We start from the raw sequence: 40,814 nt of genomic DNA, 5'->3' as shown, positions 1-40,814 counted from the left end.
TCTTGCATGGCGGTGCCGCGCAGGCGCAGCAGGCGGGCGGCATCGGGAACGCTCAGCGCGCCGGCCGCGGCCAATGCCGAATATTCGCCCAGCGAATGCCCGGCCACGAAAGACGCCGCCATCACATCGACCCCTTCGGATTTCAGCGCGGCCATCACGGCAAGCGATGTGGCCATCAACGCAGGCTGCGCATTCCGCGTCAGGGTCAAATCGGCAATTTCGCCACCCCAGATCATGCCGGATAAATCTTCGCCCAATGCGTCATCAACCGCACCAAACACCGCCCTGGCCGCCGGATAAGCCTCGGCCAGTGCCTTGCCCATTCCGATGGTCTGCGCCCCCTGTCCGGGAAAAACAAAAGCCCGCATGGGCACCCTCCTGTCCGTCATTATTATTGGCACAGGCTTACCCTGCCCGCCGCAAACGCACAAGCAACCACATGCGGATGAGCAGCCACGCACAGCGTCTGCGCAGACGGTGACCTGTGCCAGACCCCGCCGCAGTGCTAGGTGACTGCCAAACAGACCGGAGATTTCCCATGCCTGCCGCAAACACCACAACCCTTTACGGGACCGTCACGAAAACCTTTCACTGGCTGACCGCCCTGTTGATCATCGCCGTCATCCCGCTTGGGGTGGTAGCCAATCAGCTGCCCTATGACACCAACGCGCAACTGGCCTTCAAGGCACAGTTGTTTTCGGTTCACAAAACCCTGGGTGTTATCATCTTTGTCGTGGTACTGGCGCGCATCCTGTGGGCGCTGACACAGCCCAAACCCGGCCCCCTGCACCCCGACCGCAGGCGCGAAACGGTGCTGGCCGAAACGGTGCATTGGCTGCTTTACGCCTCGCTGGTTGCCGTGCCGCTGACCGGCTGGATCCACCACGCCGCTACCAGCGGTTTTGCCCCGATCCTTCTGCCCATCGGCCAATCCCTGCCGCTGGTGCCCAAGAACGAGACCCTGTCCGAAACCTTTGCAGCCCTGCACTGGATCTGGAGCAAGATCATGGTCGCCGCGATCCTGATGCACGTCGCAGGCGCGCTCAAGCACCAGTTCGTGGACAAGGACGCGACACTGCGGCGTATGTGGTTCGGCCATGCAGACGCCCCCGCAACAGCGCCCCACCGTGGCAATCTGATCGCCCCGCTCGCCGCGCTGGTGGTGTTTGGCCTTGCAACAGGCGCTGGTGCGCTTGCCGGGTTCTTTTCCCACGACAGCACAACCACAACTGCCGCCCTGGCCGATGTCTCGTCAGAATGGGCCGTGACCGATGGCGCGATTGAAATCACCGTCACCCAGTTTGGCAGCCCTGTGTCGGGCCGCTTTGCCGATTGGACATCCGCCATCCGTTTTGACCCCGACGCCACAGGAAACGCAGGCGAAGTCACGACAACCGTTTCCATCGGGTCGCTGACGCTGGGGTCGGTCACTGATCAGGCCATGGGGCCGGATTTCTTTGACGCGGGCAATTTTCCCACCGCCCTGTTTGACGCCACCATCATCGAAGATGCAGGCGCCTACCGCGCCGAAGGCACATTGACGATCAAGGATAACAGCATGCCCGTCACCCTGCCCTTTGACCTGACGGTCGATGGCGACACGGCCACAATGCAAGGCCGCGTTGCGCTGGACCGCCGCGATTTCAATATCGGGCAAAGCATGAATGACGAAACAAATCTGGCCTTTGGCGTCAGCGTCGATGTGTCGGTGACAGCAACCAGAGGTCAGGATTGAGCGGACAGGCGCTCAGTCGACCCGCCCGATCCGGTGGCTATCCAAGGAACGACAGCGCGCGTATGATCCGGCGCGCCCTGCCCTGCGGAACGACCGGTGATCGCGATGAACCCGGTGTCACGGGGCGCGCATGAAACCGGCCCCGGTATCGCCGCTTCAATAGCGGATTGTGCATACCGGCCTTCGGATCAATATGCGTCGCCAAAAAAATGGCCGCGCTCTTGAACAGAGCGCGGCCATCGGTCGTCAACGATCGCGGCGACTTAGTTTTCCATTGCCTCGATCGAGATCATGACCTCGACTTCGTCGCTGACAAAGGGGGCGAATGCGCCCACGTTATAGTCGGACCGCAGCAGCGTGGTCGTAGCATTGAAACCTGCCCACTGCTTGCCTTCCATGGGATGTTCGCCCGCCTGATTGAGTGTGGCATCCAGCACAACGGATTTCGTCGTGCCGTTCAGCGACAGATCACCGGTGATCAGGGCGGTATTTTCGCCCGTCACTTCGATACCTGTGGATGTGAAGGTCACCAATTCATCCGCCGTGGCGCCAAAAAAATCGTCGGACATGAAATGCTCGAAACGGCCTTCCCAGCCTGTCAGCATGGAGCGCACAGGGAACGATACATTCACCGAGGATGCCGCCGGATTTTGCTGGTCAAAGTTGATTGTGCCCTCAAACCCAGAAAACATGCCATAGGTGGTGGAATAGCCCAGATGGTCATAGCTGAACACGATCTGGCTGTGGCTGGGATCAAGCGTGTAGTTTTTGGTTGATGCGAAAACAGGTGCAGCGGCAAGGCTGGCCACCAGTGCGGCGGTCGTCAGGATATTCTTCATTTGTATACTCCAAAAGCTGTGTGACTGTCTGCGCTTAAGATAGTCAGCACGCCTCTGGCGCAATTGCGCAAAATCGAACAAGCCCTGTTCGTAAGCTGGCACCGAATTCCCGCGCCTATGCCGCGTTGGCGCGTCCGGTTTTCGGTTCAATCATCAGATCCTGCCCCAGCCTGTCACGCAACGGGACAAGCTGCCCCCCGGCACCTTCGGCCACGCAAAGCGTCTGTGCCGTATCACGATAGCGCAGGATCAGCATTGCGCTGTCGTCGGTCGGATGTTTGTCCATGAAGACCCCGCCAATGGCATCAAAGCCGTAGCACCCGACGGTCGTGGGCCACCCGACGCGGTTCTGGATCACCTCGCGGATTTCACCAACACTGGTGTCCACCTGCAATTCAGGCTGCGTGCCGCGGCTTGCAAACCACAGAAGATAGATCGCAACAGACCCAAACAGCACGGCCGCACCAATGCGCATCGGCCCGACGTCGCCGGTAAAGACAGCCGATGCAAAAACCACCGTGCCGATTGACGCCGTCAACAGACCTGCCCCGGCAAGGAATGACAGGGCCTGCGCCAGGACGATCCCCAGGGATGGCTGACGCTCTGGCCGCACGATGTACCCCCAATATGTCTCCTCGACGGAAAACGGGGGTGGCGTCGCACTGTCGTCGTTGTGTCCGTTCAATCCCTGATCCGGGCGCATCCGCAACTCTCCATTAATGCAGCATGAACATCGGGCCATGCAAAGGCGGCAACAAAGCGGCAATGACGTGGCAAGGTCAAGATATCACCACAGAACGCCACGCAATCACGCCGCGGCGCAGACAAGCCTTGCATGATCCCAAACCAGCGGTATAAGGCGCCATCCTTCCGTGATGACTTGAAACTGCGCAGTCTCTCGTGGGTGGGGAACGGAAGGTGATCATGCCCCACACTTTGAAATGCGCCGATATATGAACTGGAGTACGCATGCCGCTATACGAGCATGTCATGATTGCGCGTCAGGATCTGTCCAACACGCAAGCTGAAAGCCTTATCGAACATTTCGGAACCGTTCTTGCCGACAACGGCGGCAAGCTTCTGGAAAACGAATATTGGGGCGTCAAGACGATGGCCTACAAGATCAACAAGAACCGCAAGGGGCATTACGCCTACCTGCGGACGGATGCGCCTGCGACCGCCATTCAGGAAATGGAACGTCTGATGCGCCTGCATGACGACGTGATGCGCGTGCTGACCATCAAGGTCGACGCCCACGAAGAAGGCCCATCAGTGCAGATGCAAAAACGCGAAGAACGTGGCGAACGCCGCGAACGCCGTTGATCTTGAAAGGACATTAAATCATGGGAACCAAACCATTTTTCCGCCGTCGCAAGTCCGATCCGTTCGAGGGCGATAACGCCCCCAAGATCGACTACAAAGATACACGCCTTTTGCAGCGCTACATCTCTGAGCGCGGCAAGATCGTGCCCGCCCGTATCACCGCCGTCGGTGCCAAGAACCAGCGTGCGCTGTCCCGTGCGATCAAGCGCGCCCGGTTCCTTGCCCTGCTGCCCTACGCTGTAAAGTAAGGAGCCACACACATGGATATCATTCTACTTGAGCGCGTCGCAAAGCTGGGCCAGATGGGCGAAGTCGTTTCCGTCAAGGAAGGCTATGCACGCAACTATCTGCTGCCACAAGGCAAGGCCCTGCGCGTGAACGCCGCCAACATGGCCCGTTTCGAAGCTGAAAAAGCCCAGATGGAAGCCCGCAACCTTGAAAGCAGGAAAGAGGCTGAAAGCCTTGGTGAAAAGCTGGATGGCCAGACCTTTGTCGTGATTCGTTCCGCGTCTGACGCGGGTTCGCTTTACGGGTCCGTCACCACCCGTGACGCCGCCGAAGCCGCAACAGCCGAAGGGTTTAGCGTGGACAAGAAACAGGTCGTCCTGAAAGGCGCGATCAAAGAACTTGGCCTGCACGACGTCGATGTCGTTCTGCACCCCGAAGTGACCGTGACGATCACCTTGAACGTCGCACGCTCCAAGGAAGAGGCCGAACTGCAAGAGGCCGGCAAATCCATCGCCGAACTGGCTGCCGAAGAAGAGGCCGCCGCTGAATTCGAAATTCAGGAACTGTTCGACGACATCGGTGGCGCCGCATCCGAAGATTTCGGTGACGACGACACCCCTGCCCGCGAAGAGAACGCAGCAGACGACGAAAACTAGGTCGCACGATCACACAACACAACAAAAGGGCCGCTGCATCCGCACGCGGCCCTTTTTGTTTGCACGACACAGGGTTTCGCATTGGCCTCGAACCACCCCATGCAAGGCAATCCTGTCGCATGCAGAACGGCATCCAACCCGCTGCCGCAAAGCAAACAGAAATGGGTGCCGGTTTATGGTCTTGGTCCGCTTGGAGCCCACTTTGACCGATGCTGCAATTTGCAGCAAATGCTGCTCTGTTTATATTTCGGGCAACAACTCGCCTGTGATAAAGGTGTATGACCCACGCACCAATTGAAGCACCACATCCAATTCCGCTTCGGTGATCGGGGTGTAGATCATCACGAACCCTTCCCAACCTGCGCGTTGATCGGCCCAAGGATGCGCCACGGCCCAACCGGCGTCTATTGCGGCGCGAGCTGTGTCCGGGTGGAGCGACGCATGAAGGCTGCCATCAGGATGAAGATGCGCAAACTCGCGGCCCCCTACGATGGCCTGCGGTTGGGCTATTGGGACATCACTCCCAAGTTGAAATCCGACGGCACCGGGGAGAGACACGCGGGTCGCCCCGAGAACAACACCTGGAAACTCTGCGACCTGACGCAGCAGCTCTTCTGAAAGCTCAGGGATTGCCTGCACGTCGATCTGCACATGTGGCACCCCATTCGTAGTCTCAGGCCGAGGGGCCTCACGCATTGGGAAGGATTTGTCTTGGGCGATTGCAGGCGCAGACATAACCAGCATGGTAGCTGCGGCCGAGATCAAACACTGTTTTGGAAATGTCGTCATATTAACATCCTTATGGTCTGGGCCGCAGCGTTGATTATGCGTGATTCAGACCGCGTGAAAGGCTTGGCTCACGGCATAGGTGTCCTCGAACCAGTTCCAGAGCACGACCTGTCCGTCGCGCACCTTGGCCCGCAAAGCAAAGGTGAACTCCTCCGTTTCTGCACCTGATGCTGTCAGCAGCAATTTCATCCGGCCAAACACGGCGACTGTGTCACCGGAGGCAAAAGCGTTCTGATTTTCCCAATGGGTCACCTGAACATTCTGCGAGAACGTGCCCAGGAAGCCAAAGATCGTCTCTTTGCCTTCCCAAGTGCCGATCCATGGCAGATCAGGGTCGCCTTCGTTTTGCCAGACCATGTCATCCGCCATCAGCGCGGCCATGCCGTCCATGTCGCCGCCACCCATGGCCCCCATAAAGGCCATGACAGTGTCGAACGATGCCTGTGTCTGATCGTCAGTGGTCTGCGCGCTTGCCGGCGCGCTCAGGGCGAGTCCCGTTGCGGCGGCTGCGGATGCGGTAAGAAGTTGTCGTCTATCCATCGGGATACTCCAATCTTGGGTAATGGTTACTGGCCGGAAAGCTGCTGAAGCGCGCTGGCCCAGTCTTCGACGTGATAGGTGCGGACAATCACACCGTCGTCCAGTTCGTGGATATCGATGGTGAGGATGTCAAAGCTACGCCCTTGGCCATCCACACCAAAGAACGGTCCTGTGGGCGTGCCTGTTGCACGACTGCGAACGATCACAAAGTCACCGTCCTGATGCATCGCCTGCACGGACCAGTCGAGGTCTGGAATGAGTTGGCTGAAGAAGCCCATCTGGCCAACAAAACCTTCGCGGCCGTCGTTCTCGCCCGAATAATCGCCAACGCTTTCCCAGTTTTCGGACGTCGCGCTAAGAAATGCAGTCACTTGCGCCTCGGAGCCGGGATTGCTGAGCAGGTCATAGAACGTCTGCACAGTTGCCTTGTCGTCGGCTGCGGCACCTGTTGCGATGGATGCGAGGCCAAGTGAGGCCGCTGCAAGAGTTGTTCGAAACGCGTTCATGGATGTGTCTCCTGGTCGATAAATGACGTTGCCTCACGGGGTTGCGAGCGCTGTGCATCCAAGATGGACAAATCCCGATACAATCATAAGATAAGATAAATAAATTTAACTGTTCGGATTTCTGACATTATGATCGACCGGCTACGCCAGATGGCGATCTTCGCCAAAACGATAGATCACGGGTCTTTTCGCGGGGCAGCGCGGGAACTTCGGCTGTCACCGTCGGTGGTCAGTCACCATGTCTCGCAGCTTGAAGAAAGCCTTGGCGTCGCATTGATCTATCGTTCGACCCGCAAGCTGACGTTGACATCTGAGGGTCACAGGCTTCTGGCTGCAACGCACAAGATGCTGGAGGCCGTCGAAGGCGAATTGGTTGATCTGTCGGTTTCCGCAAGTGCGCCAAGCGGTGAACTTCGCATCACCATTCCTTCTGTCCTGTCGCAATCGCATTTCACCGCGCAAATCGCAGCCTTTTCCAACACATACCCGCGGATCAAATTGTTTCTGGATTTCTCGGACACACGGCGTGCGCTCATTGATGACGGCTTCGATATTGCGATCCGAATGGGGCCGAAGGCAAAAAACACTGCCGCTTCCCGCAAACTCTTTTCAGTCGCGCGTACGTTGGTCGGCTCTGCTGACTACCTCTCATCGCGACCGGTTCCCGATCATCCAAAGGACCTGATGAGTTGGGATTGGCTGGCGCTGACACCTGCGCAAAACGTACCCCTAGAGTTCAGCAAAACTGGAGGTATTCAAGCAACGATCAAACCAGAAGCGCACATCTTTGCAAACGACGCCCAGGCGCTCTATCGTTTGGCCCGTGCAGGCGCGGGGCTTGCAATCGTTCCGGATTTTCTGGCCCGAGACGACGTGGAAGATGGATCAATGACATACGTTCTGCCCGACTGGAAGTTGCGCGCTATTGATGTCTTCGCAGTTTGGCCTTCCAACGCTCCAAAGCATGGCCTTATTCATCTGGCATTGGACGCGCTGAGCCAAAGATGATCGTTAAATCAGCCCTTGGCGCAGCCGGAGCGAAAGCTCACTCAGTCCGCAAAACTGCCGTTTGTGTTCAGCAAACGACCAAGATTAACGCCCTGTCTACAATGGAACCATCACTTCAGAAGAACTCGCAAGATACTGAAATTGAATAAATAAAAGGCATTTAGCATGAGTGCACAACAACCTCACTTGACAGTGGCCAATTTGAGACTCCGCGTTTTGCCATCTTTGGTGGTATGCTCTGGCGTGAGTTGTTGAAGCGCATTCAACTAATTTTCCAATTTGGCCGAGGAGGGCCCGATCGTCGATAGACCCCCAAAAGGGCATTCACTAAAACTGGGAGGAAAGACATGAACCTGAGACCCGATCCAACGTTCCACGCATCGCCCAAATTGGCGATGGAAGCCCCTGTCGAAAACTACGCTTTTACAGTCATGCTGAGCCCAGACGGGTCTCAGTCGGATGGTATCGCAGTCATCGATTTGAAGCTGGGGTCAGACACCTATGGCCAGATTGTTCATCAAGTTATTGTTCCGAATAAAGGCGATGAGTTTCATCATTTCGGATGGAATGCCTGTTCGTCATCCCTTTCGCCTCTGTCTGGACACGCATTCCTTGAACGCCGCTATTTGATCGTGCCGGGTATTCGCTCTTCGCGTATCTATGTGATTGACGTCAAAGACCCTCTTAAGGCCCATATTCATAAAACGATTGAACCCGAGGAGGTGTTCCGCAAAACGGGCTATTCGCGTCCTCATACGATCCACTGCGGACCCGAAGGCATTTACGTGTCCTGCCTTGGTGGCGGCGGCGAGGATGGCACAGACGGCCCTCCGGGAATCTTTATCATGGATTGCGAGACGTTCGAGATCATTGGGCAGTACGAGATGGATCGTGGCAAGCAGGATAAGCACTACGATTTTTGGTGGAACTTGCCGCAAGACTACATGGTCAGCTCTGAGTGGGGCTTGCCGCCGCAGTTTGAAAATGGAGTCGTACCTGAGGACCTTTTGTCCAACAAGTATGGCCATTCCATCCACTTTTGGGACCTGCGCGCGCGCAAGAACATCCAGACCATGGACTTCGGTGAAAACTATCAAATGGCACTGGAAATTCGTCCCGCCCACGATCCTACAAAATCCTACGGCTTCTGTGGTGTCGTCGTTGATACTACAAACCTACAAGGTGCCATCTTTACGTGGTGGCGCGACGACGATGGTGTCTGGCAGTCCAAGAAAACCATCACTATTGATCCTCGGCCCGAAGACCCTGAAAACCTCCCCCCCTTGCTCCAAGGATTCGGCGCGGTGCCGCCATTAGTCACCGACATTGATCTGAGTCTTGATGACAAATATCTCTATGTCGCATGCTGGGGCTTGGGTGAGATGCATCAGTATGATGTCAGTGACCCGATGAACCCCGTCCTCGCAGGCAAGGTGGAGATCGGCGGTATCGCCAAAGGCAAGAACCACCCAAGTGGCAAACCTTTTGCATATGGGCCACAAATGGTGGAAATCAGCCGTGATGGTAAACGCGTTTATTGGACCAATTCGCTCTATTCAACTTGGGACGACCAGTTCTATCCAAATGACGAGGGCGGACAGATGGTCATGGCGGACGTTGGCGAAGACGGGGGGCTGAAATTGAACGAGGATTTCTACGTCGAGTTCCCTAAAGGTCTGAGGTCACACCAAATCCGCCTTGAGGGCGGAGATTGCTCAACTGACAGTTTTTGCTATCCGTCTGTATAGATGATTTCTGAACTGACATCGGAGACGGCCCTTTGGGGGGCCGTCATTTTTTCTGGTCTCTACCACGGTATCAACCCCGGCATGGGGTGGCCGCTCGCTGTGTCCGCAGCACTGATGGAGCGCAAGCACACAGCCCTTCCCAAGGCATTGGCCATGCTGGCCATCGGGCATTTCGCGGCGATGATCGGAATCCTCCTGCCTTTCTCGATGATGGTCGTTCTTGTAACATGGGAAGTTGAAATCCGTATCGCAGCTGGCGCGCTTGTCATTGCGATGGGTATCTACCTGCTGATCAACAGGCGACATCCTAAAATTCTGGCACGCGTCCATCCGGCGCGGCTTGCCCTTTGGTCGTTCCTGGCAGCGACCGCACATGGAGCCGGATTAATGTTGGTCCCCATATATCTGGGCCTTTGCGCCATTGGCGCAGATCAAAGCGGTCATCTCGCGGCGCAGAGCTTGATGGGAAACAATGTCGTGACGGCTTTCACAGTAGCTGCAGTGCACACGATGTCCATGACACTTGCCGGAGGCGCTGTTGCTGTGGTCATCTACTTTTGGCTGGGCCTGAAGTTTCTGTCACGAACGTGGTTCAACCTAGATGTAGTGTGGGCGGTGAGCTTGGTCTTGGTTGGTGCATTCGGAATATATTCTGCCTATTCGGGTCATTGATGAAACCTGCCCCAAAACAGAACATTTCATTCAGCTGACATAGCTATTTGCAGCCGAATGAGGGTAGACCAACATGTTTGCCGACAGACAAATTGCAGGTTCGCTTTGGGTCATCTCCGCGCCTTTGTGCTGTAACAAAGAAAGTCTGCGTTGTCCGCACAGCTGACAAACAAAACACGCCCCAACAAAAAAGGGCACCCGCAGGCACCCTTTCCCGTCGCTGCATTTTACAGCACTTATTCTTCTTCAAGCTTCTCGACAGCTTTTTCCAGATCGTCTTTGCTGACTTCTTTTTCGGTCACGTCAGCCTGTTCAAAGATGTGGTCAACCACCTTGTCCTCGAACATCGGCGCCTGCATCTGCTGGCGGAACTGGGCGTTTTGCTGAACGAATTCAAAGAATTCACGCTCTTGGCCCGGATACTGTCGCGCCTGGTTCATGATTGCCTGGGTCATTTCCTGATCACTGACCTTCACCTCGGCCTTCTGGCCGATATCGGCCAACAACAGGCCCAGTTTCACCCGGCGCTCGGCCAGCTTCTTGTGTTCTTCCGTGGTCTCGATCTCTGGGTGGTCGTGGCCCTGTACTTCGGGGTTTTCTTCGTGCCACAGCTGATGCGCGATCTGTCCCGCTTCCGCGGTCACCAGACCCTCGGGCAGATCAAAGCTCACCGCGTTGTCCAGCGCATCCAGCAGACTGCGCTTGGCAACGGCGCGGGCCGCACCGGAATATTCCGCCTCCAGCCTTTCCCGGATCTGCGCCTTCAGCGCTTCCAGATCTTCGGCGCCGAACTTCTTGGCCAGCTCGTCATCCATTTCCGGCGTCTTGGGCGCGCGGACTTCCTTGATGGTGCAGGTAAAAACAGCTTTCTTTCCTGCCAGATGTTCCGCCTGATAATCCTCGGGGAACGTCACCTCGACATCCTTTTCCTCGCCCGCCTTGACCTTCAGCAACCCGTCTTCAAAGCCGGGGATAAAGGAATCGGACCCCAGCACCAGCGGGTAGTCTTCGGCAGAACCACCTTCGAAGGGTTCGCCATCGACCTTGCCCACGAAATCAAACACGACCTGGTCGTCTTTCTTGGCCTGCGTCTTTTTGGGTTCATAGCTGACGGCCTGCGGTGACGCGGCCAGATTATCCAGCGCCTCCTGCACCGCGGCGTCATCCGCCTTGACCACCATCTTTTCCAGTTTGATCTTGCTGAAATCGGTGTCCGGCACATCGGGCAGCTTTTCATAGCTGACCTCGACGTTGACGTCGTCGCCTTCTTTCCAGTCTTCGTTGGTCATCTTCATTTCAGGCTGGGCTGCGGGGCGGTCGCCGGATGCTTCCAGATGCGAGGTCACCGCGCCATCAATGGCTTCCTGCATCGCCTCGCCCATCAGGCGCTGGCCGAACTGCTTGCGCAGCAACGCCATCGGAACCTTGCCTTTGCGAAAACCCTTCATTTCAACAGTGGGCTGCGCTTCTTTCAGCTTTTCATCAACCTTGGCGTTCAATTCAGCCGCCGTGACGGTGATGGCGTAGCCGCGCTTGAGGCCTTCGTTCAGGGTCTCGGTGACCTGCATTGTTTTTCCTTCTTCATTCGTTGGTGCGGGTGAAGGGACTTGAACCCCCACGCCTTGCGGCGCCAGAACCTAAATCTGGTGCGTCTACCAATTCCGCCACACCCGCATGATCAAAAGGGGCAGGCGGTCACCTACCCCAAGTTTGCGCGCTGTCTAGCAAAGCGCGCGGCAGGATGCGAGAGGAAAAGTGCCGATCAAAGCCCCAATGCGCGAAACACCTGCGGCAGCACCTCCGGCAAGTCCTCGGCGATCAGTCCGGGGCCGAATTGCAACGCGCATTCGGTATGCAGCCAGGCCCCGGTTTCCGCCGCACGCATCGGTGGAAACCCGCGTGCCAGCAACCCGGCGATGAATCCCGCCAGCACATCCCCCGATCCCGCTGTCGCCAACCATGGCGCGCTGCGGTCGTAGACAGAGGCATTGATACCGCACCGCCCCGACGGATCGGCGATCACCGTATCGGGCCCCTTGAACAGCACAACGCACCCTGCCCGTGCCGCCGCGTCCCGCGTCGCATCCACCTTGGAATACGCAGGGCCCTTGGCTGCAGGCGCATCCAGCTTGGCAGCGATGTCCGGAAACAGCCGCGCGAATTCACCCGCATGGGGCGTCAGCACACAGCGATCATGCAGCGCACCAAAAAGCGCGTTATCCTCCGCCAGCAATGTCAGCGCATCGGCATCAAGGACCGTAGGGCGGGGGCCCTCCCCGCCAAGCACCGCCATCACCAACCCCGCCTCACGCGGGCCAACCCCCAATCCCGGACCGAGGCAAAGCGCATTGATCCGTCGGTCCGCCAACACTTCTGCCAGGTCGTCCGCATCCCGAACCCTGCGCAACATCACCGCATTCAACTGCGCCGCATTCTCGATCAAGGCGGCAGGCGGGCAGCCAAGGGTCACGGCCCCTGCCCCGATGCGCAGCGCGCCACGCGCGGCAAGGCGGGCCGCACCGCCATGACCCACGCCACCCGACAGGATGAAAGCGTGGCCGTGGGAATATTTGTGCCCATGCCGCTTGTTCATGCCACCACGCGGCTGCACCAGGCGCACCGCCTCCTTGCGTTGCTCGGCGCTGGTCTTCAGGTCGATATCGATCACGATAACTTTTCCAGCATGACGCGGTCCCGCAGAAACCAGTTGTCCAATTTTCCGACTGTGAAATGTCACGGTCAAATCGGCTGCGGCACACCAAGCGCGGGCACCGCTGTGTTGTCGGGCATCTGGATCGCCAAGTACGCGCCCACTGTCCGAGCAGACCCCCGACGGCATATCAATGGCAACAACCGGCGGCCAGTACGGCTGACGATCCTGAACGGACTGACCGCCGCCGGCATCGACACAGTCGCAAACGGCGCGCAACACGAAATTCAGATCGTCCACAGGACGCGCGAGGCCTGTGCCGAACAGCGCGTCAATGACGATGCTTTTTCCCCGAAAGTCTGGTGGGCTATCGTCTTCAAGGGGCAAGACATCCCCGACCTCCCTCCACCGGTCATAATTCACCAGCGCATCGGGCGGCAGTTTTTCACGATGCCCGTATAAAAACACCTCCACATCCCACCCGGCCTCTTTCAACAACCGCGCCACGACAAAGCCGTCGCCGCCGTTATTTCCCGGCCCGCACAAGATAACTGCCCGGTCTCTGCCCCTCTCATCATCTTGCAACAAATACTCCGGGGGTTTGGGGGCTGGCCCCCAAGACGGCGCAAGCGCGGGCCACGCGTGAAATATCGCGGTCACCACGCCGCGCCCGGCCCGCTCCATCAGGTCCAGCCCGGTCACCTTGCCGGATGCAATCGCGGCCTGTTCGATGGCGCGCATTTGGGCAGCGGTCAGCAGTTCGGTCATGGTTTCAGCACCTGTCTGTTTTTATTTCGCCCGTCACGCGGGCGTCTTGCACAAAATTTAGGCAAACCCTATGGTTTCCCCTGACCAGCTTGCGCATAGGTTCCGACACGAATTGTGCCCATGCAAGAGAAATGGTCTGACCACCATGAAAGACCGCAAGGGGGAGTCGCATCTCATGAAGAAAATCGAAGCGATCATCAAACCGTTCAAGCTTGATGAAGTGAAAGAGGCGCTCCAGGATGTGGGCGTTCAGGGGCTTTCCGTGATCGAGGTCAAGGGCTTCGGCCGTCAGAAAGGCCACACAGAGCTGTATCGCGGCGCCGAATATGTCGTTGATTTCCTCCCCAAGGTGAAGATCGAGGTGGTGCTGTCTGACGATCAGGTCGATGCTGCCATAGAGGCGATCATCGGTGCCGCCAAAACCGACAAGATCGGCGATGGCAAGATATTCGTGTCACCCATCGAGCAAGCCATCCGTATCCGGACCGGTGAAACCGGCGACGACGCGCTGTAATCCGTAAAATTTACTACAAAAGGGGCATCCCATATGGACAACCAAGCTGTTCTGAAACTGATCAAAGACGAGGACGTCGATTATGTCGATATCCGCTTTACCGACCCGCGCGGCAAGCTGCAGCACGTCACCGTCGTCGCCGACCTTGTGGACGAAGACTTCCTGGAAGAAGGGTTCATGTTTGATGGCTCTTCCATCGCCGGATGGAAATCCATCGACCAGTCGGACATGAAACTGATGCCGCAGGCATCCAGCGCATATATCGACCCCTTCTATGCCGAAAAGACGATTTGCATTCACTGCAACGTGGTCGAACCCGACACGATGGAACCCTATGACCGCGACCCGCGCGGCACCGCCGTGAAGGCCGAGGAATATCTTAAGGCGTCCGGCATCGGCGACACGGCCTATTTCGGTCCCGAAGCAGAATTTTTCGTGTTCGACGACGTGCGCTTCAGCGTGTCGATGAACAAGGTGTCCTATCAGGTCGACGCAATCGACGGCGCATGGAACACCGACACCGAATACGAAATGGGCAACACAGGTCACCGTCCCGGCATCAAGGGTGGCTATTTCCCCGTGAACCCGATCGACGACGCGCAGGAAATGCGGTCCGAAATGCTGTCCACCATGAAACGCATGGGCATGAAGGTCGACAAGCATCACCACGAGGTTGCATCCTGCCAGCACGAACTGGGTCTGATTTTCGGCACGCTGACCCATCAGGCGGACGAAATTCAGAAATACAAATACGTCATCCACAACGTCGCCCAGGCGTATGGTAAATCCGCGACATTCATGCCCAAGCCCATCGCAGGCGACAACGGCACCGGGATGCACGTGAACATGTCGATCTTCAAGGACGGCAAGCCGCTGTTTTCAGGCGACAAATACGCTGATCTGTCACAAGAAGCGCTGTATTTCATCGGCGGCATCCTCAAGCACGCCAAGGCGTTGAACGCGATCACGAACCCCGCGACCAACAGCTACAAGCGTCTGATCCCCGGTTTCGAAGCCCCCGTTCTGCGCGCATACTCTGCACGTAACCGGTCTGGCTGTGTCCGGATCCCATGGGCCGAAAACCCAAAGGCCAAGCGCGTCGAGGCCCGTTTCCCCGATCCGGCTGCAAACCCCTATCTGTGCTTTGCGGCCCTGCTGATGGCCGGCCTTGACGGCATCAAGAACAAGATCGACCCCGGCCCGTCTTCGGACAAGGACCTGTACGATTTGCCACCAGAAGAGCTGGCCGCAATTCCGACAGTCTGCGGTTCGCTGCGCGAAGCACTCGAAGCGCTGGAAGCAGACCATGAATTCCTGCTGGCCGGTGACGTGTTCACCAAATCCCAGCTTGAAGGCTACATCGACCTGAAGTGGGAAGAAGTTTACGCCTACGAACACACACCCCACCCGATGGAATACAAATTGTATTACAGCTGCTAAGTTAAGCCGACACATCACCGAAAACCCCGCCAGAGACATCCGGCGGGGTTTTTTTATGTGGACGTGTTTTGGTAACATTGCTCATTTTGTTGCGATTTTAGCGGCGCTGGGGTTGCGGCCCCGGGGCCGGACAGGCCATCCCTTTCCCATCAATAAAGGAGCTGACGATGCCCACCGAAAAGCTGACATTCACCGGTCATGCGGGCCACAGTCTTGCCGCGCGGCTTGATCTGCCCACCGGCCCGCATCTTGCGACGGCGCTTTTTGCCCATTGCTTTACATGTTCCAAGGATATCACCGCCGCCCGCCGCATCGCTGCCCGATTGGCGGCCATGGGGATCGCGGTCCTGCGGTTTGATTTCACGGGCCTTGGCCATTCCGAAGGCGAATTCGAAAACACCAGTTTCACCTCGAATGTCGACGACCTGATCGCCGCTGCCGCAGCTTTGGACGCACGCGGGACGCCACCGTCGCTGCTGATCGGCCATTCACTGGGCGGGGCCGCCGTCTTGAAAGCCGCCCCCATGATTCCGTCGGTCAAGGCTGTCGTGACCATCGGCGCGCCTTTCGACCCGTCCCATGTCACCCACAATTTTGCCGATACCCTGCCCGAAATCATGGAAAAAGGCAGTGCAGAAGTCAGCCTTGGCGGTCGTCCGTTCCGTATCGGGCGGGACTTTGTCGAAGACATCACGCAATCGGCCCTGCAAACGGCGATCGGAAAGCTGCGCACGGCACTTCTGGTTCTGCATGCCCCGCGTGACCAGACCGTCGGGATCGAAAATGCCTCGGATATCTTCATGGCGGCCCGGCATCCCAAAAGTTTTGTCACCCTCGACGATGCCGACCACCTGATCACCCGCGCCGAGGATGCCGAATATGCCGCCGACGTGATTGCGGCATGGTCCAAACGCTATCTGGCGCTGCGCGAAACCAAAAAACCCGCAAATGTCCCCGAAGGCGTCTTGCGTGTAACCGAGGCGGATGCAGACGGATTCTTGCAGGACATCCAGTCAGGCCCGCACCACCTGCTTGCGGATGAGCCTGAAAAATTCGGCGGCACGGACAAGGGGCTGTCGCCCTATGGTCTGGTTGCCGCCGGGCTTGGCGCCTGCACATCCATGACGATCCGTATGTATGCACGGCGCAAGGACTGGCCGCTGGATGGTGTCAGTGTCGATGTCACCCATGCCAAGTCCCACGCAGAAGATGCGGCAGCATCCGATGCCAAGGTCGATCACTTTGACCGGCTGATCCGGCTGGATGGCGACCTGTCCGCAGATCAGCGCGCGCGCCTGCTGGCGATCGCCGACAAATGCCCGGTTCATCGGACATTGGAACGGACGTCCACCATCAGCACCGAACTGGCATGAAAAAAGGCGCTGCGGGGTGCAGCGCCTTTTCAATCATTCCCCTTGGACGCCTTACTTGCGGGCGTCGCCGATCAGCTTCCACAGGGCAGGCACCAAAAGCGCCGCCAGACCCAGTTTCAGCGCGTCACCAATCAGGAACGGTGTCAGACCCCATGCCAGGATCGGCTGGTCCCACCCGTAAAGCTGCCCCAGCCATGCCAGACCGGGCAGATAGATCAGCGCATTGCCGATCAACATCGCCAGCGCCATCATCAGCACAGACCGGTCCCAACCGGCCCGCGCGGCATATCCCAGCGCCAGCGTGGCCAGAACATAGCCCACCAGATAGCCGCCGGTGCTGCCCATCATATAGGTGATCCCGTTCAGATCAGCGGTCGAGCTTTGGAAAATGTCAAAGCCCAGCATCCCGACAATCATATAGCCCAGGATCGTGGTCAGCCCCAGCCGTGGCCCATAGGCGGCCCCGATCGACAGAACGGCAAATGTGCCCATGTTGATGGCGACAGGGCTACCAGGGACCGGCACCTTGATCTTGGCGAAAACCGCCAGTGCGGCGATTCCCAGAACCACCATTGCCACTTGCTTGACGCGCAGTGCGGTCCCTTGCGACGGGCCAAAGGCCTCTGTCAGAACCATGTCGTTACGTGCGAGGGCCATGTGCCGCTCTCCCCTTTGTTTGTATATCGCCCGCTTTTATTGCCCCAAGGACAGCCAAATCGCAAGCCATCCCTGCGTCAGGCGGGGCAAAACCTGCACTACGGGCCATAATCGGAAACCGATGTATAATCCTTGCGCGGGCCGTGGACGACCCATGTCGCCCGCCATATGGGCCAGCGGGTGAAATCATATTCAACACGATACAGATCGTCGCCGCAGGGATGATCCGTGCCGGCCGCATGCCCCGTGGGTATAAAGCGGTGGAACGCCGCACCATCGCCAAACTGCACTGCAACGCCACCGGCATCAAATACCCACAGATAGCGGCGCATCGCCACCATCACGGGCCCGTCACCAATGCGCAAATCGCCGGTTTCCTGATAGGCCAACACACCCTGTCCGGCTTGCGTGAATACCGCCTGCCCCACAAGCCGCCCCGTCTGCCCGCCCAACCGGTCGGTAATTGTGCGCTGCAACCGCCATTGACCGACAAAGGCGGCAGGGCCAAGCATGGTCATGTCATCTCTCCCTTGAGGGTTGGGGCGGGGCTCTTTATGACGCAGGGGAAATCCGCTGCCCACCCCTGAAAAAGGCCATTGCCCATGATTCCCCGTTACTCCCGCCCCGAAATGGTTGCCATCTGGTCGCCCGAAACCAAGTTCCGCATCTGGTACGAGATCGAGGCCCACGCGTGCGACGCACAGGCCGCCATCGGCGTGATCCCCACGGCAAGCGCCGAAGCCGTCTGGAAGGCCAGGGATGCGGAATTCGACGTCGCCCGCATCGACGAAATCGAAGCGGTGACAAAACATGACGTTATCGCCTTTCTGACCCATCTGGCCGAACACATCGGATCGCACGAGGCACGGTTTGTCCATCAGGGCATGACATCGTCCGACGTGCTGGACACCACGCTGAACGTGCAACTGGTGCGCGCCGCCGACCTGTTGCTGACCGATATGGACCGGGTACTGGCCGCATTGAAAACCCGCGCCTTTGAACACAAGGACACCGTGCGCATCGGGCGCAGCCACGGGATTCACGCCGAACCCACAACCATGGGCCTGACGTTTGCACGGTTTTACGCGGAAATGGACCGGGGCCGCGCCCGTTTGCTGGCCGCACGCGCCGAAATCGCGACGGGTGCTATCTCTGGTGCTGTTGGCACCTTCGCCAACATCGACCCATCCGTTGAAGAACACGTCTGCGCCCAACTGGGTCTGACGCCGGAACCGATCAGCACGCAGGTGATTCCCCGCGACCGCCACGCGATGTTCTTTGCCACGCTGGGGGTCATCGCCTCCAGCATCGAAAACGTCGCGATCGAGATCCGCCACATGCAGCGCACCGAAGTTCTGGAAGCCGAAGAATTCTTCAGCCCAGGCCAAAAGGGCAGCTCTGCCATGCCGCACAAACGCAACCCGGTCCTGACCGAAAACCTGACCGGCCTCGCCCGTCTGGTGCGTATGTCCGTGGTGCCTGCGATGGAAAACGTGGCCCTGTGGCATGAACGCGACATCAGCCATTCATCCGTGGAACGCGCGATCGGGCCGGATACGACCATCACGCTGGATTTCGCGATGAACCGGCTGGCCGGTGTCATTGAAAAACTGGTGATCTATCCTGAAAACATGTTGCCCAACATGAACAAATTCCGCGGGTTGGTGATGTCACAACGCGTGCTTCTGGCCCTGACGCAGGCCGGTGTCAGCCGCGAGGACGCCTATAAACTGGTCCAGCGCAACGCAATGAAGGTCTGGGAACAGGGCGCAGATTTCAAGACCGAACTGCTTGCTGATTCGAACGTGACCAAAGCCCTGACACCAGAAGAAATCGAAGAGAAATTCGATCTGGGCTATCACACGAAACACGTCGACACCATTTTTGCGCGGGTGTTTGGTGAAAGCTGACAGGTGATTGTGACCGGTCGGGAACATCCCGACACCCGACCGGTCATTTTTCGCGCATTACACCACTGAAGGTGCATGAACGGGTTGCGGTTCCATATGATGCGTGGAAACCCGCGAATTGCTTGCGTTGGCCGGAACCATCTGATCGGACTTTGCCTCTTTCCGGGCTGATTCGATTGGTTGATCAGCCTTACGTGACCGAATCCCTGCGATCTTACCCTTCATGGCGACGTATTTGCGATTGTCATGGGCGTTCACATATGGCTCTCCGATTGGGTAAACCGGGTATCCAAGCTGCCGCATCGTCCGCGCAAAAACAGGCGGACAAAGCGCCATGATCTCAGTGCCACCATGTTCGCGGGCCTGCTTTACAACACCGTCAAGCAACATACCCAGACATTCGGACCGTTCACTGTGGGTCTTGATGTCTTCTGAAATCACGATACGAGTTGCTTCCCAGACTGTGGGGGTGACTTCGGCTGCGGGCAGGATGTTGGTTGGAATGCCAATAAGTTTTCCGTCCACCGCGTCACGCAGCATATAAGTATGCGTACCCCATTGCGCCGTCGTGGCCATTGTGCGCATGCCACCAACAACCTTTCCATCCTTGACGACCAGCGAGTAGTACGCCTTTGGGTTGTCATACTGATCCATCTCCACGTCATCATCGTGTGGAATGTCCCAGCCTAACTGATCGACAAAGAACTTCTTGCGCAGTGCAAGGAATTCAAAGAATGCAGTGCCGTGCTTGTGAAGCTCGGTCAGATTAAAAGTAATATTCTTCATGTTCTTACCTCTGGTTGTAGAGTTTTTGACGACGGCCCCCGCCTCCGCCAAGTGAGACGTTACCACTTTGTGGATAATTTAACTCTAATTGTATTGAGGTCAGAAAAAAAGACTGAACAACTGGTCAGATTAGACCATATTGATTAGCCAATGCGGCGGCTTGTGTTCCGGTTTTGGCACCAAGCTTCAGTTTCGCGTTCTTCAGGCGTTGTTTGATTGCGCCCTCACTGACATTCAACTCAAACGCGATTTCTTTCAGGCGGCGTCCGTCTTTGACCATGCTCAAAGCCTCGAGTTCGGCCTTGGTCAGATTGGTCGGTGGCGCTGTCTCATTGTGACGCCGCATCAGATAGGCTTGCAACAGCTTCATCTCGAGATCTGTGTATTCGCGGTCTGCTCGCGTGAAGGATGCAAAGGAACGCTGCGCGTCCGCACTGCTGTCGAATACCGAGACAGTAACGCCATAGCGCATGCCGAATGTCCGCGCCTGCGCAATCACGCGTTTGGGATCGTCAAGGGGAAACGCACTCCACCGGACAGCGCCGACATTACTGTAGGCCCACCTAAGCACTGGGTCAAAAAGCGCGAATCGCTGCTTGGTGTAGTGGCTCACCCAATCAGGGGGAAGCGCATTCATCTCTTCCATCGGAAAAGCAAAGCCGATACGCAAGGCGATATAATGGCCCGAAGGAGCAAGTTGCTCAATTTCATCCAGACCAAGAACTTTCGACATTCATATTCCTCAGCTAGCCCGCTACACGAAAATCTCTTGTGAGCATGACCGACTTCGCTCTAATGTGCTAGAAGGCATTACATCGCGCACAATATGTGTATTTAACCTGCCTTAGCAACCTGAAAGCGAGTTAATCTTATGAGTTCTTCAGAATTAGAAATCAGCAGAACACTCGGTGAACTGAATGAACTTGCAATTGCAGGCTATGCTTTGGGTTTCCACATCGAATACACGACACCCAAGTTTGTCTTTCAGACTTATCCAAAGGCTTGGCTTGATTACTATTCCAGCAATGGCCTGATCATGAGGGATCCCATGGTTGCCTGGGGATTTGAGAACACCGGCACCCAACGCTGGTCCCTGCTGGAAGACCCCGCAGGCGTCATGGTCATGGCCGCTGATCATGGCATGAACTATGGTGTTGTTATTGCAGTTGCCTCTGGTGACAGCCGCAGCATCGGTGGCTTTGCGCACACGGACCGCGAATTCACTGATGGAGAAATTGAACAGATGCACAGGGATGTTGCACTGATTCACGAATACACCGCCGATACGTCGGCGCTTGACCCCGAGACGGTCGAACATCTCAAGAAAATGTCGATCATGGTCACACATCCGGGAAGCTGACGGGCGTTCATAACCATTCCTTTACGTCCCGCGCGATATTTCGGGATATGGGATTCGAAACACAGATATCCGGCGCACCGGCGCTCAACCGTCGTCGCAAGGCGGCGGTGATCGTGCAGATGCTGATCAGCGACGGCGGGTCGCTGTCCCTCTCGGAATTGCCCGAAGCCTTGCAGGAACTTCTGACCGGCGAACTGGGCGCGCTGCGGCTGGTTGACCGGGACACGGTCAGCGCCGTGGCCGCGGAATTTACATCAGAACTTGAAAAAATCGGTCTTTCTGCACCGGGCACCCGCGACGGGGCGATTGCGGCGATTGCCGATCATCTTAGCCCCGATCTGGCCCGGAAACTGCGGGCCCAGACACAAAGCGTCCGCCGGGGGGATCACTGGCCGCTGATCATCGATCTGCCCGCGGACCGAATTGTTGATATCATGACGTCGGAAAGCACTGAAATCTGCGCGGTCGTCCTGTCCAAGCTGCCCATCGTCAAGGCCGCGGATGTGCTGGTCAAGACACCCGGCGAAAGGGCACGGCGGATCACCTTTGCCATGTCGCAGACCGGGCAGATCGCGCCGGATGCCGTGCGGCGGATTGGGGCCGCGCTCGCGCAGGACTATGGGGCGGTGCGGCCGCGCGCCTTTGACAAGGCCCCGGTGCAGCGTCTGGGGGCCATTCTGAACTCTACCGCCACCGACACCCGCGAAGATGTTCTGGAAGGGCTTGGGGCCGCCGACCCTGAATTTGCCAGCGACGTGCGCCGCGCGATTTTCACGTTCAAGGATATCGCCCCGCGGGTCAAGTCCACGGACATTCCGAACTGTCTGCGTTCTGTCGACAACGCGGTGATGTCCACCGCGATCGCTGCCGCATTGTCAGGAGACGCGGCACTGGTCGACTCGGCAGAGTTCATCCTGTCCAGCCTGTCGCAGCGTATGGCCGGCCAACTGCGCGATGATGCCGCCGAAATGGGCCCTATCAAGAAATCCGAGGCAGAGACCGCAATGGCCGCAGTCACGACTGCCATTCGTGAATTGGTCGAAAACGGGATGATCACACTGCGTGACCCGGATGAGGACCGAACCCCGGAAGAATAGCACATGGACAGTCCCGGCTGTTCTGAATTAACTTCGGGCCATGACCGACACAACAGAAACCTATTCGGGTCGCCGATGGCATGACATGGGCGGCAATGCCGCTGGCCCCATTCCAACCGACGACCACGACTACGCCCTGTGGGAAAAGCGTGTCGATGCGCTCATGATGATCGCGACGGCAAAGGGACATTTCACCGTGGACGGGTTGCGCCGCGTGCTGGAAGACATGCCTGCATCCTCTTTCGAGCAGATGACCTATTACGAACGCTGGATTGCATCCGTAAACCAGAACCTGATCGAGGCGGGCATCTATACAACTGCCGAACTGGCCCGTCGCATGACAGATGTTGCCGCCCGTGGCCCCACCTATGGAGAGGCGAGCAGTGGCTGACCGGCACTATATGCGTGTTCGTGCGGACATGCCCCCCGGCCACGTGCGCACCCCGGCCTACCTGCGGGGCAAATCCGGCTGGGTCGAAAGGACACTTGGCCCCTTCCCCAACCCCGAGGATCTGGCCTATCGCCACAAAGGGGCCTGTCTGCCATTGTTGCGGCTTCGCTTTACCATGTCCGAGGTGTGGGGCGACGCGGCTGAAAATCCCGACGACACGCTGGATGCCGAAATCTATAGTCACTGGCTTGAACCCCATGCCCCATGATCATCACGACCACCTGTCGCCTTCGGGCCACCCATACCGGCCCGATGACGACCATCCGCTGACTTATTGGCAGCAGATGGAAATTGCGATTCGCGAACTCTTGATCGAAAAAGGGGTGACAACCGCAGCCGAAATCGCCGCCCAGATCGACGCGATGGATGCCCGCAACCCGGCCAACGGCGCCGCCGTTGTCGCCCGCGCCTGGACCGATCCGCATTTCCGCGACGCCCTGCTGCGCGACGCCAGCGCGGCGACGCGCGATATGGGTTTTGACATTGGCCCTCTCAAGTTGATCGCCGTCGAAAACACCGCCGACGTTCACAATATGATCGTCTGCACGTTATGTTCGTGCTACCCGCGCAACTTGCTCGGCCTGCCGCCCGATTGGTATAAATCCCGCGCCTACAGGTCACGCACCGTGCGCGAACCCCGCAAGGTGCTATCCGAATTCGGGGTCACCCTGCCGGCCGGCACCACGGTGCGCGTCCACGACAGCACCGCCGACATGCGCTATATCGTGATCCCCGCCCGCCCGGCAGGCACGCAGGGCTGGACAGCCAAGCGGCTAGCGACACTGGTCACCCGCGACAGCATGATCGGAACCGGGCGCGCCCGTGCGCCGGGCCCTGTATGACCGCATCACCGCTACACGGATCAGGCACCGATTGGCTGGCGGACAAGGCGCTGCGCGGCCTGATCAGAACCGCGCTGGCGCTGCCCTATGACAAACGGGTTCCCATGATGGGCGCCGCGCTGGCGCGGGGCATCGGCCCGCTCGTTGGCTATCGTCAGCGGGCCGAGGCAAACCTGTCGTTTATCTATCCCGACATGCCCGCAACAGAGCGCCGGACATTGGCGGGGGCCTGCTGTGACAATTTCGGGCGCACCTTGATCGAAAATTATGCGTGGGCAGAATTCGGCCAAAGGCTTGCCCAGACCCAGCCCACCGGCGCAGGGCTTGCCCCATTGGCAAAGGCCGCAGCAGCCAGGCGCCCCGTGATTTTCGTGACCGCCCATTTCGGCAATCACGAAGCCCCGCGTCAGGTGCTGACCCGTATGGGCCACACCATCGGCGGGTTATACCGGCCGATGCAGAACCCGTACTTTAACGCCCATTACGCCAAGACCATGACGTCATGGGGGGGGCCGGTGTTCGAACAGGGGCGGCGCGGCACGATGGGCTTTGCCCGACACCTCAAATCAGGGGGGATGGGCACGCTCTTGTTTGATGTGTCTGCTACGGGTGTGCGGCTGCCGTTCCTTGGCCACCCCGCGTATACCGCCACATCCGCTGCCGATATCGCGTTGAAACTGGATGCAGTGGTCATTCCCTATTTCGGCATCAGACAGCCCGATGGCATGTCCTTTTCAGTCGAAGTCGAATCCCCGATCATCCACGCAACACCCCGTGCGATGATGGCAGAGATGACCGCACGGCTTGAAGCACAGATCGCGCGCCATCCGGCGCAATGGTTCTGGGTCCACCGCCGCTGGAAAACGCGCAACGACGGCTAGCGCAGCTCGGCCGCCGCCACGATCCGGCCATGCCCCGCCTTTTGAATGATGACGACCACGGGGTCAGGCCCGACCGCAGGCGCATCAAGAGCAAGCGCCGCCTGCCCGTCCCAGCGGTGGATCACCGACCATGACGTGACGATATTGGTATAAACAAATTCGTTCCCGGCATTTTCGCCCCGTCCGATCGCGACCGCCTGCTGCGGCGTGTAGCGCACCAGTTGCACGACATAATCACCAGGTGCGCCGGGTGGCGCCGTGATCAGCACGCGGCTTTCCTGCCGCGTCATGCTCAGCTTGACGGGCAGCCCCTTTTCCAATTGCGTCTGTAGCCGGTCCATCACTTGCATCGTACGCGATCCAACAACGTGATCCTGCCCGTTGAACACCATTTGCGGCGTATATACAGTGGCCACATGCGCGGCCTCGGCATAGGCGTGTTGGCGTTCGGAAAAGGCAGGATTGGCGAACACGTCCTTCCAGCCGATGTAATCCCAGTAGTCCACATGCAGCGCCAAGGCGATCACATCATCCCGTTTGGCCAGCTCCCGCAGCATCGCATCCGCCGGGGGACAGGCTGAACAGCCTTGCGATGTATAAAGCTCGACCACCACAGGACCGTTTTGCGCCTGCACCGGGGCCGTCGCAAACAGACCAATGAATGAAAGAGCAATCAGAAAGGGCCGCATGTGGTATCCTGCTAGTTTATTACCCGGTTCGGTTTAGGCAGATTAGGGTGAAATGGCCAATCAACCAATTGCGATTGCCGCGTCACTTATGTTTCAGCCGAAAAAGTGGCGTTTGGGTCGCCATTGTGTGCAATGGTATACAAATATTTCCCGCGCCCTCTTGAACGCACGCCCGCCTTGGGGCAAAAGCGCAGGCAAGAGCCTTGCACAGCATCAGCCTTGAAAGGGATAGCCATGACGATTCAAGTCGGCACAGACACAGCCAAGACCCGCAAAACCCTCACCGTGGGCGACCAGTCCGTCGCCTACTATTCCATCGCCGCCGCCGAAGCCGCCGGTCTGGGTGATTTTTCGAAACTACCTGCGGCGCTGAAGGTGGTGTTGGAAAACCTGCTTCGGTTCGAGGATGACGGGTTTTCCGTGTCGGTTGATGATATCAAGGCGTTTTCGGAATGGGCCACCAAAGGCGGCAAGAACCCCCGCGAAATCGCCTATCGGCCCGCCCGCGTGCTGATGCAGGATTTCACCGGCGTTCCCGCAGTCGTTGACCTTGCTGCAATGCGCGACGGGATCGTGGCGCTGGGTGGCGACGCCCAGCAGATCAACCCGCTGAACCCTGTTGACCTTGTGATCGACCATTCGGTGATGATCGACGAATTCGGCAACCCGCGTGCGTTCCAGATGAACGTGGACCGCGAATACGAACGCAACATGGAACGCTACCAGTTCCTGAAGTGGGGTCAGGGTGCATTCAACAACTTCCGCGTCGTGCCACCGGGCACGGGCATCTGCCATCAGGTGAACCTTGAATATCTGGCCCAGACGGTCTGGACCGACACCGACCAGAACGGTGACGAAGTTGCCTATCCCGACACGCTGGTCGGCACCGACAGCCACACAACCATGGTCAACGGACTGGCCGTTCTGGGCTGGGGCGTCGGCGGGATCGAGGCCGAGGCCGCCATGCTGGGCCAACCGATTTCCATGCTGATCCCCGAAGTTGTCGGGTTCGAACTGACCGGTGCCATGACCGAAGGCACCACGGGCACCGACCTGGTGCTGAAGGTCGTGGAAATGCTGCGCGAACTGGGCGTCGTCGGGAAATTTGTGGAATTCTATGGCGCGGGTCTTGACCATCTGCCACTGGCCGACCGCGCGACAATCGCCAACATGGCGCCCGAATATGGCGCGACCTGCGGCTTTTTCCCGATCGACAGCGAAACCCTGCGCTACCTGCGCAACACCGGCCGCGACGAAGACCGGATCGCGCTGGTCGAAGCCTACGCCAAGGAGAACGGCTTCTGGCGCGATGCGTCCTATGCGCCGGTCTATACCGATACGCTCACGCTCGACATGGGCACGGTCGTTCCTGCCATCTCCGGCCCGAAACGTCCGCAGGATCACATCAACCTTGACGTGGCCGGGACCGCTTTTGGTCAATACGTCAAAGGGATCCGCGACGGCAAAGACGCCAGCGCCAAAGCCGAAACCCGCTGGGAAGGCGAAGGCGGCCAGCCCGAACCGCAGCACATCCCCGGCGACGAAGGCCATCACATGCGCGGTTACGTGATGACCGAAGACGGGCATTACCAGTTGCACGACGGGTCCATCGTGATCGCGTCCATCACGTCGTGCACCAACACGTCGAACCCCTATGTGATGATCGGGGCCGGTCTGGTCGCCCGCAAGGCGCGCGAACTGGGCCTGAACCGCAAGCCATGGGTCAAGACATCGCTTGCCCCCGGATCACAGGTCGTGTCCGAATACCTGGAGGCCGCAGGGCTTCAGGATGATCTGGATGCCATCGGCTTCAACCTTGTTGGTTACGGCTGCACCACCTGTATCGGCAACTCTGGCCCGTTGGAGCCTGCAATCAGCAAGGCGATCAACGACTATGATCTTGTCGCCACCTCTGTGTTGTCAGGCAACCGCAACTTCGAAGGGCGGATTTCACCTGACGTGCGCGCCAACTACCTCGCCTCTCCGCCGCTTGTCGTGGCCTACGCGCTGGTGGGCGACATGAACGTCAACATCGCGACCGACCCGATCGGGCAAGACAAGAACGGCAATGATGTCTACCTGCGCGACATCTGGCCCACCTCTGCCGAGATCAACGCGCTGGTAGAAAAGACCGTCACGCGCGAGGCGTTCCAGTCGAAATATGCTGACGTCTTCAAAGGCGACGAAAAGTGGCAGGCGGTCGAAACCACCGACAGCGAAACCTACGACTGGCCTGCATCGTCGACTTACGTCCAGAACCCACCCTACTTCAAAGGCATGTCCAAGGACGCGGGCACCATCCAGAACGTGGAAAACGCCAAGGTGCTTGCGGTGCTGGGCGACATGGTCACAACCGACCATATTTCCCCCGCCGGGTCGTTCAAGGAAACCACCCCCGCCGGTCAATACCTGATCGACCGGCAGGTGCCCGTGCGCGAATTCAACAGCTATGGGTCGCGGCGCGGCAACCACGAGGTGATGATGCGCGGCACCTTCGCCAACATCCGCATCAAGAACGAAATGCTGGACGGCGTCGAAGGCGGCTATACCAAAGGCCCCGATGGCGAACAGACCTCGATCTTCGATGCGGCGATGGCCTATCAGGAAAACGGCACGCCGCTGGTGATCTTTGCCGGCGAACAATACGGTGCCGGTTCATCGCGCGACTGGGCGGCCAAGGGCACGGCCCTGCTGGGCGTCAAGGCCGTGATCGCGGAAAGCTTTGAGCGTATCCACCGGTCCAACCTTGTCGGCATGGGCGTTGTTCCGTTCGAATTCACCGGCGGTGACACCCGCAAGACGCTGGGCCTGACCGGCGAAGAAACGGTGACCATCGCAGGTCTGGACGCGGTGAAGCCGCTACAGGACATGACAGCCCAGATCACCTATGCCGATGGCACGACCAAGGACATCACCGTCAAATGCCGGATCGATACCGCGGTCGAGATCGAATACATCGAGAACGGCGGCGTGCTGCACTATGTGCTGCGGAACCTGGCAAAAGCGTCGTGATAACAATAAGGCCCCGGTGATTACACCGGGGCCTTTTAATCAGAGCCAAAGCAAGGGCGGGGATTTCCCCGCCTTTTTGCTATTTGCCCATCGCTTTGGCCAGTTCCGGCAAGAACCGCTGTTCATAATCCGACCCGACCAGCGGGCCAACAAAACGGAACAGCACAGTTCCGTCCCCATCCACGATGAAGGTTTCCGGCGGTGCGGTCACACCCCAGTCAATCGCCACACGACCGCGCAGATCAAAGCCGGTCGCGAAAAACGGGTCTTTGGAATTGATCAGATATTCCGACGCCTGCGCCTGCTGGTCGCGGAAATTGATGCCTGCAATGCGGTAACCCTGCGCCTGCAAATCCAGCAGGTTAGGATGTTCGGCACGGCACGGCGGGCACCAGCTGGCCCAGAAATTCACGATGGTCACGTCACCGCCCCGCAAATCGGCATCGGTCAGTTGCACAGTGCCCTGCACCGCCTCGACCGGGACCGGCGGGGCCTGCTGGCCCACGAATGTCGATGGCAGCTCATCCGCGTTGTCGCGAAACATGCCTGCCGCGAACAGCCCGGCAAGGGCTGCGAAAACCACCGGCGGAATGATCATGAGCGGTGACAGCTTAGCCATTCTTTTCCACCTTTTCCAAGGCGTCGCGCACACGGCGGGACCGCCGCACGCTCAGCCCCACGACGATCGCAAGCAGGCCAAGGCTGACCCCGTAAGACAGCATCACCTCGAACGCGTATTTTCCCAGATCAGGCACGGCGCATCCTTGCTTGCAGTGCGCGCATACGGCGGGCACGAATTTCAGTCCGGGTGCGCAGAAGCACAAGTGCCACAAACAGCAACACAAAGCCCGCGATGCACACCAACAGCGGCAACCAGAAAACATCCGCCACGTTTTCCTCGGCGTCCATCGACAGCGATGCGCCCTGGTGCAAACCCTGGCTCCAGAACAGGACGGCGTAGCGCGACAGGATCGCAAAAACCGATCCGACCATGCACAGCACAGCGGTCAGGTCGGCGGCAGTATCGGGGTCTTCGATCGCTTCCCACAGGGCAATATAGCCCAGATAGAACAGAAACAGGATCAGGAATGATGTCAGCCGCGGGTCCCACGCCCAATAGGTGCCCCACATCGGCTGCCCCCAGATCGCCCCGGTGAACAGCGCGATCAGCGTCATGGTCAGGCCCACAGGGGCCGCCGCGCGCGCGGCCAGCGCCGATACGTGATGCCGCCGCACCACCCAGATCAGGGATGCCACCAACATCATGATCCAGGCGTTGATTGCCATCAGCGCGGCGGGCACATGCAGATAGATGATTTTCACCGTCGATCCCTGCCGGAAATCATCGGGTGTGAAAAAGAACCCCCAGACCAGCCCCACCGCCAGAGACACCCCACCCAGGATGAACGTCCATGTCAGCACAGGCGCTGTCCAGCCCATGAACCTTTTCGGATTTGCATATTCCCATATCGACATAGTCGTTATCTATCCTGCCCCATAAGCACCCTCAATCCCCGATCACCGCAGATTGATGCGCAAAACCGCCGCAGTGGCAAAAGGCAACAGGGCAAAGCCCCCCACCGTGATCCCTGCCAGCAGCATCAATGCACCTGTCGGGTCAAGCCCGTCGGCACCGCGCCGCACCGCCTCGGCCCCGAAAATCAATGTGGGGACATAAAGCGGCAAGACCAAGAGCGACAAAAGCAAACCACCCCGCCGCAACCCCACCGTCAGCGCCGCCCCGAATGTGCCGATCATCGACAACGCGGGCGTGCCCAAAAGCAGCGACAAAAGCAGATAAACATAGGCCTCTGGCGCAAGGCTCAGCAGAAACCCGAGCGCGGGGGCCGCGACCGTCAGCGGCAACCCCGTGGTGATCCAATGCGCCAGCGCCTTCATCAGTGCCGCGCCCTCGAACGGCAGTGGTGACGTGGCCAGCAGCGTCAGCGACCCGTCCTCGAAATCCAGCGCAAAAATCCGGTCCAGCGACAAAAGTGCCGCCAACAGGGACGCGACCCACAATATGCCCGGCGCAATAGCCGTCAGCAGCGTGGTGTCAGGCCCCACGCCAAATGGCACCAGCACCACAACAATCAGGAAAAACGCAAGTCCCAGTCCGAAACCGCCGCCCGCGCGCACCGCAAGGCGCAGGTCGCGCAAAAGCAACGCGATCATAAGAACGCCTCGTCCGTGCCACCATGCGAACCCGGCGCGCATTTGAACGGGGTCAGGTCCAGTTCCGGTGCCTCAAGCCCAAGATCGATATGGGTGGCAATCACCGCGATCCCACCCGCCGCCAGATGCCCGCGCAGCCAGTCGGCAAAGAGTTTCACCGAAAACCGGTCAAGCGACACCGTGGGTTCATCCAGAAACAACACCTTGCGCCCGATCACGCCCAGCCGGGCCAGCCCCAGACGCCGCTTTTGCCCTGCGGACAGCGTGCCACCGGGACGGTCGCGCAGATCGGCAAGGTCAAAGGTTTCAAGAATATCGTCCGGCATGGTGGCGCCATGCACATCCGCCCAGAATTGCAGGTTTTCAGTCACGCTCAGCGCGGCCTTGATGCCATCTGCATGGCTGGCATAGGCGCCGTCCTCTTCGGGGAAATCCACGGTGCCATCCAGCGCAGGTTGCACCCCCGCCAAGGTGCGCAACAACGTGGTCTTGCCCACCCCGTTGGGACCGCGCAAGATCAGGGCCTGCCCCGCCGCGACATCAAAGCTGACACCACTCAGGACGGGCGCGCCACCACGGGCACAGGACAGGTTGCGCACCTTCAGCATTCAGATCGGGATCAGGGCAACCGCCACGCGCCGCCCCTCGGACAACAGGATGTTATACGTGCGGCAGGCCGCCGGTGACGCCATGGTTTCCACCCCAATGCCCGCATCCTCCAGTGTTTTGCGAAATCCGACGGGGGGATGGGCAATTTCGGCCCCTGTGCCGACAAACAGCACATCAAGGTTTTCCGCCTGTTCAAGGATGACAGCCGTGTCATCAAACCCGCCCCAAGCGGTCACACCAGAAGGAAAAACGGCCACAGACCCCTGAACGATTTCGCCCCCGATCCGAAAAAAACCGGGGCCATATCCGTCAATTGGCACCGCGTCGTTATAGCTGATCTCGTTCAGGCGCATTACAGCCTCCCGTTACGTATCAAGATGACCATATCGCGTGCCGGCGGCGGGGTCCTTTTTGGACCAGTCGCGTTTCACACCCAGCACCAACAGCAGCGCGGATGCCACAAAGATGGATGAATAGGTGCCGATGATCACGCCCCAGATCATCGCGAACACGAACCCGCGGATCACATCCCCCCCCAGCACGAACAGCGCCACCAGCGCAAGCAAGGTCGTCCCCGAGGTCATCAACGTCCGCGACAGGGTTTCGTTGATGGACAGGTTCAGCACCTCCTTGAGGTCCTTTTTCTTGTATTTGCGCAGGTTCTCGCGGACCCGGTCAAACACGATCACCGTATCGTTGATGGAATAACCCACAATCGTCAGCAAGGCCGCGATAATCGCCAGATCGAATTTGATCTGCAATTCCGAAAATATCCCGATGGTCAGCAAGACGTCATGCAGCAACGCCAGCACGGCACCCACGGCAAATTGCCACTCGAACCGCAGCCAGATATAGGCAAGGATCGCCCCCACAGCCAGCGCGACCGCCAGAATGGCAGTATTGATCAGCTCGCCCGAAACCTTGGGCCCGACCGATGAAATCGACGGAAATTCCATTCCCGGATCAACCGTGCGCAGCGCGGTCTGGATCTGTTCGATGGTCTCGGATGCGATCCGCTCATCGCCTTCCTGTGCCTGAATGCGCACCATCGCAACATGTTCGTTTTCGGCGAATGTCGGGTCGAACACCTCGGCGATGGACAGATCCCCCAACTCCAGCGGGGCCAATGCATCGCGGTAGGCGGCCACATCGACCGGCACCTCTGATTGGGTGCGGATGCTCGTCCCGCCCTGAAAATCGATCCCGTAATTCAGGCCCTGAATGGCAAAGGATACAAATGCCACCGCCATCATCACCAGCGATATGCCCAGCCACAGCCGGGCGCGTTTGAAGAAATCGATGGTTGTGTCGTCGCGGACCAGTTTCAGACGCATGTCAAACCTCGATTGTCTTGGGGCGGGCGCGCGCAAACCACAGCGCAATGATCGCACGGGTCACGAAAAGCGCGGTGAAAACGGATGTGACGATGCCAAACCCCAGCGTCACCGCAAAACCGCTGACCGGGCCGGACCCGATGGTAAACAGGATCACTGCGGTCATGAACGTGGTGATATTGGCGTCAATGATTGACGAAAGCGCCTTTTCATAGCCCAGCTCAATCGCGCGCGCCGGGCCTTTGGCGGTTTTCAATTCCTCGCGGATCCGCTCGAACACGATCACATTGGCGTCCACCGCCATCCCGATGGTCAGCACGATCCCCGCGATCCCCGGCAGGGTCAGCGTGGCACCAACGATCGACAACAGGCCAAAGATCAGCCCCACGTTAATGATCAGCGCGACATTTGCAAAGACACCGAACAACCCGTAGCTGAGCACCATGTAAACCAGAATGGCCAGCCCCGCGACGATACAGGCGACCTTGCCCGCATCGATGCTGTCTTGGCCCAGTTCCGGCCCGATGGTGCGTTCCTCAAGGAACGTCAGTTCTGCAGGCAAGGCACCCGACCGCAGCAGCACGGCAAGATTTGTCGCCTCTTCGGGGGTGAAATTACCGGTGATGATACCCGATCCACCGGGAATATGGCTCTGGATCGTGGGGGCGGAAATCACCGCATCATCCAGCACGATGGCAAAAGGTGATCCGATGTTGTCCAGCGTGTAATCGCCGAATTTGCGCGCGGCGGTGGTGTTGAACCGGAAAGCCACGGCAGGCCGGCCATTCTGGTCGAAATCAAGCTGGGCGTTTTCCAGGTCTTCGCCCGTGACAACCGGACGGCGTTCCAGAATGTAGAACAGTCCCTCCTGTTCGGCATCAGGGGCGAGAATGTTGCCGCTACCCGGGGATTCGTTCGCATCACTGGTGCGCCCCAGCACGGGGTTGAACGTCAGCTGCGCAGTCGTGCCCAGCAGGTCGATGATGTCATTGGCCGACCCGACACCGGGCACCTGCACCAGAATGCGCTGCGCACCCTGCCGCTGGATTGTCGGTTCGCGGGTGCCGACCTCGTCGATCCGGCGGCGGATGATTTCCAGCGATTGCGACATGGTGCGTTCGTCCATCGCCAGCTTTTCGGCATCGCTTAGCGTGATGGTCATCAGGGTGCCGTCGATCCGCACGTCGATATTGCTGGCCCCTGCCCCTGTCAGCGTCGTGACGGGCCGGCCCAGACCGCGGACCAGTTCCAGCGCGCGGGCCGCACCGGCTGGTTCGGAAATGCGCACGCGCAACTCCGTATCGGGGCTGTCGTCACGGGTGACGAACCCCACCGTGTCGCGTTCGGCGGCCAGCACATCGCGCACCTCGGGCCAGAACCCTTCAAGGAAGGTCGCATAAACATCCGTGACCTGCACCTCGACCAACAGATGCGCGCCGCCGCGCAGGTCAAGACCAAGGTTTACCAGATTGGACGGCAGAAAATCCGGCCACCGCGCCGCATCTTCGGCCAGGGCCGCGTCGCTTTGCCCGGTCTGAATGACCTTCATCGCATCATTATGCGCCTCGACCCGGCCATAAAACCCGTTCGGCATCGCAAACGTCAGGCCGACAAGGACCGTCAGCCAGATCATGACCTGCTTGGCGAAAGAAATATTCAACATGAAAAGCGGCCCCTTGGCGGGTTCAGGCTTTCGCCGGTTCGGTCTTGTTCACAACTGTTGCGATGGTCGATTTTACGATGCGCACCTGCACACCCGATGCGATCTCCACTTCAACTTCGTTGCTGTCATCCTTGACCTTGGTCACTTTGCCCATGATGCCACCCTGGGTGATCACCTGATCGCCCCGGCGCAACGCCTCCAGCATCGCCTGATGTTCCTTGAGCTTTTTCTGCTGCGGACGGATCAGCAGGAAATACATGATCCCGAAGATCAGGATAATTGGAATAAACTGTGCTGCGCCTTGCATGATGTCCCCTTGCCTGTTGTTCTGACCGCGAGCGCCACAGGCACCCGATAAAAGTTGCGGCAACCTAATTGCTGGCCCGCCGATTGGCAACGCCGTCGCCACCCTTTTCGCCATATGGCGCAAGCGGGGGCCGGGTGCAATCCAAACGCTTTCAAATCCCCGTTTTTCCCGTCAGGATGCACGGGATAGGTGTAGCGAGGGGGTGACGTCTGAACCAAACACCAAAGAAGTGGTTTCGCCTGCATGAAAGAAAGTGATGATCACCCCCGCGGAATCAACGCCGCAGGCCGCCACGGAGCCACCAGCGCGCGGCATTGCACCGGATCATGGCGCGCGCGCTTTTCATCGCCCGCGAACTGCGGCATATGTCCCCCGACACCACCAACCAAGGACCAGACCCATGCACGATATCCGCACCATCCGTGACAACCCCGCAGCGTTTGACGCGGCCCTGTCACGCCGTGGGATCGCCCCTGTGTCCGCTGACCTTTTGGCCATCGACGCGGCCCGCCGCGCGGCGATCCTTGCTGCGGAAACCGCGCAGGCCGATGCCAACAAGGCCGCCAAGGATGTGGGTGCCGCCAAGGCGCGGGGCGATGATGCGGAATTCGACCGCCTGCGCGCGCTGGTGGCCGAAAAGAAACAACAGATCGCCACGCTGACCGAGCAGGCCAAGGCCGAAGACGCCCGCCTGCACGATCTGCTGATCGCCCTGCCCAACCTGCCCGACCCATCCATTCCCGATGGCAAGGATGAAAACGACAACGTCGAAATCCGCCGCCACGGCACCCCGCGCGACCTGGATTTCGCCCCGATGGAGCATTACGACATTCCCGCCATCCGTCCGGGAATGGATTTTGAAACCGCCGCCAAACTGTCGGGCAGCCGCTTTGTGCTGCTGTCGGGGGCCGTCGCCCGCCTGCACCGGGCCTTGGCGCAGTTCATGCTGGATACCCATGTCGAGGATCACGGGCTTCTCGAAACCATCACCCCCGTGATGGTGCGCGAGGAAATGATGTATGGCACAGGCCAGTTGCCCAAATTCGGCGAAGACAGCTATCAGACGACAAACGGTTGGTGGCTGATCCCCACCGCCGAGGTGACGCTGACCAATATCGTCAACGGGCTGACGCTGGACGAAACCACCCTGCCCCGCCGCTATGTCGCGCACACACAGTGTTTCCGGTCCGAGGCGGGCAGCGCGGGGCGCGACACATCGGGCATGCTGCGCCAGCACCAGTTCGAAAAGGTCGAGATGGTCAGCATCACCGCCCCCGAAAACAGCGCCGCCGAACATGACGCCATGACACGCCGGGCCGAGGTGATCCTGGAAAAACTCGGCCTGCCTTACCGCACTGTCGTGCTGTGTGCGGGCGACATGGGCGCAGGTGCCACCAAGACCCACGATATCGAGGTGTGGCTACCCGGCCAGAACACCTATCGCGAAATCAGCTCGGTTTCTGTCTGCGGCGATTATCAGGCACGGCGGATGAACGCGCGGTTCAAACCGGCCGAAGGCGGCAAACCGCAGTTCGTGCATACGCTGAACGGATCGGGGCTTGCCGTGGGGCGCACGCTGATCGCTGTCGTGGAAAACGGCCAGCAGGCGGATGGGTCCGTGACGCTGCCCGCCGTGCTGCACCCCTATCTGCGCGGCAGAACGATGATCACCGCGACCGGTGATCTGGCATGAACCGTGCGCTGGCCGCGCTGACCCTGCTGGTCACGGCGACATTTGTGCTGTCACCCGCGCTGACGGCCCCGTTCAGCGGGTTCCGCGCCGACCAGTTGCCGTTTCCGCAGATCGACCCGCCTGTGCAGCCTGCGGGCTATGCCTTTGCGATTTGGGGGCTGATTTACGCTTGGCTGGTCGTGTCAGCCTTATACGGCCTGATCAAACGTCCGGGGAACGCTGCCTGGAACCGCGTGCGCCTGCCGCTGATTGTCAGCCTTGGCGTCGGCACACCGTGGCTGGCTGTTGCCAACAACAGCGCAGTCTGGGCGACGGTGATGATTTTCATCATGGCCATCGGGGCGATCATTGCGGTCTATCACGCACCTGCCCGCGACCGCTGGTGGCTGCGTGCGCCGGTGGGCATTTACGCGGGCTGGCTGACGGCGGCGTCTTTCGTTGCGCTGGCCAGCACCGCCGCCGGTTACGGGCTGTTGATGGGGGCAATTGGCTGGGCCTATGCGGGGATCATCGGCGCACTGCTGGTTGCCGCCATCGTCCAGCGCCAGACCGGCGCGCCCGGTTACGGGCTGACGGTGATCTGGGCGCTGGTGGGCATCATCGTCGCCAATGGCACTAGTGAAATGGGCGTCAGCGCATTGGCCGCCCTCGGCATCGGCGCGATGCTGGTGCTGACATTGCGCCCTAGCCCGAGCGGTCGCCACCAGACACAAGATACCCTTTGACTGCTTGGAGCCCAAATTTCCGTTTTTCTGTCTTGCAGCGAACGTGCGAAATCGAAAAAATAACAAAACAGCGGCCAAGTTTTTCGAACAATTCTGGACATGCGGTTTGCTCGCGAACGGTCAAATCTACATTTTCGAAAGAGACTGAATCGCTTAGCAATACGGCATTAGGCCAACCAAGCACATCAATTGTTGACATTCATAGCTTGGCGCTTTGACAGGTAGCGTCCAGAAAGGTTGCGATCGAACCCGTGTCGCGCGGTGCACCATCGTAGCTATTACCATGCATTCGATAGGCCCGCTTTACCCCAGCCGGACATCGCTCGACCTATTCGGCGGCGGTGCGTCCGCCACCGATTGGAGTTTAACCGGTCAGATCAGCTGGATGCGCGACGGCGGCGGCTGAGCGCGCCAAGACCCGCCAAACCACCCAGCAACAACAGCACAGATGCGGGCAGCGGGACAGGTGCGATCGCCTCGACGCTTAGTCGCACAGACTGGCGACCATCTGCCATGTCAAAAATCGACGTGGTGTACCGTGCGGCGGGGTTGAAATCTGCTCTACTTCCAAATGCATAAATATCCGCATTTGATCCGTAATCAAAAATAAGTCCATCCAGATCCGTAAATTCAAAACTGTCGGCAATGAGAAGGTCCCAGTCAAAACGACCAGGTATTCTGGGGTCCCAATTTGATACAAAAACATCAATGTCAAACACGGTTCCTGCCGCCAGCGCGACAGGACCGGCAACGTCAATCCCGTTATTGAAGTTTGATATTGGGTCCACTGCCCAGCCCACAGCCGCAGCGAATTGCAGGATCGAGGATTCCTGTACCGTGAGGCGGTCACTGAAGTTCAAAGTACGTGAGGCACCGTCACCCCCAATGATACGGGCCCCTGTCACCTCAACATCACCACCGATCGTGCCAATTCCTTGGACGGTGCCACCCGTGATCTGCACGGTGTCAAAATCCATCTCACCATTTACGCGCAACTGACCGTCAGTCTGAGTGAAATTCGCGCCAGAAAGCAAAGTGTCTCCAGCGTTGTTGTCGCTCACCTCGACGAGGCCTGTATTGGTGATGCTGCCGGTTGATGTCGTCGCTGTGCGCCCAAGAACTGACAGCACTCCGTTGTTCTCAATATCGCCGTTGTTGATCATTGCATTGGCTGTAGTACGCCCATTGTTGATGATGGTTCCATCTTCGGTGTTGTCCAACACACCTTGGACCGCCTCAAAATCCGTTCCTTCGTCGATGGTGATCGACCCTTTGTTGGTCAGCGTCGCACCGTTAGTCAGGGTCGCATCGGGTACAATAAAATATCGACGCCCTTGCATTTCAATGGAGCCCTCGTTCAACAGATCGCCCGTCTGACGGGTATTCCGCGCGTCGTTGCTGATCAGCGTGCCGCCTGCTGCAATGGTTGAGCCACCATCAATTATGCTGACACCGTTGCTTGTCCCCTCCAAGGTCACGGTTTCATCGGCCAGAATAGTTAGAGTGACCGCATGGGCCTGCGTGGTGAACGCTGAAAGCGTCAAAGCCGTCGCGCACAGAAAAGTTGTCGCGCGCAGCGAGGAAGTGAGGGTATGCATTGTCTATGTCCTTGAGAAGTCTGGGGCTAAATCCCACGCGTCGGCGGACATAACGGACCAAATTATTGATTTATAATAAAAGTTATACTACGCTAAGCAATCATAGTGTCAACGAGACTTTGTAGACACGAGAGGGCAGACAGTATCATAGTCCCAGAGCCGACCTTTGTGGTTTAACTGCCGGACGCCAGTGTAAAGGTGCATGTGATTAGAGTTAGGCTCGCATCAAGCGAGGCGGCACGCAGCTCACTATCCCGAAAGCAGACCTTGGTGCATGCGCAGCGAATGCACGCAAAGTCCCGCATAGCTACCTCTCGCGACAGCATTGCATGGCGCGGGAACATTTCGTCAGGTGGCGAACACTAGCGGTCGCCCGGACCTTTTTTAAGGTGCTTTGACAGGCGCGACGGCTGCGATGACTTGCGGTCCTTGTAAGGGTTCTTGTCGCCCTGATCGCGCAGATACAGCCGGATCGGCGTGCCCGGCATGTCAAAATCCTCGCGCAAACCATTGACCAGATAGCGTTTATAGCTTTCGGGCACCAGATCGGGATGCGAGGTCATGACAACGAATGCGGGGGGCCGCGTTTTCACCTGCGTGGCATAACGCATCTTGATCCGCTTGCCGCCGGGTGCGGGCGGCGGGTGCTGTTCCAGCATCCCTGTCAGCCAGCGGTTCAGTTGCGCGGTCGTCGCGCGCCGGTTCCAGACGTCATGCGCGCGCATGATCGCCTGTTGCAGCCGGTCCAGCCCCTTGCCCGTCTTGGCCGATACAGTGACCAGCGGCGCGCCGCGCAACTGCGGCAGCAGGCGTTCGAACGATTGTTTCAGTTCACGCAGCTTGTCCTGTTTATCGTCCTCGGTATCCCATTTGTTGACGGCGACCACCACCGCGCGCCCTTCGCGTTCCGCCAGATCGGCGATGCGCAAGTCCTGCTGTTCAAAGGGAATTTCCACGTCGAGCAACACCACGACGACCTCGGCAAACTTGACCGCACGCAACCCGTCGGACACCGACAGCTTTTCCAGCTTTTCCTGAATTTTTGCCTTTTTGCGCATCCCGGCGGTGTCAAATATGCGCATTGGCACACCCACACCATCCGGCCCCGCCCAATCCGTCTGCACGGAAATCGCATCGCGGGTGATCCCGGCCTCTGGTCCGGTCAGCAGGCGTTCTTCGCCGATGATCTTGTTGATCAGTGTGGATTTGCCTGCATTGGGGCGGCCCACAACGGCGATCTGCAAGGGCTTGGCACGCGTCGGCACGCGCGGTGCGTCCTCGTCATCCTCGCCCACGTCCACGTCAATGTCGGGCGCATCCAATGCGGCGCGTTCTTCATGTTCCTTGGCGATGGGACGCAGCACATCCAGCAATTCGCCCATGCCTTCGCCGTGTTCGGCAGACAGCCGGATAGGTTCACCCAGCCCCAGCGCGTAAGCCTCCAGAATTGTTGCATCTGCGGCGCGGCCCTCGCCCTTGTTGGCGGCAAGGATCACATTGGCGTTCTTTTTGCGCAAAATGTCCGCGAAAACTTCGTCTGCGGGCAACACGCCGGCGCGGGCGTCGATCATGAACAGACAGACATCGGCCATTTCCACGGCCCGTTCCGTCAGGCGGCGCATTCTGCCTTGCAGGCTGTCGTCTGTCGCCTCTTCCAGACCGGCGCTGTCGATGACGGTGAACCGCAAATCGGCCAACCGACCTTCGCCTTCGCGCAAATCACGCGTCACCCCCGGCTGGTCATCGACCAGAGCCAGCTTCTTGCCAACCAAACGGTTGAACAGCGTGGATTTGCCCACATTGGGACGCCCCACAATGGCAAGGGTAAAGGTCATGTCGCGGCTCCTGACGGGTTTGAAAGGGGCCGATACACCAATTCGGGATCAACGGAAAGCGTGCAATTGGCCCGTCTTGCTGACAACATACAGTGTCCGCCCCGCCACAACGGGGTTTGTCGCCGCGCCGCCGGGAATGTCGAGCGTGCCAATCAGGGCACCCGATGCCGGATCGAACTGCCGGATCAAGCCGTCGGATGACGCCACGATCAGACGCCCCCCCGCCAGCACCGGCCCGTGATGCGCAAACACAGACCGCTGCCGCGCAGTGGGCGCATCGCCAAAGGTCGGCATGGCCGTCCGCCAGACAGGCGCGCCGCTGGTTGCATCCAGCCGGACCAGTTCGTTCAGATCATTGACCAGGAACACGGCATCGCCAACGGGCCAAACGGGACTGACAG

46 protein-coding genes and 1 tRNA gene are annotated in these 40,814 nt (G+C 58.9%); 21 read left to right on the top strand and 26 right to left on the bottom strand.

Annotated features, from left to right (window positions below; translation table 11 throughout):
• A partial coding sequence (locus ACTG4B_RS11120) for an ACP S-malonyltransferase (RefSeq protein ID WP_439155773.1) occupies window positions 1–368 on the bottom strand: 368 nt, incomplete at its 3' end.
• Window positions 369–538: 170 nt separating this feature from the next.
• On the opposite strand from ACTG4B_RS11120, the gene ACTG4B_RS11115 reads away from it, so the two are divergent.
• A complete protein-coding gene (locus tag ACTG4B_RS11115; protein WP_439155772.1) occupies window positions 539–1,735 on the top strand; it encodes a cytochrome b/b6 domain-containing protein in 1,197 nt (398 codons plus the stop codon).
• A gap of 263 nt (window positions 1,736–1,998) precedes the next feature.
• Here ACTG4B_RS11115 and ACTG4B_RS11110 read toward each other — a convergent pair whose 3' ends face one another.
• Both ACTG4B_RS11110 and ACTG4B_RS11105 read right to left on the bottom strand, forming a co-directional pair.
• Complete coding sequence (locus ACTG4B_RS11110) at window positions 1,999–2,574, bottom strand: YceI family protein (protein WP_439155771.1); 576 nt, start codon at window positions 2,572–2,574, stop codon at window positions 1,999–2,001.
• Window positions 2,575–2,689: 115 nt separating this feature from the next.
• Window positions 2,690–3,277, bottom strand: coding sequence for a hypothetical protein (locus tag ACTG4B_RS11105; RefSeq protein WP_439155770.1), 588 nt, complete (start codon window positions 3,275–3,277; stop codon window positions 2,690–2,692).
• 266 nt (window positions 3,278–3,543) lie between these two features.
• On the opposite strand from ACTG4B_RS11105, the gene rpsF reads away from it, so the two are divergent.
• The 3 genes from rpsF to rplI are packed head-to-tail and all read left to right on the top strand — an operon-like array spanning window position 3,544 to window position 4,781.
• On the top strand, window positions 3,544–3,897 hold the full coding sequence (rpsF, locus tag ACTG4B_RS11100; RefSeq protein WP_439155769.1) for a 30S ribosomal protein S6: 354 nt from the start codon (window positions 3,544–3,546) through the stop codon (window positions 3,895–3,897).
• 20 nt (window positions 3,898–3,917) lie between these two features.
• A complete protein-coding gene (rpsR, locus tag ACTG4B_RS11095; protein WP_439155768.1) occupies window positions 3,918–4,145 on the top strand; it encodes a 30S ribosomal protein S18 in 228 nt (75 codons plus the stop codon).
• Window positions 4,146–4,157: 12 nt separating this feature from the next.
• The gene (gene rplI / locus ACTG4B_RS11090; protein ID WP_439155767.1) at window positions 4,158–4,781 is read left to right on the top strand and encodes a 50S ribosomal protein L9; all 624 of its coding nucleotides are present in this window, start codon (window positions 4,158–4,160) and stop codon (window positions 4,779–4,781) included.
• A gap of 240 nt (window positions 4,782–5,021) precedes the next feature.
• Here rplI and ACTG4B_RS11085 read toward each other — a convergent pair whose 3' ends face one another.
• Window positions 5,022–5,273, bottom strand: a complete 252-nt coding sequence (locus ACTG4B_RS11085; protein ID WP_439155775.1) for a luciferase domain-containing protein — start codon at window positions 5,271–5,273, stop codon at window positions 5,022–5,024.
• On the opposite strand from ACTG4B_RS11085, the gene ACTG4B_RS11080 reads away from it, so the two are divergent.
• Entirely contained in the window at window positions 5,223–5,399 is a 177-nt protein-coding gene (locus tag ACTG4B_RS11080; protein ID WP_439155776.1) for a hypothetical protein, read from the top strand. The two genes, ACTG4B_RS11085 and ACTG4B_RS11080, sit on opposite strands and share 51 nt — an antisense overlap.
• Window positions 5,400–5,615: 216 nt before the next feature.
• On the opposite strand, the gene ACTG4B_RS11075 is transcribed toward ACTG4B_RS11080, so the two are convergent.
• Both ACTG4B_RS11075 and ACTG4B_RS11070 read right to left on the bottom strand, forming a co-directional pair.
• Window positions 5,616–6,110 carry a nuclear transport factor 2 family protein gene (locus tag ACTG4B_RS11075; protein ID WP_439155766.1) on the bottom strand — a complete coding sequence of 165 codons (495 nt, stop codon included), beginning with the start codon at window positions 6,108–6,110 and terminating at the stop codon, window positions 5,616–5,618.
• 26 nt (window positions 6,111–6,136) lie between these two features.
• Window positions 6,137–6,616 carry an ester cyclase gene (locus ACTG4B_RS11070; protein ID WP_439155765.1) on the bottom strand — a complete coding sequence of 160 codons (480 nt, stop codon included), beginning with the start codon at window positions 6,614–6,616 and terminating at the stop codon, window positions 6,137–6,139.
• Window positions 6,617–6,745: 129 nt separating this feature from the next.
• Between ACTG4B_RS11070 and ACTG4B_RS11065 the strand changes: the two genes are divergently transcribed.
• The 3 genes from ACTG4B_RS11065 to ACTG4B_RS11055 all read left to right on the top strand — a co-directional run bounded on the left by ACTG4B_RS11065 (window position 6,746) and on the right by ACTG4B_RS11055 (window position 10,044).
• A complete protein-coding gene (locus ACTG4B_RS11065) occupies window positions 6,746–7,624 on the top strand; it encodes a LysR family transcriptional regulator (RefSeq protein WP_439155764.1) in 879 nt (292 codons plus the stop codon).
• 347 nt (window positions 7,625–7,971) lie between these two features.
• Window positions 7,972–9,372, top strand: coding sequence for a selenium-binding protein SBP56-related protein (locus tag ACTG4B_RS11060; protein ID WP_439155763.1), 1,401 nt, complete (start codon window positions 7,972–7,974; stop codon window positions 9,370–9,372).
• Window positions 9,373–10,044 carry a hypothetical protein gene (locus ACTG4B_RS11055; RefSeq protein WP_439155762.1) on the top strand — a complete coding sequence of 224 codons (672 nt, stop codon included), beginning with the start codon at window positions 9,373–9,375 and terminating at the stop codon, window positions 10,042–10,044. It begins immediately after the preceding gene.
• 236 nt (window positions 10,045–10,280) lie between these two features.
• Here ACTG4B_RS11055 and tig read toward each other — a convergent pair whose 3' ends face one another.
• The 3 genes from tig to ACTG4B_RS11040 form a co-directional block, all read right to left on the bottom strand.
• Entirely contained in the window at window positions 10,281–11,612 is a 1,332-nt protein-coding gene (tig, locus tag ACTG4B_RS11050; protein WP_439155761.1) for a trigger factor, read from the bottom strand.
• 21 nt (window positions 11,613–11,633) lie between these two features.
• Window positions 11,634–11,718: transfer RNA gene (locus ACTG4B_RS11045), tRNA-Leu, on the bottom strand.
• Window positions 11,719–11,806: 88 nt separating this feature from the next.
• The gene (locus ACTG4B_RS11040) at window positions 11,807–13,462 is read right to left on the bottom strand and encodes an NAD(P)H-hydrate dehydratase (RefSeq protein ID WP_439155760.1); all 1,656 of its coding nucleotides are present in this window, start codon (window positions 13,460–13,462) and stop codon (window positions 11,807–11,809) included.
• 175 nt (window positions 13,463–13,637) lie between these two features.
• Between ACTG4B_RS11040 and ACTG4B_RS11035 the strand changes: the two genes are divergently transcribed.
• The 3 genes from ACTG4B_RS11035 (at window position 13,638) to ACTG4B_RS11025 (ending at window position 16,789) form a co-directional block, all read left to right on the top strand.
• A complete protein-coding gene (locus ACTG4B_RS11035; protein ID WP_439155774.1) occupies window positions 13,638–13,976 on the top strand; it encodes a P-II family nitrogen regulator in 339 nt (112 codons plus the stop codon).
• Window positions 13,977–14,009: 33 nt separating this feature from the next.
• Window positions 14,010–15,416, top strand: coding sequence for a type I glutamate--ammonia ligase (gene glnA, locus ACTG4B_RS11030; protein ID WP_439155759.1), 1,407 nt, complete (start codon window positions 14,010–14,012; stop codon window positions 15,414–15,416).
• 167 nt (window positions 15,417–15,583) lie between these two features.
• Window positions 15,584–16,789, top strand: coding sequence for a bifunctional alpha/beta hydrolase/OsmC family protein (locus ACTG4B_RS11025; RefSeq protein WP_439155758.1), 1,206 nt, complete (start codon window positions 15,584–15,586; stop codon window positions 16,787–16,789).
• 51 nt (window positions 16,790–16,840) lie between these two features.
• Here ACTG4B_RS11025 and ACTG4B_RS11020 read toward each other — a convergent pair whose 3' ends face one another.
• Window positions 16,841–17,446 carry a biotin transporter BioY gene (locus tag ACTG4B_RS11020; RefSeq protein ID WP_439155757.1) on the bottom strand — a complete coding sequence of 202 codons (606 nt, stop codon included), beginning with the start codon at window positions 17,444–17,446 and terminating at the stop codon, window positions 16,841–16,843.
• A gap of 98 nt (window positions 17,447–17,544) precedes the next feature.
• Window positions 17,545–17,964 (bottom strand): DUF6314 family protein, encoded by a 420-nt coding sequence (locus ACTG4B_RS11015; RefSeq protein ID WP_439155756.1) that lies wholly within the window; start codon window positions 17,962–17,964, stop codon window positions 17,545–17,547.
• A gap of 84 nt (window positions 17,965–18,048) precedes the next feature.
• Here ACTG4B_RS11015 and purB point away from each other — a divergent pair, with 84 nt between their 5' ends.
• A complete protein-coding gene (gene purB, locus ACTG4B_RS11010) occupies window positions 18,049–19,356 on the top strand; it encodes an adenylosuccinate lyase (RefSeq protein ID WP_439155755.1) in 1,308 nt (435 codons plus the stop codon).
• A gap of 57 nt (window positions 19,357–19,413) precedes the next feature.
• Here purB and ACTG4B_RS11005 read toward each other — a convergent pair whose 3' ends face one another.
• Together ACTG4B_RS11005 and ACTG4B_RS11000 are read right to left on the bottom strand one after the other, a co-directional pair.
• Window positions 19,414–20,193 carry an acyl-homoserine-lactone synthase gene (locus tag ACTG4B_RS11005; protein WP_439155754.1) on the bottom strand — a complete coding sequence of 260 codons (780 nt, stop codon included), beginning with the start codon at window positions 20,191–20,193 and terminating at the stop codon, window positions 19,414–19,416.
• A gap of 73 nt (window positions 20,194–20,266) precedes the next feature.
• Window positions 20,267–20,875, bottom strand: a complete 609-nt coding sequence (locus ACTG4B_RS11000) for a helix-turn-helix transcriptional regulator (RefSeq protein WP_439155753.1) — start codon at window positions 20,873–20,875, stop codon at window positions 20,267–20,269.
• Between the two features lie 138 nt (window positions 20,876–21,013).
• On the opposite strand from ACTG4B_RS11000, the gene ACTG4B_RS10995 reads away from it, so the two are divergent.
• From ACTG4B_RS10995 to ACTG4B_RS10970, 6 genes are read left to right on the top strand one after another with little or no spacing between them, the layout of a single operon-like run.
• Window positions 21,014–21,502, top strand: a complete 489-nt coding sequence (locus ACTG4B_RS10995; RefSeq protein WP_439155752.1) for an autoinducer binding domain-containing protein — start codon at window positions 21,014–21,016, stop codon at window positions 21,500–21,502.
• A gap of 47 nt (window positions 21,503–21,549) precedes the next feature.
• Window positions 21,550–22,599: a FliG C-terminal domain-containing protein gene (locus ACTG4B_RS10990; RefSeq protein ID WP_439155751.1), complete on the top strand. Its 1,050-nt coding sequence runs from the start codon at window positions 21,550–21,552 to the stop codon at window positions 22,597–22,599.
• 40 nt (window positions 22,600–22,639) lie between these two features.
• Window positions 22,640–22,990 carry a ScnB-like protein gene (locus ACTG4B_RS10985; RefSeq protein WP_439155750.1) on the top strand — a complete coding sequence of 117 codons (351 nt, stop codon included), beginning with the start codon at window positions 22,640–22,642 and terminating at the stop codon, window positions 22,988–22,990.
• Window positions 22,968–23,258: an SH3-like domain-containing protein gene (locus ACTG4B_RS10980; RefSeq protein ID WP_439155749.1), complete on the top strand. Its 291-nt coding sequence runs from the start codon at window positions 22,968–22,970 to the stop codon at window positions 23,256–23,258. Before ACTG4B_RS10985 ends, ACTG4B_RS10980 begins: the two co-directional genes overlap by 23 nt.
• A complete protein-coding gene (gene nthA, locus ACTG4B_RS10975; RefSeq protein WP_439155748.1) occupies window positions 23,248–23,892 on the top strand; it encodes a nitrile hydratase subunit alpha in 645 nt (214 codons plus the stop codon). Before ACTG4B_RS10980 ends, nthA begins: the two co-directional genes overlap by 11 nt.
• Window positions 23,889–24,773, top strand: coding sequence for a lysophospholipid acyltransferase family protein (locus ACTG4B_RS10970; protein WP_439155747.1), 885 nt, complete (start codon window positions 23,889–23,891; stop codon window positions 24,771–24,773). Before nthA ends, ACTG4B_RS10970 begins: the two co-directional genes overlap by 4 nt.
• Here ACTG4B_RS10970 and ACTG4B_RS10965 read toward each other — a convergent pair.
• Window positions 24,770–25,462, bottom strand: a complete 693-nt coding sequence (locus tag ACTG4B_RS10965) for a DUF1223 domain-containing protein (RefSeq protein ID WP_439155746.1) — start codon at window positions 25,460–25,462, stop codon at window positions 24,770–24,772. The two genes, ACTG4B_RS10970 and ACTG4B_RS10965, sit on opposite strands and share 4 nt — an antisense overlap.
• Window positions 25,463–25,696: 234 nt before the next feature.
• On the opposite strand from ACTG4B_RS10965, the gene acnA reads away from it, so the two are divergent.
• The gene (acnA, locus tag ACTG4B_RS10960; protein WP_439155745.1) at window positions 25,697–28,474 is read left to right on the top strand and encodes an aconitate hydratase AcnA; all 2,778 of its coding nucleotides are present in this window, start codon (window positions 25,697–25,699) and stop codon (window positions 28,472–28,474) included.
• Between the two features lie 79 nt (window positions 28,475–28,553).
• Here the strand turns inward: acnA and ACTG4B_RS10955 are convergent, their stop codons facing one another.
• From ACTG4B_RS10955 to yajC, 9 genes are read right to left on the bottom strand one after another with little or no spacing between them, the layout of a single operon-like run.
• Window positions 28,554–29,093: a DsbE family thiol:disulfide interchange protein gene (locus ACTG4B_RS10955; RefSeq protein WP_439155744.1), complete on the bottom strand. Its 540-nt coding sequence runs from the start codon at window positions 29,091–29,093 to the stop codon at window positions 28,554–28,556.
• The gene (gene ccmD / locus ACTG4B_RS10950) at window positions 29,086–29,229 is read right to left on the bottom strand and encodes a heme exporter protein CcmD (protein ID WP_439155743.1); all 144 of its coding nucleotides are present in this window, start codon (window positions 29,227–29,229) and stop codon (window positions 29,086–29,088) included. Before ccmD ends, ACTG4B_RS10955 begins: the two co-directional genes overlap by 8 nt.
• Window positions 29,222–29,950: a heme ABC transporter permease CcmC gene (gene ccmC / locus ACTG4B_RS10945; protein ID WP_439155742.1), complete on the bottom strand. Its 729-nt coding sequence runs from the start codon at window positions 29,948–29,950 to the stop codon at window positions 29,222–29,224. The genes ccmD and ccmC overlap by 8 nt, the downstream gene beginning before the upstream one ends.
• 42 nt (window positions 29,951–29,992) lie before the next feature.
• A complete protein-coding gene (gene ccmB, locus ACTG4B_RS10940) occupies window positions 29,993–30,649 on the bottom strand; it encodes a heme exporter protein CcmB (RefSeq protein WP_439155741.1) in 657 nt (218 codons plus the stop codon).
• Complete coding sequence (gene ccmA, locus ACTG4B_RS10935; protein ID WP_439155740.1) at window positions 30,646–31,257, bottom strand: heme ABC exporter ATP-binding protein CcmA; 612 nt, start codon at window positions 31,255–31,257, stop codon at window positions 30,646–30,648. Before ccmA ends, ccmB begins: the two co-directional genes overlap by 4 nt.
• Window positions 31,258–31,611 carry an Mth938-like domain-containing protein gene (locus ACTG4B_RS10930; protein WP_439155739.1) on the bottom strand — a complete coding sequence of 118 codons (354 nt, stop codon included), beginning with the start codon at window positions 31,609–31,611 and terminating at the stop codon, window positions 31,258–31,260.
• Window positions 31,612–31,623: 12 nt separating this feature from the next.
• Window positions 31,624–32,592 carry a protein translocase subunit SecF gene (gene secF, locus ACTG4B_RS10925; RefSeq protein ID WP_439155738.1) on the bottom strand — a complete coding sequence of 323 codons (969 nt, stop codon included), beginning with the start codon at window positions 32,590–32,592 and terminating at the stop codon, window positions 31,624–31,626.
• 1 nt (window position 32,593) lies between these two features.
• Complete coding sequence (gene secD, locus ACTG4B_RS10920) at window positions 32,594–34,255, bottom strand: protein translocase subunit SecD (protein ID WP_439155737.1); 1,662 nt, start codon at window positions 34,253–34,255, stop codon at window positions 32,594–32,596.
• Window positions 34,256–34,277: 22 nt separating this feature from the next.
• A complete protein-coding gene (yajC, locus tag ACTG4B_RS10915; RefSeq protein ID WP_439155736.1) occupies window positions 34,278–34,562 on the bottom strand; it encodes a preprotein translocase subunit YajC in 285 nt (94 codons plus the stop codon).
• Between the two features lie 400 nt (window positions 34,563–34,962).
• Here yajC and serS point away from each other — a divergent pair, with 400 nt between their 5' ends.
• Window positions 34,963–36,255, top strand: coding sequence for a serine--tRNA ligase (gene serS, locus ACTG4B_RS10910; protein ID WP_439155735.1), 1,293 nt, complete (start codon window positions 34,963–34,965; stop codon window positions 36,253–36,255).
• Entirely contained in the window at window positions 36,252–36,980 is a 729-nt protein-coding gene (locus ACTG4B_RS10905) for a hypothetical protein (protein WP_439155734.1), read from the top strand. The genes serS and ACTG4B_RS10905 overlap by 4 nt, the downstream gene beginning before the upstream one ends.
• A gap of 377 nt (window positions 36,981–37,357) precedes the next feature.
• Here ACTG4B_RS10905 and ACTG4B_RS10900 read toward each other — a convergent pair whose 3' ends face one another.
• The 3 genes from ACTG4B_RS10900 to ACTG4B_RS10890 all read right to left on the bottom strand — a co-directional run.
• A complete protein-coding gene (locus ACTG4B_RS10900) occupies window positions 37,358–38,578 on the bottom strand; it encodes a VPLPA-CTERM sorting domain-containing protein (protein WP_439155733.1) in 1,221 nt (406 codons plus the stop codon).
• A 362-nt stretch (window positions 38,579–38,940) separates the two neighbouring features.
• Window positions 38,941–40,413, bottom strand: a complete 1,473-nt coding sequence (gene der / locus ACTG4B_RS10895; RefSeq protein WP_439155732.1) for a ribosome biogenesis GTPase Der — start codon at window positions 40,411–40,413, stop codon at window positions 38,941–38,943.
• A 48-nt stretch (window positions 40,414–40,461) separates the two neighbouring features.
• A partial coding sequence (locus tag ACTG4B_RS10890; protein WP_439155731.1) for an outer membrane protein assembly factor BamB family protein occupies window positions 40,462–40,814 on the bottom strand: 353 nt, incomplete at its 5' end.

This window comes from Yoonia sp., from assembly GCF_965660735.1.
In the GTDB taxonomy this organism is placed as follows: domain Bacteria; phylum Pseudomonadota; class Alphaproteobacteria; order Rhodobacterales; family Rhodobacteraceae; genus Yoonia.
This window is presented reverse-complemented; position numbering and strand designations above follow the sequence as displayed.

Excerpts from the sequence above, each read along its gene's own strand:
- ACTG4B_RS11115 (WP_439155772.1), top strand. The coding sequence starts at position 539 with ATGCCTGCCGCAAACACCACAACCCTTTACGGGACCGTCACGAAAACC.
- ACTG4B_RS11110 (WP_439155771.1), bottom strand. The coding sequence starts at position 2,574 with ATGAAGAATATCCTGACGACCGCCGCACTGGTGGCCAGCCTTGCCGCT.
- ACTG4B_RS11105 (WP_439155770.1), bottom strand. The coding sequence starts at position 3,277 with ATGCGCCCGGATCAGGGATTGAACGGACACAACGACGACAGTGCGACG.
- rpsF (WP_439155769.1), top strand. The coding sequence starts at position 3,544 with ATGCCGCTATACGAGCATGTCATGATTGCGCGTCAGGATCTGTCCAAC.
- rpsR (WP_439155768.1), top strand. The coding sequence starts at position 3,918 with ATGGGAACCAAACCATTTTTCCGCCGTCGCAAGTCCGATCCGTTCGAG.
- rplI (WP_439155767.1), top strand. The coding sequence starts at position 4,158 with ATGGATATCATTCTACTTGAGCGCGTCGCAAAGCTGGGCCAGATGGGC.
- ACTG4B_RS11080 (WP_439155776.1), top strand. The coding sequence starts at position 5,223 with ATGAAGGCTGCCATCAGGATGAAGATGCGCAAACTCGCGGCCCCCTAC.
- ACTG4B_RS11075 (WP_439155766.1), bottom strand. The coding sequence starts at position 6,110 with ATGGATAGACGACAACTTCTTACCGCATCCGCAGCCGCCGCAACGGGA.
- ACTG4B_RS11070 (WP_439155765.1), bottom strand. The coding sequence starts at position 6,616 with ATGAACGCGTTTCGAACAACTCTTGCAGCGGCCTCACTTGGCCTCGCA.
- ACTG4B_RS11065 (WP_439155764.1), top strand. The coding sequence starts at position 6,746 with ATGATCGACCGGCTACGCCAGATGGCGATCTTCGCCAAAACGATAGAT.
- ACTG4B_RS11060 (WP_439155763.1), top strand. The coding sequence starts at position 7,972 with ATGAACCTGAGACCCGATCCAACGTTCCACGCATCGCCCAAATTGGCG.
- ACTG4B_RS11055 (WP_439155762.1), top strand. The coding sequence starts at position 9,373 with ATGATTTCTGAACTGACATCGGAGACGGCCCTTTGGGGGGCCGTCATT.
- tig (WP_439155761.1), bottom strand. The coding sequence starts at position 11,612 with ATGCAGGTCACCGAGACCCTGAACGAAGGCCTCAAGCGCGGCTACGCC.
- ACTG4B_RS11040 (WP_439155760.1), bottom strand. The coding sequence starts at position 13,462 with ATGACCGAACTGCTGACCGCTGCCCAAATGCGCGCCATCGAACAGGCC.
- ACTG4B_RS11035 (WP_439155774.1), top strand. The coding sequence starts at position 13,638 with ATGAAGAAAATCGAAGCGATCATCAAACCGTTCAAGCTTGATGAAGTG.
- glnA (WP_439155759.1), top strand. The coding sequence starts at position 14,010 with ATGGACAACCAAGCTGTTCTGAAACTGATCAAAGACGAGGACGTCGAT.
- ACTG4B_RS11025 (WP_439155758.1), top strand. The coding sequence starts at position 15,584 with ATGCCCACCGAAAAGCTGACATTCACCGGTCATGCGGGCCACAGTCTT.
- ACTG4B_RS11020 (WP_439155757.1), bottom strand. The coding sequence starts at position 17,446 with ATGGCCCTCGCACGTAACGACATGGTTCTGACAGAGGCCTTTGGCCCG.
- ACTG4B_RS11015 (WP_439155756.1), bottom strand. The coding sequence starts at position 17,964 with ATGACCATGCTTGGCCCTGCCGCCTTTGTCGGTCAATGGCGGTTGCAG.
- purB (WP_439155755.1), top strand. The coding sequence starts at position 18,049 with ATGATTCCCCGTTACTCCCGCCCCGAAATGGTTGCCATCTGGTCGCCC.
- ACTG4B_RS11000 (WP_439155753.1), bottom strand. The coding sequence starts at position 20,875 with ATGTCGAAAGTTCTTGGTCTGGATGAAATTGAGCAACTTGCTCCTTCG.
- ACTG4B_RS10995 (WP_439155752.1), top strand. The coding sequence starts at position 21,014 with ATGAGTTCTTCAGAATTAGAAATCAGCAGAACACTCGGTGAACTGAAT.
- ACTG4B_RS10990 (WP_439155751.1), top strand. The coding sequence starts at position 21,550 with ATGGGATTCGAAACACAGATATCCGGCGCACCGGCGCTCAACCGTCGT.
- ACTG4B_RS10985 (WP_439155750.1), top strand. The coding sequence starts at position 22,640 with ATGACCGACACAACAGAAACCTATTCGGGTCGCCGATGGCATGACATG.
- ACTG4B_RS10980 (WP_439155749.1), top strand. The coding sequence starts at position 22,968 with ATGGAGAGGCGAGCAGTGGCTGACCGGCACTATATGCGTGTTCGTGCG.
- nthA (WP_439155748.1), top strand. The coding sequence starts at position 23,248 with ATGCCCCATGATCATCACGACCACCTGTCGCCTTCGGGCCACCCATAC.
- ACTG4B_RS10970 (WP_439155747.1), top strand. The coding sequence starts at position 23,889 with ATGACCGCATCACCGCTACACGGATCAGGCACCGATTGGCTGGCGGAC.
- ACTG4B_RS10965 (WP_439155746.1), bottom strand. The coding sequence starts at position 25,462 with ATGCGGCCCTTTCTGATTGCTCTTTCATTCATTGGTCTGTTTGCGACG.
- acnA (WP_439155745.1), top strand. The coding sequence starts at position 25,697 with ATGACGATTCAAGTCGGCACAGACACAGCCAAGACCCGCAAAACCCTC.
- ACTG4B_RS10955 (WP_439155744.1), bottom strand. The coding sequence starts at position 29,093 with ATGGCTAAGCTGTCACCGCTCATGATCATTCCGCCGGTGGTTTTCGCA.
- ccmC (WP_439155742.1), bottom strand. The coding sequence starts at position 29,950 with ATGTCGATATGGGAATATGCAAATCCGAAAAGGTTCATGGGCTGGACA.
- ccmB (WP_439155741.1), bottom strand. The coding sequence starts at position 30,649 with ATGATCGCGTTGCTTTTGCGCGACCTGCGCCTTGCGGTGCGCGCGGGC.
- ccmA (WP_439155740.1), bottom strand. The coding sequence starts at position 31,257 with ATGCTGAAGGTGCGCAACCTGTCCTGTGCCCGTGGTGGCGCGCCCGTC.
- ACTG4B_RS10930 (WP_439155739.1), bottom strand. The coding sequence starts at position 31,611 with ATGCGCCTGAACGAGATCAGCTATAACGACGCGGTGCCAATTGACGGA.
- secF (WP_439155738.1), bottom strand. The coding sequence starts at position 32,592 with ATGCGTCTGAAACTGGTCCGCGACGACACAACCATCGATTTCTTCAAA.
- secD (WP_439155737.1), bottom strand. The coding sequence starts at position 34,255 with ATGTTGAATATTTCTTTCGCCAAGCAGGTCATGATCTGGCTGACGGTC.
- yajC (WP_439155736.1), bottom strand. The coding sequence starts at position 34,562 with ATGCAAGGCGCAGCACAGTTTATTCCAATTATCCTGATCTTCGGGATC.
- serS (WP_439155735.1), top strand. The coding sequence starts at position 34,963 with ATGCACGATATCCGCACCATCCGTGACAACCCCGCAGCGTTTGACGCG.
- ACTG4B_RS10905 (WP_439155734.1), top strand. The coding sequence starts at position 36,252 with ATGAACCGTGCGCTGGCCGCGCTGACCCTGCTGGTCACGGCGACATTT.
- ACTG4B_RS10900 (WP_439155733.1), bottom strand. The coding sequence starts at position 38,578 with ATGCATACCCTCACTTCCTCGCTGCGCGCGACAACTTTTCTGTGCGCG.
- der (WP_439155732.1), bottom strand. The coding sequence starts at position 40,413 with ATGACCTTTACCCTTGCCATTGTGGGGCGTCCCAATGTGGGCAAATCC.